General features: G+C 69.4%; 48 protein-coding genes (1 of these 48 running past the window's edge). 33 read left to right on the top strand and 15 right to left on the bottom strand.

Going from position 1 to position 57,671, the window contains the following annotated elements; all coding sequences use genetic code 11:
* On the top strand, positions 1–762 hold the 3' portion of the coding sequence (locus ACX80P_RS14410) for a uroporphyrinogen decarboxylase/cobalamine-independent methonine synthase family protein (protein ID WP_459278796.1). Its footprint begins 270 nt before the window's first position; 762 of the gene's 1,032 nt are visible here — the last part of the coding sequence; its start codon lies off the left edge, out of view; the stop codon is at positions 760–762.
* Positions 763–786: 24 nt separating this feature from the next.
* Here ACX80P_RS14410 and ACX80P_RS14405 read toward each other — a convergent pair whose 3' ends face one another.
* Positions 787–1,455: a DUF4166 domain-containing protein gene (locus tag ACX80P_RS14405; RefSeq protein ID WP_459278795.1), complete on the bottom strand. Its 669-nt coding sequence runs from the start codon at positions 1,453–1,455 to the stop codon at positions 787–789.
* 70 nt (positions 1,456–1,525) lie between these two features.
* Here ACX80P_RS14405 and ACX80P_RS14400 point away from each other — a divergent pair, with 70 nt between their 5' ends.
* Positions 1,526–1,741 carry a hypothetical protein gene (locus ACX80P_RS14400; protein ID WP_459278794.1) on the top strand — a complete coding sequence of 72 codons (216 nt, stop codon included), beginning with the start codon at positions 1,526–1,528 and terminating at the stop codon, positions 1,739–1,741.
* The gene (locus ACX80P_RS14395) at positions 1,705–2,205 is read left to right on the top strand and encodes a class I SAM-dependent methyltransferase (RefSeq protein ID WP_459278793.1); all 501 of its coding nucleotides are present in this window, start codon (positions 1,705–1,707) and stop codon (positions 2,203–2,205) included. The genes ACX80P_RS14400 and ACX80P_RS14395 overlap by 37 nt, the downstream gene beginning before the upstream one ends.
* Positions 2,206–2,226: 21 nt before the next feature.
* Here the strand turns inward: ACX80P_RS14395 and ACX80P_RS14390 are convergent, their stop codons facing one another.
* From ACX80P_RS14390 to ACX80P_RS14370, 5 genes are read right to left on the bottom strand one after another with little or no spacing between them, the layout of a single operon-like run.
* On the bottom strand, positions 2,227–3,519 hold the full coding sequence (locus tag ACX80P_RS14390) for a DUF58 domain-containing protein (RefSeq protein ID WP_459278792.1): 1,293 nt from the start codon (positions 3,517–3,519) through the stop codon (positions 2,227–2,229).
* A 59-nt stretch (positions 3,520–3,578) separates the two neighbouring features.
* Positions 3,579–4,640 (bottom strand): AAA family ATPase, encoded by a 1,062-nt coding sequence (locus ACX80P_RS14385; RefSeq protein WP_459278791.1) that lies wholly within the window; start codon positions 4,638–4,640, stop codon positions 3,579–3,581.
* Complete coding sequence (locus tag ACX80P_RS14380) at positions 4,637–5,950, bottom strand: DUF4350 domain-containing protein (RefSeq protein ID WP_459278790.1); 1,314 nt, start codon at positions 5,948–5,950, stop codon at positions 4,637–4,639. Before ACX80P_RS14380 ends, ACX80P_RS14385 begins: the two co-directional genes overlap by 4 nt.
* Complete coding sequence (locus ACX80P_RS14375; RefSeq protein WP_459278789.1) at positions 5,947–6,603, bottom strand: DUF4129 domain-containing protein; 657 nt, start codon at positions 6,601–6,603, stop codon at positions 5,947–5,949. The genes ACX80P_RS14380 and ACX80P_RS14375 overlap by 4 nt, the downstream gene beginning before the upstream one ends.
* A 37-nt stretch (positions 6,604–6,640) precedes the next feature.
* Positions 6,641–8,023: a DUF7847 domain-containing protein gene (locus ACX80P_RS14370; RefSeq protein ID WP_459278788.1), complete on the bottom strand. Its 1,383-nt coding sequence runs from the start codon at positions 8,021–8,023 to the stop codon at positions 6,641–6,643.
* Between the two features lie 131 nt (positions 8,024–8,154).
* Here ACX80P_RS14370 and mtrA point away from each other — a divergent pair, with 131 nt between their 5' ends.
* From mtrA to secA, 7 genes are all read left to right on the top strand, one after another.
* Positions 8,155–8,832, top strand: a complete 678-nt coding sequence (mtrA, locus tag ACX80P_RS14365; protein ID WP_459278787.1) for an MtrAB system response regulator MtrA — start codon at positions 8,155–8,157, stop codon at positions 8,830–8,832.
* Between the two features lie 85 nt (positions 8,833–8,917).
* Complete coding sequence (mtrB, locus tag ACX80P_RS14360) at positions 8,918–10,717, top strand: MtrAB system histidine kinase MtrB (RefSeq protein ID WP_459278786.1); 1,800 nt, start codon at positions 8,918–8,920, stop codon at positions 10,715–10,717.
* A complete protein-coding gene (locus tag ACX80P_RS14355) occupies positions 10,717–12,474 on the top strand; it encodes an LpqB family beta-propeller domain-containing protein (RefSeq protein ID WP_459278785.1) in 1,758 nt (585 codons plus the stop codon). The genes mtrB and ACX80P_RS14355 overlap by 1 nt, the downstream gene beginning before the upstream one ends.
* Positions 12,475–12,534: 60 nt before the next feature.
* Positions 12,535–13,506 carry a ComF family protein gene (locus ACX80P_RS14350; RefSeq protein ID WP_459278784.1) on the top strand — a complete coding sequence of 324 codons (972 nt, stop codon included), beginning with the start codon at positions 12,535–12,537 and terminating at the stop codon, positions 13,504–13,506.
* A gap of 155 nt (positions 13,507–13,661) precedes the next feature.
* Entirely contained in the window at positions 13,662–14,396 is a 735-nt protein-coding gene (hpf, locus tag ACX80P_RS14345) for a ribosome hibernation-promoting factor, HPF/YfiA family (protein ID WP_459278783.1), read from the top strand.
* A gap of 86 nt (positions 14,397–14,482) precedes the next feature.
* Positions 14,483–15,706: a winged helix-turn-helix domain-containing protein gene (locus ACX80P_RS14340; protein WP_459278782.1), complete on the top strand. Its 1,224-nt coding sequence runs from the start codon at positions 14,483–14,485 to the stop codon at positions 15,704–15,706.
* A 122-nt stretch (positions 15,707–15,828) separates the two neighbouring features.
* A complete protein-coding gene (gene secA, locus ACX80P_RS14335; RefSeq protein ID WP_459278781.1) occupies positions 15,829–18,537 on the top strand; it encodes a preprotein translocase subunit SecA in 2,709 nt (902 codons plus the stop codon).
* Here the strand turns inward: secA and ACX80P_RS14330 are convergent, their stop codons facing one another.
* The gene (locus tag ACX80P_RS14330; protein ID WP_459278780.1) at positions 18,538–19,107 is read right to left on the bottom strand and encodes an Rv3235 family protein; all 570 of its coding nucleotides are present in this window, start codon (positions 19,105–19,107) and stop codon (positions 18,538–18,540) included.
* Between the two features lie 191 nt (positions 19,108–19,298).
* Entirely contained in the window at positions 19,299–20,153 is an 855-nt protein-coding gene (locus ACX80P_RS14325) for a LysM peptidoglycan-binding domain-containing protein (RefSeq protein WP_459278779.1), read from the bottom strand.
* A gap of 121 nt (positions 20,154–20,274) precedes the next feature.
* On the opposite strand from ACX80P_RS14325, the gene ACX80P_RS14320 reads away from it, so the two are divergent.
* Positions 20,275–20,835: a hypothetical protein gene (locus ACX80P_RS14320; protein ID WP_459278778.1), complete on the top strand. Its 561-nt coding sequence runs from the start codon at positions 20,275–20,277 to the stop codon at positions 20,833–20,835.
* Positions 20,836–20,892: 57 nt separating this feature from the next.
* On the opposite strand, the gene ACX80P_RS14315 is transcribed toward ACX80P_RS14320, so the two are convergent.
* Positions 20,893–21,120 carry a helix-turn-helix domain-containing protein gene (locus ACX80P_RS14315; RefSeq protein WP_459278777.1) on the bottom strand — a complete coding sequence of 76 codons (228 nt, stop codon included), beginning with the start codon at positions 21,118–21,120 and terminating at the stop codon, positions 20,893–20,895.
* Positions 21,121–21,304: 184 nt separating this feature from the next.
* On the opposite strand from ACX80P_RS14315, the gene ACX80P_RS14310 reads away from it, so the two are divergent.
* The 4 genes from ACX80P_RS14310 (at position 21,305) to ACX80P_RS14295 (ending at position 29,804) form a co-directional block, all read left to right on the top strand.
* Positions 21,305–21,961, top strand: a complete 657-nt coding sequence (locus ACX80P_RS14310) for a CpaB family protein (protein ID WP_459278776.1) — start codon at positions 21,305–21,307, stop codon at positions 21,959–21,961.
* Positions 21,958–23,289 (top strand): CpaE/TadZ family protein, encoded by a 1,332-nt coding sequence (locus tag ACX80P_RS14305; protein ID WP_459278775.1) that lies wholly within the window; start codon positions 21,958–21,960, stop codon positions 23,287–23,289. The genes ACX80P_RS14310 and ACX80P_RS14305 overlap by 4 nt, the downstream gene beginning before the upstream one ends.
* A gap of 47 nt (positions 23,290–23,336) precedes the next feature.
* Complete coding sequence (locus ACX80P_RS14300) at positions 23,337–28,166, top strand: NAD-glutamate dehydrogenase (protein ID WP_459278774.1); 4,830 nt, start codon at positions 23,337–23,339, stop codon at positions 28,164–28,166.
* Positions 28,167–28,328: 162 nt separating this feature from the next.
* A complete protein-coding gene (locus ACX80P_RS14295; protein ID WP_459278773.1) occupies positions 28,329–29,804 on the top strand; it encodes a sensor histidine kinase in 1,476 nt (491 codons plus the stop codon).
* A 107-nt stretch (positions 29,805–29,911) separates the two neighbouring features.
* Here ACX80P_RS14295 and ACX80P_RS14290 read toward each other — a convergent pair whose 3' ends face one another.
* Entirely contained in the window at positions 29,912–30,160 is a 249-nt protein-coding gene (locus ACX80P_RS14290) for a WhiB family transcriptional regulator (protein WP_055769355.1), read from the bottom strand.
* A gap of 268 nt (positions 30,161–30,428) precedes the next feature.
* Between ACX80P_RS14290 and ACX80P_RS14285 the strand changes: the two genes are divergently transcribed.
* Entirely contained in the window at positions 30,429–30,851 is a 423-nt protein-coding gene (locus tag ACX80P_RS14285; RefSeq protein ID WP_459278772.1) for a hypothetical protein, read from the top strand.
* On the opposite strand, the gene ACX80P_RS14280 is transcribed toward ACX80P_RS14285, so the two are convergent.
* Positions 30,814–34,965 (bottom strand): FtsK/SpoIIIE domain-containing protein, encoded by a 4,152-nt coding sequence (locus ACX80P_RS14280; protein ID WP_459278771.1) that lies wholly within the window; start codon positions 34,963–34,965, stop codon positions 30,814–30,816. The genes ACX80P_RS14285 and ACX80P_RS14280 overlap by 38 nt on opposite strands.
* A gap of 301 nt (positions 34,966–35,266) precedes the next feature.
* Between ACX80P_RS14280 and glf the strand changes: the two genes are divergently transcribed.
* The 8 genes from glf to ACX80P_RS14240 all read left to right on the top strand — a co-directional run bounded on the left by glf (position 35,267) and on the right by ACX80P_RS14240 (position 44,114).
* On the top strand, positions 35,267–36,454 hold the full coding sequence (gene glf, locus ACX80P_RS14275) for a UDP-galactopyranose mutase (RefSeq protein WP_459278770.1): 1,188 nt from the start codon (positions 35,267–35,269) through the stop codon (positions 36,452–36,454).
* Positions 36,451–38,478 carry a glycosyltransferase gene (locus ACX80P_RS14270; protein WP_459278769.1) on the top strand — a complete coding sequence of 676 codons (2,028 nt, stop codon included), beginning with the start codon at positions 36,451–36,453 and terminating at the stop codon, positions 38,476–38,478. Before glf ends, ACX80P_RS14270 begins: the two co-directional genes overlap by 4 nt.
* Positions 38,475–39,383: an ABC transporter permease gene (locus ACX80P_RS14265; protein WP_459278768.1), complete on the top strand. Its 909-nt coding sequence runs from the start codon at positions 38,475–38,477 to the stop codon at positions 39,381–39,383. The genes ACX80P_RS14270 and ACX80P_RS14265 overlap by 4 nt, the downstream gene beginning before the upstream one ends.
* Before the next feature lie 3 nt (positions 39,384–39,386).
* On the top strand, positions 39,387–40,118 hold the full coding sequence (locus tag ACX80P_RS14260; protein WP_459278767.1) for an ABC transporter ATP-binding protein: 732 nt from the start codon (positions 39,387–39,389) through the stop codon (positions 40,116–40,118).
* Positions 40,119–40,194: 76 nt separating this feature from the next.
* A complete protein-coding gene (locus ACX80P_RS14255) occupies positions 40,195–42,201 on the top strand; it encodes a DUF6541 family protein (RefSeq protein WP_459278766.1) in 2,007 nt (668 codons plus the stop codon).
* 77 nt (positions 42,202–42,278) lie between these two features.
* Positions 42,279–42,944, top strand: a complete 666-nt coding sequence (locus tag ACX80P_RS14250; protein WP_459278765.1) for a glycosyltransferase family 2 protein — start codon at positions 42,279–42,281, stop codon at positions 42,942–42,944.
* Positions 42,945–42,948: 4 nt separating this feature from the next.
* Complete coding sequence (locus ACX80P_RS14245; RefSeq protein ID WP_459278764.1) at positions 42,949–43,302, top strand: DUF2304 domain-containing protein; 354 nt, start codon at positions 42,949–42,951, stop codon at positions 43,300–43,302.
* Between the two features lie 26 nt (positions 43,303–43,328).
* A complete protein-coding gene (locus ACX80P_RS14240; protein WP_459278763.1) occupies positions 43,329–44,114 on the top strand; it encodes a glycosyltransferase in 786 nt (261 codons plus the stop codon).
* 3 nt (positions 44,115–44,117) lie between these two features.
* Here the strand turns inward: ACX80P_RS14240 and ACX80P_RS14235 are convergent, their stop codons facing one another.
* Genes ACX80P_RS14235 through ACX80P_RS14225 form a run of 3 tightly spaced genes read right to left on the bottom strand, consistent with a single transcriptional unit; the run spans position 44,118 to position 46,763 of the window.
* Complete coding sequence (locus tag ACX80P_RS14235; RefSeq protein ID WP_459278762.1) at positions 44,118–44,912, bottom strand: SDR family oxidoreductase; 795 nt, start codon at positions 44,910–44,912, stop codon at positions 44,118–44,120.
* The gene (locus ACX80P_RS14230; protein WP_459278761.1) at positions 44,909–45,670 is read right to left on the bottom strand and encodes an acylneuraminate cytidylyltransferase family protein; all 762 of its coding nucleotides are present in this window, start codon (positions 45,668–45,670) and stop codon (positions 44,909–44,911) included. Before ACX80P_RS14230 ends, ACX80P_RS14235 begins: the two co-directional genes overlap by 4 nt.
* A 28-nt stretch (positions 45,671–45,698) precedes the next feature.
* On the bottom strand, positions 45,699–46,763 hold the full coding sequence (locus ACX80P_RS14225; RefSeq protein ID WP_459278760.1) for a Gfo/Idh/MocA family protein: 1,065 nt from the start codon (positions 46,761–46,763) through the stop codon (positions 45,699–45,701).
* A gap of 37 nt (positions 46,764–46,800) precedes the next feature.
* Here ACX80P_RS14225 and ACX80P_RS14220 point away from each other — a divergent pair, with 37 nt between their 5' ends.
* Genes ACX80P_RS14220 through ACX80P_RS14180 form a run of 9 tightly spaced genes read left to right on the top strand, consistent with a single transcriptional unit; the run spans position 46,801 to position 56,683 of the window.
* On the top strand, positions 46,801–47,853 hold the full coding sequence (locus ACX80P_RS14220; protein WP_459278759.1) for a hypothetical protein: 1,053 nt from the start codon (positions 46,801–46,803) through the stop codon (positions 47,851–47,853).
* A complete protein-coding gene (locus ACX80P_RS14215) occupies positions 47,850–48,524 on the top strand; it encodes a PglD-related sugar-binding protein (protein WP_459278758.1) in 675 nt (224 codons plus the stop codon). The genes ACX80P_RS14220 and ACX80P_RS14215 overlap by 4 nt, the downstream gene beginning before the upstream one ends.
* On the top strand, positions 48,514–49,578 hold the full coding sequence (locus ACX80P_RS14210) for an N-acetylneuraminate synthase family protein (protein WP_459278757.1): 1,065 nt from the start codon (positions 48,514–48,516) through the stop codon (positions 49,576–49,578). The genes ACX80P_RS14215 and ACX80P_RS14210 overlap by 11 nt, the downstream gene beginning before the upstream one ends.
* Complete coding sequence (neuC, locus tag ACX80P_RS14205) at positions 49,575–50,741, top strand: UDP-N-acetylglucosamine 2-epimerase (RefSeq protein ID WP_459278756.1); 1,167 nt, start codon at positions 49,575–49,577, stop codon at positions 50,739–50,741. The genes ACX80P_RS14210 and neuC overlap by 4 nt, the downstream gene beginning before the upstream one ends.
* Entirely contained in the window at positions 50,738–51,799 is a 1,062-nt protein-coding gene (locus ACX80P_RS14200) for a sugar phosphate nucleotidyltransferase (RefSeq protein WP_459278755.1), read from the top strand. The genes neuC and ACX80P_RS14200 overlap by 4 nt, the downstream gene beginning before the upstream one ends.
* An 11-nt stretch (positions 51,800–51,810) precedes the next feature.
* Complete coding sequence (locus ACX80P_RS14195) at positions 51,811–52,818, top strand: SDR family NAD(P)-dependent oxidoreductase (RefSeq protein WP_459278754.1); 1,008 nt, start codon at positions 51,811–51,813, stop codon at positions 52,816–52,818.
* A gap of 25 nt (positions 52,819–52,843) precedes the next feature.
* Complete coding sequence (locus ACX80P_RS14190; protein WP_459278753.1) at positions 52,844–53,998, top strand: aminotransferase class I/II-fold pyridoxal phosphate-dependent enzyme; 1,155 nt, start codon at positions 52,844–52,846, stop codon at positions 53,996–53,998.
* Positions 53,991–55,388 (top strand): lipopolysaccharide biosynthesis protein, encoded by a 1,398-nt coding sequence (locus ACX80P_RS14185; protein ID WP_459278752.1) that lies wholly within the window; start codon positions 53,991–53,993, stop codon positions 55,386–55,388. The genes ACX80P_RS14190 and ACX80P_RS14185 overlap by 8 nt, the downstream gene beginning before the upstream one ends.
* A 59-nt stretch (positions 55,389–55,447) precedes the next feature.
* On the top strand, positions 55,448–56,683 hold the full coding sequence (locus ACX80P_RS14180) for an acyltransferase family protein (protein WP_459278953.1): 1,236 nt from the start codon (positions 55,448–55,450) through the stop codon (positions 56,681–56,683).
* A 756-nt stretch (positions 56,684–57,439) separates the two neighbouring features.
* Here ACX80P_RS14180 and ACX80P_RS14175 read toward each other — a convergent pair.
* Positions 57,440–57,671: LGFP repeat-containing protein (locus tag ACX80P_RS14175; RefSeq protein ID WP_459278751.1), on the bottom strand; the 232-nt coding region annotated here is incomplete at its 5' end.

Here is a 57,671-nt window from a genome sequence, read left to right as displayed (position 1 = left end):
CTGTCCTCGGACATCAACGCCCTGGGTGACGTCGCCGGCGCCGAGGAGGCCCCGGCGTCGCGCGTCAAACTCCACCTGCTCGGACCGCTGTCGCTGGCGGCCGGCGTCCACCTGCACGGTGGCGAGCGCGTCCTCATCGACCACGGCGCGCGGCGCGAGCTCTACGAGTCGCTCGCCGCCGGCGCCGCGGACCTCGTCCGCCGGGTCGCGGGGGTGGCCAGGGGAGCCGAGGTGCTGCTGCAGGTGGACGAGCCCGACGCCGACGACGTCCTCACGGGCAGGGTGCCCACCGCGAGCGGCTACCGCACGCTCCGCGCACTCGACCGCCGGGAGGCCACGGAGGCGTGGGATCTCGTGACGTCGGCGGTCGTCGCCGCGGGAGCGGCCGGGACGGTGCTGGCGCCGGGACCTGGCGACGTCGCGCTCGACGCCGCGCGTTCCAGCACGGCCAACGCCCTCTCCCTCGATCTGCGCGGCCTCTCCGACGCCCGCTGGGAGGACCTCGCCGGGGACGTCGAGTCCGGGCGGCAGCTCTGGCTCGCGATCCTCGACGCCCGCAACGGGGTCCCGCAGGTCAGGGTCCTCGCGGAATCGGTGCTCGCGGCCTGGCGGCGGGTCGGCCTCCCTGTGTCGATGCTGGCCTCCCTGACGGTCACGGCCCTGCCCGGCCTGGACACGCTCACCCCCACCACCGCGACGCAGGCGCTGACCCGGCTCGCCCAGACCGCCGACGCCCTGGACCAGGTCCGCGCCGAGGGGTGACCCGCGGGGCTGCGGGGCGTGGGGTCAGACCCGCTCCTCCCAGCGCCGCGGCCGCACCTCGGCAGGCAGCACGCCGTCGAACTCCTCGAGGACGTAGTCGAAGCTCCCCGCATAGACGAGCAGGGTCCCCAGCTGGCGGTGGATGACCCGCGTGCTGATCCTGAAGCGGCCGGCGTCGTCGTCCCACCACTGCTCCACGTAGGCGAGGGCCCCGAGGGCGTCCGGGAGCGGCAGTCGCAGCCCCGCGAAGAGGCGGGTCCGTGACGAGACCATGCGGATGCGGCCGTCCTCGGTGGCGGTGCACGTCAGGAGCGTGGCCATGCGCCGGTGGCGGCCCACGTAGTCGGTGAGGACGTCGTCGCGCAGGGACGTCGTGTCCTCGAACACCCGCAGGGCGGTCCCGAAGTCCAGTTCCCGGCGGGCCGTGAGGGCCGGGCGCCCGAACGGGTCGAGGTGCGGGTAGTTGCGGATGGTGAACGGGACGTCGCTGTTGTACTCCGGGAAGAACGCGTTCTCGAGGGCGGTCAGGCGGAAGGCGGGGCGGGCGAACCACGCCGGGCAGCCGGCGACGTCGAAGACCCCGCGACCGGAGCCGGACAGCCCGCTCTCCGCGTGCAGGCCGAAGTACTCACGCAGTTCCGGCTGGAGGCGGCCGAAATCGCGGCCCATCGCCTGCTGGTAGATCGAGGTCATGTCGGTCCCGCTTCCGTCGCTCGGACCCCCAGTCAACCACGGCGGGACGGCTCCCTCGTATGCTCGATCCATGGGTGAGAGCCGGAGTGCGATCGACTGGGACGCCGCGCGTGCCGCCAACCGCGACAACTGGGATGACCGGGTGCCGCTCCACGAGATGGCGTACGCCATCGCGGACCTCGACGACCCCGACCACCTGAGCAGCGTGGCCCGGGCGGACCTCGGCGCCTGGGCCTCGACGCGAGGTGGGTGGAGACCGACGTCCTCGATGCCCGGGCGGCCGTGAGCGGGGACTTCGACCTCGTGTACACCAGCATCGGGACCATCACCTGGCTGCCCGACCTCGAACGCTGGGCGCACCAGGTCGCCGGGCTCCTCCGATCCGGGGGCACGTTCTACATCCGGGACGGCCACCCCGTGCTCTATGCACTCGACGAGAACGCCGACGGACTGCAGCTCCGCTACCCGTACTTCAGCACCGGGCAGGCGCAGGTCCGGGACGAGGACTCCACCTATGCGGGTGACGGCAGGGTGGCCCACCCGCGGACGTACGAATGGGCGCACCCGCTGTCCGCCATCGTCAACGCACTCCTCGGCGCGGGCCTGCAGCTCCTCCGCCTCGACGAGGGGACCACCCTTCCGTGGAGGTTCTCGCCCCGCATGGTGGAGGTTCCGGGCGGCTTCGCGTGGCCGGACGCCGAGCGGGACCTCGTACCCTGCACCTACACGATCGTCGCCCGGAAGCCGTGAGCGTCACCCGCCGGCGGTCCCTCAGAGTCGCCCGGCGGCCTTGAGCCTGATGTAGGTGTCGGCGAGGAGCGGAGGGAGGTCCGCGGGCACGGCGTCCACCACCTCCGCCCCGAGCAGCTTCAGCTGGTGCGCCACCGCGGCGCGGTCCAGGAGGGAGCGCTCCGCGGCCGCTGCCCGGAAGGTCGCGGACGCCGTCGACCGGTCCGCACTCATCTCCTCGAGCCGCGGATCACGCACCGACGCGACCACGACGACGTGGCGTTCGGTCAGGCCCGGCAGGGCGGGCAGCAGGCCCTCCTCCACGGCCCCGGCGTCGAGCGAGGTGAGCAGGACGACGAGGGACCGGTGCGGGGAGACGGCCCGCACCTGCGCGGGCACGCGGGACCAGTCCGCCTCGATGAGCTCCGCCTCGAGGGGGGCCATGGCGGTCACGAGCGAGGCCAGCAGGTTGCCCCTGGCCGTGGAGTCGACCCGCGCCCGGAGCCGGCGGTCGAAGGCGAGGAAGTGCACCTTGTCACCGCCGCGCTCGGCCAGCACGGACAGCAGCAGCGCCGCTTCGATCCCGGTGTCCAGCCGCGGCTCGTCGAGGACCCTCGCGGCGGAGGTGCGGGAGGTGTCCAGCACGACGACGACGCGGCGGTCCCGCTCGGGACGCCACGTCCGCACGACCGTGTCGCGGCGACGCGCCGTCGCGCGCCAGTCGATGGACCGGACGTCGTCGCCCCGGACGTAGTCCCGCAGGGAGTCGAACTCGGTGCCGGCACCCCGGATCTGGACGGCCGCCCGGCCGTCCAGCTCGCGCAGGCGGCGCAGCTTGGACGGGAGGTGCCGCTTGGAGCCGAAGGGCGGCAGGACGCGGAGGACGCCGGGCGCCGGGACGGAGACCTGCCGGGCCGCCATCCCGAGCGGGCCGGCGCTGCGTACCGTGACCGTCTCCACGCGGAGGATCCCGCGGCGCGTGGGCCGGAGCCTCACGGTCATGCGCCGCGCCTCCCCGGAGGGCACGACGACGGACTGCTCCGGATCCACGGCACCCGCAGACGGCTGCCAGGCCTCCCGCACGGTGGCCCGAAGGGATCGGGGGGTGTCGTTCCGCAGGATCACGTCACTGGCGCACTCCTCACCCAGGCGCACGCTCTCCGGAAGGGTCCGCTGGAGACCGACGCGGCGGGGGGACGCGGCCAGGGCGAGGTCGAGACCCGCGACCACCGCGAGGAGCAGGGTCCACAGCAGGATCGACGTCGCACCCGGGTACACGATGACGGGCACGACGCCGAGCAGTGCCAGCAGGACCAGGCGGCCGGTGATGACCAAGGAGGAGCTCCTCTCGGACCCGGGGGCGACGGCGCGCACCCGGGGCGCAGGTGGTGGGCCTACCGCGGGACGGGGACGGAGCCGAGGATGCCCGTGAGCACGTCGTCCACGCCGACGCCGTCCATCTGCGCCTCCGGCCGCAGGGCGACGCGGTGGCGGAGCGCCGGCAGGGTGAGGGCCTTGACGTCGTCGGGCGTCACGAAGGAGCGGCCCGAGAGCCAGGCCCAGGCCCGCGAGGTGGTGAGCAGCGCGGTGGCACCGCGCGGCGAGACGCCGAGCTGGAAGGACGGGGAGGATCGCGTGGCGCGGACCAGGTCCACGATGTAGGCGAGGACCTCCGGCGCGATCGCGACGCGGGACACCGCCGCCCGCGCCCGGTCGATGTCCGCAGCGCCTGCGACGGCCCGCACGCCGGCAGCACCGAGGTTGCGGGGGTCGAACCCGACGCTGTGGCGGCGGATCACCTCGATCTCGTCCTCACGCCCGGGCAGCGGGAGGGAGAGTTTCAGCAGGAAACGGTCGAGCTGGGCCTCGGGCAGGGGATAGGTGCCCTCGTACTCCACGGGGTTCTGTGTGGCCGCGACGATGAACGGCGTCGGGAGGCGCCGCGACACGCCGTCGACGGAGACCTGCCGCTCCTCCATCGCCTCGAGCAGTGACGCCTGCGTCTTGGGCGGGGTGCGGTTGATCTCGTCGGCGAGGAGGATGTTCGTGAACACGGGGCCCTCGCGGAAGGTGAACTCGGAGGTCTTCGACTCGTAGATGAGCGAGCCCGTGATGTCGCCCGGCATGAGGTCCGGGGTGAACTGCACGCGCTTCGTGTCGAGGTCCAGGGCTGTGGCCAGCGTCCGGACCAGGAGGGTCTTGGCGACACCGGGCACGCCCTCGAGCAGCACGTGCCCGTCGGCGAGGACACCGATGAGGAGGCCCGTGACCGCCGCATCCTGGCCCACGATCGACTTGCCCACCTCGGCGCGTACGCGCAGCAGGGCGGCGCGGGCCGACTCGCCGTCGGCCTGGTCCGCGCCGGGGCCGGGTGCCCGGCCGGTCGCGTACCCGGGCGCGGTGTCGAGCGCCTGCCCGTCCGACTGCCCCTGCTGCCGGCTCGGAGTCTGGTTCATGACGGCGTGATCTCCTTCTCGAGGTCGAGGATGTCCTGTGCCCAGAGCACAAGCTGGTGGTCGGTGGTGGGGACGCGGAGCAGGCGCTGCTCGAGCTCCGTCCGCGGCCGGCCGCTGTGGCGGGCGGCCGCGTCGATGACGTCCGCGGCGGAGGCCGAACGGTCCACGCGGAGCCGGCGGGCCAGCCGTGCGAGGGCGCCCGCCCGCAGGATGGCGGCCGCGTGTGCCACGGCCCGGGAATCCTGGTAGAGGCGGGCCCGGCCCTCCGCGGTCTCCGCCGCGCGGACGACGACGGGCAGCGGCTCGGCCGCGAGGGGCCCCACGCGTCGTCCCCGCCACAGCATGGCGAGGACCGCGCACACGAGGAGCCAGACGAGCAGGGGGTCCACCCAGGGCGGGAGGAGCGTCGACGGGTCGACGCCCTCCCCGGTGGACACGACGTCGGCCCCGGTGGGTTCGTACCAGACGAGGGTCGGCGAGGACCCGAGCGCGCGCAGGGCGAGGGCCGCGTTGCCCTCCTCCGTGACGGCCTCGTTGGACAGGATCGAGGGAGCGCCCAGGACGGCGACCGAACCATCGCTGCCCGTGGTGTAGAGGCCGCCGGACGCGTCGTCGACCGTCACCGGGAAGCATGCGACGGCGCCGGAGTAGGCCGTTCCCGTCCCGGTGATCGTGCCGGCCGCCATGGCATCCGTGTCGGGGCAGTCGGCGGACAGGGCGGCGGCGCCGCCGCCCAGGTCGAGGGGGACGGCGCCGACCTGCGCGAAGTCGTCGTCGAGTGCGCTCAGCTGGCGCCCCCCCGGCGCGGCGAGGACCGCGCGGTCCGCCAGGGCGGCCAGGTCCGCCACTTGGCCGGCGCTGAGGTACTGCCGGGCGTCATTGAGGAACAGGGTGGCCGGCCCCTCCTCGAGGGAGGCGATCGCCTCGTCGAAGGAGTCGACCCGCACGACGTCGACGCCCCCGGCGTCGAGGACCTCCGCGACCGCCCGGGCGCCGTCCGGCGCCGCGTTGCCCGGAGACAGCGGGCGAGTGTCCTCCTCCGTGCCGGAGAAGAGGTTGATCAGGACGATCAGGGCCAGGACCACGGCCCCGAGGATCAGGGGACGGGACCGTCGGAGACGGGTGCGGGCGGTCACCAGCGCGCTCCCGCCGTCCCCCATGACCTCGGTCCCCGTCGCCTTCCGCGGCGGGGCTGGCCGGCGGTCCTCCTGGACGCCGGCCCCGGCATCCGGGGCCGCGTACCCCTCGGCGTGCCCGTCGGCGTGCGCCGGGGAGGAGGCCGACGGCGGTGTCGGCTGCCCGCCGGTCATCGGGGAGCCGCCGGTGCCGTCGTGCCGCCGGGTCGGGCGGGGCGCGCCGAGGACAGGCGCGCGTCGAGCCCTGCGGCGCGCCGGTAGGCCTCCTCGGACGCCGTCCCGCTGCCGTAGTGGGTCTCGTTGAACACGTCCGCCAGCCAGGCGACGTCCGCGGACAGGGGAGGGAACGCGGCGCCGAGCTGGGCGGCGGCCTCCGTGGCCGTCCGGCCGGGCTGGTCCGCGACCACGAGGCGTTCCTCGGCCGACCGGATGAGGGCCCGCAGCACTTCGGCGACCGCCCCGTTCCAGTCGCCGTCGGCGGCCAGCGCGGCCGCCCGCCCGCGGTGATGGTCGGCGGACCGGGTCGCGCCGTCGTCGAACACGGCGGACTCGTGTGTGCGGCCGCGCATATTCGCTCGTGGCCGGATGAGCACGACGGCGACGACGATGACGAGCACGGCGCCGAGGGCCAGCACGAGCGTGCCCGGTCCCGCGCCCAGACCGCCGACGCCGTCGAGGAGCCGTGCGACGCCGCGGAGGAACTCGGCGAGGATGCGCTGGAGGATACCGGGCTGGGCGTCGACGTACGGCGCCCTGGCCAGTTCCTCCGTGAGCAGGCGGCGCGCCTCGTCGGCGTCGGGGCTGAGGGAGCGGATGGTGCCGCTCATGGGCGGCTGCCGGCGAGGGGCGTCACGGAGCCCTGCATCAGGCCGGTCCGCCCGGCTGGTGCCCGAAGGAGGTGGTGCCGCCGGGAAGGACGTCCGTCCTCCCCGCACCGGCCCGCTCGTGGTCCCGCATGAGCACGACGTCGAAGCCTTCCCGGCGGATGCGGAGGTCCACGTACAGGAGGGAGGTGACGCCCGCCTGGAACGCGTAGCCGACCGCGGTGAAGAGGGCCGTGATGGCCTGGGTGGCGGCGATCAGCGGCAGCGATCCCATCACATCGGGTGGAGCGGAGGCACTGGTGCTGAATCCGAAGAGGAGCGTCACGGCGAACGAGAGGGGCGCCGAGATGACGGAGGTGATGATCGAGACGATGATGCTCGTCAGGAGCACGATCCCGAAGGTCCGCCACCAGGTGCCGCGGGTCAGCTGCCACGATCGGCGGATGGACGTCCACGGTCCGGCGCCCTCCAGCATCAGGGCGGCGGGGGCGACGGTGAGCTTGGTGCCCACCCACACCATGGCCACCAGCGCCGCGATGACGAGGGGGACGATGACGAGGGCCGAGTACCCCTCGAGGCCGATGATCGCGAGCACCGAGATGCCGACGAGGAGCGCGAGCCCTGCGAGGCCCACGGCGAAGGCCAGCAGGCCGAAGCCGAGCAACGGGAGGATGCGCCCGCGGGCCAGGCGCCAGGCCTGGCCGAACGACGTCCTCTGGTTGATGACGGCGCGGGCGATGGGGATCACGAGGATGCCCTGCAGGAGGAGCACTGCCACGGCGGACACGACGCCGCCGACCGACGCGAACACCCCGAGCCCGGCGACGGCGCCGATGATGCTGTCCGACGTCGGGTCGGGGGATTCGAGGACGTCGACGGAGGACAGGAGGTTGCCGAGCAGGAGCACCGTCACGAGCGCGACGACGGCGTGCAGGAGGATGGCGGTGCCGAACGTGGCCACGGGGTTCTTCCGGCAGGCCTGGAACGCGCCGTCGAGGATCTCGCCGAGTCCGAGGGGCCGCAGCGGGATCACGCCCGGCTTCGGCGGGGCCTGATAGCCGGGTGCGCGGCCGCCCTGCCCGTACTGCGGGTACTGGGTCCCCCAGCCCTGCCCGGCCGTCGGGGGACGGTACTGCGGAGGGAACCCGCCACCCGGGGGAGGGCCCGGGTACCCGGGGAAGCCGGGGCTTCCGGCCTGCCGCGGGTCCGCGGGCTGTCCCCATGGGTTGGCCGACGGACTGCCTGCCGGTGGCGCTCCCCAGGAGGGGGTGGGGGGAGTGTGCTGCCGGCCGGGGGACTGCCAGGGCGATCCGCCGGGAGGTGTCCGGCCGGGTGCCGTCCCGTCGCCCGTCGGGCCGCCGTCAGGCCGGCCCTCCGCCTCGTCACCCACAGCGCCCCCTCGGTCGATGGTTCCTGGAGGCATGCCGTCGGCGCCCCTTCCTGCATCATAGGCCGACACCCCGGCGGAGCCGCCGCGCACCGCCGGTTCCGACGCGGCACTCCGTACCCTGCGGCTGATGCGACTTTGCGGGGTCGATACGACAGTATTGGGGTATGAAGGCACGCATACTGGTCATCGACGACGACGAGGCCCTGTCCGAAATGATCGGCATCGTCCTGCGCAACGACGGTTTCGACCCCGTGTTCTGTGCCGACGGTGCGGCGGCGCTCGGCGTCTTCCGCTCCTCCCATCCCGATCTGGTGCTGCTGGACCTGATGCTCCCGGGCATGGACGGCATCGAGGTGTGCCGCCAGATCCGGGCCGAATCGGACCTCCCCATCGTCATGCTGACCGCGAAGGCGGACACGTCCGACGTCGTGCGCGGCCTCGAATCGGGTGCCGACGACTACGTCCCCAAGCCCTTCAAGCCGGCCGAGCTGGTGGCGCGGGTCCGTGCGCGCCTGCGGCCCGCCGAGTCCAAGGCCCCCGAGACGCTGCGGATCGGCGACGTGACCATCGACGTCGCCGGTCACGAGGTGGCCAGGGCGGGGCAGCGGGTCTCGCTGACGCCCCTCGAGTTCGACCTGCTGGTGGCCCTCGCCCGGAAGCCCTGGCAGGTCTTCACGCGCGAACTCCTCCTCGAGCAGGTCTGGGGGTACCGGCACGCGGCGGACACGCGGCTCGTCAACGTCCATGTGCAGCGACTCCGCTCCAAGATCGAGCGCGATCCGGAAGCGCCCGAGATCGTCCTGACGGTGCGTGGTGTCGGCTACAAGGCCGGACAGGTCTGATGGGGGGAGCGCGGACAGCCGCTCCTCCGGCTCCCGCACCCCTCCCGCCACCGCGCAGCCCCCGGGCCCCGTCCCCTCCGGGCCGGTGACTCCCGCGACGGCCGTGCAGGCCGAGCCTGTTCCCGCCGCGACGCCTCCCGGCGTCGTCGAGGTGCCGGTCGAGGTGCCGGTCGCGGATGCGCCCGCCGACGTGTTCCCGCCCCGTGATGCGCAGTCCTCCGGACCCGTCGCCTCGCCGCTGCGCGCCGCATCGCTCCGGGCCCGCTCGGCGCTGGAGTCCGTGGCCCAGCGCTGGCGCCGCTCCCTCCAGTTCAGGACCGTCGTGGCCACGATGCTGCTCACCTCGGTCTCCTTCGTCGCCGTGGGCGGGTTCCTCTCGAACCAGATCGCCAGCGCCCTCTACGACCAGCGCTTCGACCAGTTCAGCGCCGAGGCCACGGAGGAGCTGACCCGGACGAAGGCCGTCTTCAGGGAGTCCTCCGCGACCGACCGCGACACCACCAGCCGGCTCGTGCTGGATTCGGTCGAGGCGCTCGTCAGCCTGGACACGGATGCGCCGCGCCACGCGATCCTGGTGCCCATCTCGGGGGACGTCCTCATCCCGACGACGGTGAGCCAGGAGGGTGTGACGGCCAGCATGCTCCCGCGGGACCTGCAGGACGCCGTCGCTGCCGGCCCCGACATCCACTGGGCCCCCCTGATGATCCCGGTCACCGAGAGCGGTGCGACGAATGCGCCGGGCATCGCGTTCGGGTCCCAGGTGCAGCTCCCGCCGGACCAGGCCGCCTACGCGCTGTACGTCTACTACGACCTGTCGGCGATGCAGTCCACCCTCGACGACATCCACCGGGTGCTCTGGCTGGCCGGCGTCGTCCTGCTGCTCGTCATCGGGGCGATCGCCTGGTACGTCACGCGGAGCGTCGTCCGGCCCGTCAGTCACGCCGCGTCCGTGTCCGAGAAGCTCGCCGCGGGGCAGCTGCAGGAACGCATGGAGGTCAGCGGGGAGGACGAGGTCGCCCGGCTCGGCGCCTCCTTCAACCACATGGCCGGGAGCCTGCAGGACCAGATCACCCAGCTGGCCCAGCTGTCCCAGATGCAGCAGCGGTTCGTCTCGGACGTTTCCCACGAACTGCGCACCCCGCTGACCACGGTCCGGATGGCCGCCGAGGTCCTGCACGATGCGCGGGACACGTTCGACCCGGTCAACAAGCGGTCCGCCGAGATCCTGTTCGACCAGGTGGAGCGGTTCCAGGCGCTGCTCGCGGACCTGCTGGAGATCTCCCGGTTCGACGCCGGGGCGGCCGTCCTCGAAGCGGAATCGGTGGACATCGTGGGCCTCGTCCAGCACGCGATCGACGGCGCGTTGCCCCTCGCGGAACGGCTCGGGTCGGACCTCAGGATCGTGTCGGAGGAGACGCACTGCATCCTTGACGCCGATGCGCGACGGATCGACCGCATCCTCCGCAACCTCATCGTCAACGCCCTCGAGCACGGCGAGGCGAAGCCCATGGAGATCCACATAGCGTGCAGCCCCGACGCCGTCGCCGTCGCCGTCCGGGATCATGGCATCGGGATGACGTCCGAGCAGGCGTCCCGGGTGTTCGACCGTTTCTGGCGTGCCGACCCCGCCCGGGCGCGGACGACGGGGGGCAGCGGGCTCGGCCTCTCGATCGCCATGGAGGACGCCCGGCTGCACCGGGCGTGGCTCGAGGCCTGGGGCCTGCCCGGTGAGGGCGCCTGCTTCCGCCTGACGCTGCCCCGGACCCAGGGGACGGAGCTGACGTCGTCGCCCCTGGCCCTGCCGCCGGCCGCCGGGGGCCCGCCGCGGCGGAGCGACCACGGACACCAGGCGGACCTGACACGCGGACGGGACGGGGGAGAGTAGTGGGAGATCACGCCACGGCACGGGTGCGGGAGCGCCGCGGACCCGTCCACGACGGCGCACTGGTCCGGGCCGCCCGGATCCTTGCGCTGCTCGTCGCCTGCATCCTCGTGCTCACGGGATGCTCGGCCATCCCGACGGCGGGGCCGGTCGGGATCATCGAGGCCTCCGACGGCGACCCGGACGCCGTCGCACCCGTCTTCGACCCCGAGGGTCCGGCCCCGGGAGCGACACCCGAGCAGATCCTCCGCGATTTCATCACCGCCGGGACCGGCGCGAGCGACGGCTACAGCGTGGCCCGCCAGTTCCTGAGCCCGGAGCTGCACGCGACGTGGCAGCCCGAGGAGCGGATCGTCCTGTTCCGGTCCGATCCGCGCGTCGAGAAGCGCGAGGCCGAGGGCGTCTACCAGATCCAGCTCGAGACGGCGGGAACCGTCGACGCCCGGGGGGTGCGCACCAACACGGTCGTCCCCGCGACCGAGACCCTGGGCGTCCGTATGGTCCAGCTCGACGGCGAGTGGCGCATCGACGCGATCCCCGACGGCATCATGCTCGCCCAGAGCAGCGCCCGCAACCTCCTGATCTCGCACAGCCTGTACTTCTACAGCAGCAACTACCGGTACTGGGTCCCTGATGCCCGCTGGTTCGTCCGGCGCACCGGGGTGACCGCGCGGATCGTCAGCGCGATGCTCGCCGGTCCGGCGCCCTACCTGCAGGGTTCGGTCACGAGCGCCTTCCCCGAAGGGGTCACGCTCGCCCGTGATTCGGTGCCGATCACCTCCGGTACGGCGTCGGTCGAACTCTCGCCGGAAGTCCTCGAGAACGCGACCAACCTCCGGCTCCAGCAGATGAACCAGCAGCTCCTGGTCAACCTGCTCGGCCTGAACGACGTCACCACCGTGGAGATGACCAGCGACCAGCCCATCCAGTTGGGACCCCCGGCGCCCGAGCTCGTGAAGCCGGATTTGACCCCCGATGTCGGCGGCGAACAGGTCGCGGTCGCGCAGGGCGAACTGGTGCGGGTCCGCAACGGCTCCATCACCGAGATCGAGGGACTGGCGTCGGTGAGGGTACTCGGACCGCGCGACCCCGCCACGGCCGTCTCGGGCAGCGCCTACGCGTTCCTCGACGCGGACCGTAAGACCCTCTACGTCACCGCGCCGGGCAGCGACGCTCGGGCCGTCCTCCGCGGCAGTTCCCTGACGAAGCCCTCGTTCGATCCCGAGAACTGGGTGTGGACCACCCGTGCGGTCGGGGGCCGCACCGAGGTGCTCGCCATCCCGCCGGGCGGTACGGAGGCGAACGCCGCCGTCCTCTCGGCCGGCTGGCTGGGGGACCGGGACGTCAGGGAACTCCGCATCGCCCGCGACGGATCGCGCGCACTGATCGTCACGGATCGGGGTGGGGTGGGCGAGGTCCTGCTGGCGGGTGTCACGCGCTCCACGGAGGGCGCGCCACAGACGCTCACGACACCGCTCACGCTGCCGACGGACGGGTCGATCGACACGGCGACGTGGGCCGGCCAGAGCGTGATCGTGGCGTCGTCCGTCGGGGCGGGCGTGGAGGCCACCCCGGTCATCCTGCACCTCGACGGCGAGCGCGAGTCGATGGCGGCGCTCGACGGCGTCGTCGGCCTCAGCGCGGGCTCCGACGCGGAGGACACGTTCTACGCCGAGGCGGGCTCCACCCTGTTCCGGCGTATCGGCGGCAGCTGGGTGGACGAGCAGGTCGCCGTGACGGATCCGGCCTTCCCGGGGTAGGGATGTCCACATAGGGGCTGCCCGGCCCCGCGCCGGCGTCCCCTGCTGTGGACTGCTGGGATGAACATCCCCGACCCCTCGTCCGTCCTGGACCGGGTCGTCCTCGGGCGGCCCTACCGGCGCGCCGCGGATGCGCTCACTGCCTTCGCGGCGCTCGTCCTGCCGTCGTCGTGCGTGGTCTGCGGCCAGTGGGACACCTCCCTCTGCCCCACGTGCAGCGCCGGCTTCCGGCGCGCGACCTCGCGGCCGTTCCGCGCGGAGGCAGGAGCCCAATCCCTGCCCGACGTCGCCCTGGTCCCTACCGGGGCCACGGGCCCCGAGGACCGCGACCGGGCTTTCGGGCCGCTCCCCGTCCTCGCCGCCGGGCGGTACGGGCGCGCGGTGTCGCGCGTCCTGCTCGCCTACAAGAACCACGGGCACGTCGATCTCGCGGCCCCCCTCGAGGCGGCCCTCGCCGGGGTGCTGCACGAGGCGGTCGCGGTGCTCGGCGGCGGACGCGCCGTGCCGGCCCGCCCTCTCCTGCTCGTGCCGGTGCCCACCCGCGCCTCCTCGCGGCGGCGGCGCGGCTATGACCCGCTCCTGCTGCTGCTGACGCGCCTCGACCGGCGGGGAACCCTCCCGGCCGGCGTTCGGCTCGCGCCGGGAGCCGCGCGCCAGGTGCCGCCGGTGCTGCGGCTGGCCGGGACCCTGGTCCGCGGCGAACGGCTCGGGCCGGGCAGGCCGGCCCGGGCGGTCCTGGCTGCGCTGTCCGGGCCGGGCGGCGGTCAGAAGGGCCTGGGTCGCCGCCGCCGCCGCGCGAACGTCCTGCACTCCATGCGCGGCGGCAGGGACGCGCGCGCCCTGCTGGCCGGCCGCGACTGCATCATCGTCGACGACGTCCTGACCACCGGGGCAACGATCGGCGAGCTGCACCGCGTCCTGCAGGACTGCGGAGCGCGGGTGCTCGGGGCCGTCGTCGTCGCTGCGACGTCATCACCGGCCCGTACCGGGCGGACCACCCCACCGGCCACGCACAGGTGGTACCCGGCGTAGTACAGGAACTTTCGGAGCGTCGGGTAATGAATAACGGAGGGGGGTGAACTACCGTGAAGTACGGGTACCACACAGTGACGACACGTACCCGTCGGTGGCGGCTCTGCTGGAACGCCTCGGCCGCCGCCGTGTCACCTAGTGATGTGGAGGGCACCATGGAATTCGTGATCAATGGTCGGAACCTGGCGGTATCGGACCGTTTCCGTGAGTACGCGACGGAGAAGATCGACAAGATCGAGCAACTCGGCGACAAGGTGCAGCGCGTCGATGCGAAGATCACCAAGGAGCCCAGCGCGCGCATGGCGGAGACCTCGCTCACCGTCGAGCTGACCGTGATCTGCAGGGGCCCGGTCGTCCGGGCCGAAGCCTCCGCGGCGGACAAGTTCGCCGCCTTCGACCTCGCCTACGGGAAGCTCCTCGAGCGCCTGCGCCGCGCACGCGACCGTCGCAAGGTCCACCACGGCCGCCACACCCCGGTGGCCGTCCGCATCGCGACGGCCGATCTCGAGCCCGCCGATCCCGCGCAGCCCCTCTACCTCGAGGCGGCGCAGACCGCCCAGGCCTCACAGGAGCCCACCCCCCAGCCCGACGACGCCGACGCCTACTCCTCGCCGGGGGACGCCCCCGCCGGCGACTCGCCGGTCCTGATCCGCCGCAAGGTCTTCTCCGGCGTCCCCATGACACTGGACGACGCCGTCGACAACATGGAGCTCGTCGGCCACGACTTCTACCTCTTCGTGGACTCCGCCACCGGAGCCCCCTCCGTGGTGTACCGGCGTCAGGCCTGGAACTACGGCGTCATCACGCTCGACTCGAAGTGCGCCGAAGGGACCGAGGAACCCCGCGAGGAACTCCTCGCCTACCGGGCCAGGGAAGCCGCCTCCGCCTAGCAGCGGCCGCCGTGGCCGGCGTCCGCCGGCCACGATCCTCACCGACATCCCGGACCTGCCTCCGCGCCCCGCGCGGAGGCAGTTCCATGCAGGAGACCATGCCGAACCTCACCCTCGCCCAGGCGCGGCGGATCACCCTCGCGGCCCAGGGGCTGCATCGTCCCCGCGTCGAGGCACCCTCGTCCTCCCGCGCCGTCGCGTCCGCTGCCCGGCGCCTGCAGGTCCTCCAGATCGACTCGGTGAACGTCCTCGCCCGATCCCACTACCTGCCCCTGTTCTCACGCCTCGGCTGCTACGACCGAGCCCAGCTCGATGCCCTCTACTCCCGGTCCCCGCGCAGACTCGTCGAATACTGGGCCCACGAGGCGAGTCTCGTGCCGCCCGAGCTGTTCCCCCACCTGAGGGTGTGGCAGCGGAGGACCTGGATGGGGGCGGGCGGCATGCCCGGAGAAGTCCGCGAGTCCCTCGAGTCCGCGGTCCTGGACCTCCTGGGCCGGGGGAGGCCGCTCAGCGCGTCGAACGTCCAGCGGCTGCTCGGCGGGACCGAGGAGCGCCCCGTCGACGGCTGGGGATGGCGGTGGACCGCCACGAAGCGGGTCCTCGAGGAGCTCTTCGCCCGTGGCGAGATCGGGTCCGCCGGACGGTCGGACCAGTTCGAGCGCCTCTACGCGCCCATCGACCGCGTGCTGCCCGACGCCGCCCTCGCCCCCGTCGACCCGGACCGGACGGCGTCGCTCGCGGTGCTGGCCGAGCGGGCCGCGGGAGCGCTGGGCGTCGCGTCCGCACGCTCCGTCGCCGACTACTTCCGCACCCCCGTCCGGGAGACGCGGTCCGCCCTCGACGCCCTCGTGGACGCCGGCGCGCTCGAGACCGTCACCGTCGACGCCGGTACGGAGCCGTGGTACCTGCACCCCGCAGCAGCCCGTCCGCGCCAGGCACGGGGGAGGGCGCTCCTCAGTCCCTTCGACTCGCTCGTCTTCGAGCGGGACCGGCTGCACCGGCTCTTCGGCTTCCACTACCGCATCGGGATCTACACGCCCGCCGAGCGACGCACGCACGGGTACTACGTGCTGCCCTTCCTGCTGCGGGAGTCCTTCGTCGCGCGGGTGGACCTCAAGGCGGACCGCGCGTCCGGACGGCTGCTGGTCCGGGCCGGTCATGCGGAGCCCGGCGCTCCCGCCGACACGGCGTCCGAGCTCGCCGTCGAGTTGCGCCTGCTGGCGCGGTGGCTGGGGCTCGACGACGTCGTCGTCGAGGATCGCGGGAACCTTGCCTCCGGGCTGTCCGCGGAGGTCGGCACGCTACGCTGAGCGGACACGCAGTTCCGCGTCGCCGGCGTGTGCCGCGGGGGAACTGAAGCGGGGGGCCGAACGTCTCTCCCGTAGACTAGGGACGCCATCTTTGGGCAGCATCAGATTGGGAGCAGATACCCGTGCCATCACTTCTCGAACGAGTTCTTCGCACCGGCGACAAGAAGACACTGAAGCGACTCCGGAACTACGCTGATGCGATCAATGTGCTGGAGGACGAATTCCGCGGGATGTCCGACGCAGAGCTGCGCGGGGAGACCGACCGGCTGAAGAAGCGCCTCGCCGACGGCGCGACCCTCGACGACCTCCTGCCCGAGGCCTTCGCCGCCGTCCGCGAGGCGTCGAGCCGCACGCTGGGGCTGCGTCACTTCGACGTGCAGCTGATGGGCGGCGCCGCCCTCCACCTCGGGAACATCGCCGAGATGAAGACGGGCGAGGGCAAGACCCTCGTCGCCACCGCACCCGCCTACCTCAACGCGCTCAGCGGCAAGGGCGTGCACGTCGTCACGGTGAACGACTACCTGGCCGAGTACCAGTCGGACCTGATGGGGCGCGTCTACCGGTTCCTGGGCCTCACCAGCGGCTGCATCCTCTCGAAGCAGGATCCCGCGACACGCCGTGAGCAGTACGCCGCGGACATCACCTACGGGACGAACAACGAGTTCGGGTTCGACTACCTGCGCGACAACATGGCGTGGAGCGCCACCGAGCTCGTGCAGCGCGGCCACAGCTTCGCCATCGTCGACGAGGTCGATTCGATCCTCATCGACGAGGCCCGCACCCCGCTGATCATCAGCGGCCAGGCGTCGGGGGACGTGAACCGCTGGTACAACGAGTTCGCGAAGGTCGTCCAGAAGCTCACCGCCGGGGTCGACTACGAGGTGGACGAGAAGAAGCGCACCGTCGGGGTGCTCGAGGACGGCATCGAGAAGGTCGAGGACTACCTCGGCATCTCGAACCTGTACGAGTCGGCCAACACGCCGCTCATCGGGTTCCTGAACAACGCCATCAAGGCCAAGGAACTCTTCAAGCGCGACAAGGACTACGTGGTCCTCAACGGTGAGGTCATGATCGTCGACGAGCACACCGGACGCATCCTCGCGGGCCGGCGCTACAACGAGGGCATGCACCAGGCGATCGAGGCGAAGGAGGGCGTCGAGATCAAGGCCGAGAACCAGACCCTCGCGACCGTCACGCTGCAGAACTACTTCCGCCTCTACGACAAGCTCTCGGGCATGACCGGTACCGCCGAGACCGAGGCCGCCGAGTTCATGTCCACCTACAAGCTCGGCGTCGTCCCCATCCCCACCAACAGGGAGATGGCGCGGAAGGACCTGTCCGACCTCATCTACAAGAACGAGGTCGCGAAGTTCGACGCAGTCGTCAAGGACATCGTCGAGCGCCACGAGACCGGACAGCCCGTCCTCGTCGGCACGACGAGCGTCGAGAAGAGCGAGTACCTGTCGAAGCAGCTCGCCAAGGCAGGCGTCCGCCACGAGGTCCTGAACGCGAAGAACCACGCGCGCGAGGCCGCGATCATCGCCCAGGCCGGTCGCAAGGGTGCCGTCACCGTGGCCACCAACATGGCCGGCCGTGGCACCGACATCATGCTCGGCGGCAACGCGGAGTTCAACGCCGTCGCGGCGCTCGAGAAGACGGGGCTCGACCCTGCGGACAACCCGGAGGAGTACGAGGCCCGGTGGCCCGAGGCTCTCGAGGCCGCGAAGGAAGCCGTCCGGGCCGAGCAGGACGAGGTCCGCGACCTCGGCGGACTGTACGTGCTCGGGACGGAACGCCACGAGTCGCGGCGCATCGACAACCAGCTGCGTGGCCGCTCGGGCCGCCAGGGCGATCCCGGACGGTCCCGCTTCTACCTGTCCCTGACCGATGACCTCATGCGCCTGTTCAACTCGGGCGGCGCCGAGCGGATCATGAACAGCGCGACCATGCCCGACGACGTCGCCCTCGAATCCAAGATGGTCTCCAAGGCCATCGAGAGCGCCCAGGGCCAGGTCGAGGGCCGCAACGCAGAGCAGCGCAAGAACGTCCTGAAGTACGACGACGTGCTGAACCGCCAGCGCGAAGCCATCTACGGCGACCGCCGGCGGATCCTCGAGGGCGACGACCTCAGGGAGAAGGTGCAGTTCTTCCTCGAGGACGTCATCACCGCGATGGTCGACGAGGCGACGGCGCAGGGCCATGGCGACGACTGGGACTACGACCTGCTGTGGACGAACCTCAGGACGCTGTACCCGATCACGCTCACGGCCGACGAAGTCATCGAGGAAGCAGGCGGGACGTCGAAGATCACCCGTGATTTCCTGCACGACGAGATCCTGTCCGACGCCAAGCTGGCCTACCAGGCGCGGGAGGAATCGCTCGGGGAGCAGACCGTCCGTGAACTCGAGCGTCGCGTGGTGCTCTCGGTCATCGGCCGGAAGTGGCAGGAGCACCTCTACGAGATGGACTACCTGAAGGAAGGCATCGGCCTCCGCGCGATGGCCCAGAGGGATCCTCTGGTCGAGTACCAGCGTGAGGGCTTCATCCTGTTCCAGGCGATGATGGAGTCGATCCGCGAGGAGAGCATCGGGTACCTGTTCAACCTCGAGGTCGAGGTCTCCGCTCCTGCCCAGACGGGTCTTCCCGGGGTCACCGACGGCCGCGGCGTGGTCCAGGCCCCGACGATCAAGGCCGCGGGGCTCGAAGCACCCGCCAAGCCTGCCACGCTGAACTTCATCGCTCCCAACGCACAGGGCGAGGCCGAGATGCACGTGGAGCGGAACAAGGCGCAGGCCGCACCCTCCGGCAGCAGGAAGAGCAGGAAGAAGTAGTCAGCCGATCTCGAGGGCGGTGACCCGCCACGCTCCGCGCCGTCGCTCTATCCGAAGAGCGACGGCGCGGACCCGTCTCCGGTCGACGGCGACGACGGCGGCCTCGTACACGCCCGGGCTGACCGCGCAGACCCTCGCGGAACGCACCACGACGTGCCGGTCGGCGCTCTCCGGAGACCCGGTGCGGGCGGCCGGCTGTGCGCTGATGCAGCGGACGAGGTTGGTCCGCAGCTGCAGCCGCTCGTAGTTCTCCGCATCCAGCCAGCGTGCCATCTGCTGCAGGGGGCGTGATCCGGCGAGGACCTCGAGCGCGCCCTGGCAGACCGACCGGGCGATCCTCGCGATCCGGTGCTCGATCTCCGCCTCCGCGCTTGCGCCCGGGGGGTTCTCCTCGGGCGGGTCGGGGGTGCGGCCGGGCCCGGTCCTCGGTTCAGCCGGCGGCCTGAAAGGGAGCACGCCGGCCTGACCGTCGGTGGCACGGGGAGGCGTGGCCGGCAGTGGTCGCGGGGCGCCGCTGGCCACGGCCAGTTCGGCGGTGTCGCTGGGACGGAGCTGGGTGACGGCGTTCATGCTGGTTCCTCTCTCGGACGGACTCGTTACTGACGCGTGGACTGACTCCCACGCTGATGCGGGACACGGCGTCGGACGTGCGGAGGCACGGCGGTTCCCGCGGCGCCGGATTGTTCCGGGCAGGTGCGGGCGCTGTGTGCCGGTCGCGACGCCGTCCCTCGGTGTGACGGTGGGTCGGCCGTACCGACTCGCTAGCCCGCGGGCGCCCGCAGGACCGTGCCCGGGAGCAGGAGGGACGGATCGATCCCGATGACGGCGCGATTGGTGTCGTACCAGGCGGGCCATGCCTCGGCGATATCCGCTGCCGTCGCCAGCGGTCCGAGGTGCGCGCCGGTGATGGACCAAAGGGAGTCGCCCGGTGCGACGACGACCTCGGCGGCGTCGACGGTGTTTCGGGTCTGCTCACGGAGCAGGGGGTTGCCGTCCACTGCCAGGGGTACCGGTTTCCAGGCCGGCGACACGGGCGGTGACGCCGATGGTGGCGTAGGCAGGGATGCAGCGTCCGGGGTGTCGCGAACGGTCGGAGGCGAGGGTTCCTCCGCTCCCTGCCGGTCGCTCGGGCCGACGGCCGCGCCGGATGCCGGGTGCGGTCCCCCGTCCGACGTCCCGGAAGCACCCGCGGCGGCAGCATGTCCGATGGCCCCCAGAGCTGGTCCGTCGAGAGCAGTCAGGGTCGCTCCGTACCGGGGTGGGCGCTCCGGCCCGGCTGTCGCTGCCTCCGCCATGGCAGGGGCAGCGAGGAGATTCACGCCGAGCAGTGCGGCGGCGAGGCGTCGCATCACCGCGGGTGCGCACCTGGACGCGCACGTCGCCGCTGCGGACGGGCCACGTCGCTGCAGCAGTTCGGCGAGCACCGCCACGAGGAACAGGAGCAGCCACACACCGACGACGGCGACACCGATGCCCGACAGGATCACGCCGAGGACGCCTTCCAGACCCTGTCCGCCCTTCGGCTCCCGGACCGCGAGGAGGGCCGCACCCGCCCCCGTCGTGACGACTCCGCAGCCGAGGATCATCCCGGCCTGGATGGTGTCCGAACTCTTCATCGCATCGCCCCTCTTCGAGAAAGCCATCTTGATGCAGTTTGATGTCATTTGTCTATAGAAAGGTCATTTGATTGCGTGTGTTTCGATTGACGAGGGGATGGAGCGCTCCTAGGTTGGGGGAATGCGGTGGGATGCCCTCTTCGACGACCTCGAGTCACAGCTCCAGGCAGCCGCGGTCACGCTCCAGGAGGGTGAGATCAGGGAGCGCACCCGCTCGGAGCAGGCGCGGCTGACCCTCGTGCAGAGACTGCTCGGCCAGCTCGACCGGCCGCTCGGCGTCTCCACCCGGGGCGGTCGGTCGTTCGCGGGCGTTCTCACGAATGTCGGGTCGGGGTGGATCGCCCTCGCAGTGGACGGGCGGTCGGTCATCGTGCCGCTGTCGTCGCTGCAGGCGCTGCGGGGCCTGGGGCGCGGCGTCGGCCAGCCGCTGTCGGGCGTTCGAGCCCGGCTGGGGCTCGGCTCGGCACTCCGGGTGCTGTCCCGCGACCGCGCGCACATCGAGCTGTGGACCGGACCGCCCTCCACCCGCTACGCGGGGATCATCGACAGGGTGGGCGCTGATTTCATCGAACTGGGGACCACCGGCGCGGACCCCGAGAGGCGTCCGGGGCGTGGGATGGACGTCCTCACCGTGCCCTTCGCGGCCATCGACACCCTCGACTCCGTGGGAGCGGCGGACTGAGCCCGTGGCCTCCGGCGTGCCCGGGTGCGACGCCCGCGTGGACCGTCCCGGACGGCATCAGGCCGGTGGAGTGCTCCCGGCATCGTTCCTCACGGCCGACGCCGTCTTCTCATAGGCGCGGGCGATGTACTCCTCGAGGACCCGCGTCTCCACGCGCCACTGACCCCTTCCGCCCACCTGGATGGCCGGCAGTTCACCGGACCGGACGAGGGCGTACGTCTGCGACGAACTGATGTTGAGCACCTCGCCCACGTCGGCGAGGGTGAGGAAGCGCCGCTCGGCCACGGATCCGCCTTTCTGGTCGTTCGGGTGTGCGTCCAGTCTGCCACCGGTGGGAACGATCGCCGTAGTTCTCCACACCTCGACCCGGTTTGCGGTCGAGTGGTTCCCTCGGGGGCCGCCGTGCACAACAATGACGTGCGGGGAGTGGGGTCCGATCGGGGCGCCACCGGTCGAGTGGGGGACGACAGTGAGTACCGACACGCGCGCCAGGCAGCTGCCCAGCGAGGCTCCGCGTCTGCGGAAGCCCTCCTGGAAGGATCCGAGGCTCCTGGTCGGGGTGCTCCTGGTCCTCGCCTCGACCGCGGGTGTCATCGCGCTCCTCGACAGCCAGGACACCACCACGCAGGTGTATGCGGCCCGGGAGGACATCGCCGTGGGCTCCGAATTGACCGAGGAGGACCTGGTGGCCGTGCCCGTCCGTCTCGGCGACTCCAGCGGTGCCTATCTTCCCGCGGCCGACGGCATCCCGGACGGAACGGTGGCCACCCGGCTCGTCACCCGCGGAGAACTGATCCCCGCCTCCGCGGTCGGCCGTCCCGACGACCTGGACCGCAAGCCGGTCGGGCTCACGGTCGAGGACCCCCTGCCGAGCGGGACCGCCGCAGGGGACCGGGTGGACGTGTGGGTCTCGCTCCGCACCGACACGAATTCCTACGAGGAACCCCGGCTGCTCCTCGAAGCGGCGGAGGTGTCGGAACTGATGGTGGGGGAGTCCGCCCTCGGAGCGAGCTCCACCACGCTCGTCCAGGTCCTCGTCGACGACGACGCGATGCCCGACCTGCTCGGTGCGCTGTCGAACGACGCCCGGATCGCCGTCGTGCTGAACCCGGGGGCCCGGTCGTGAGCATCCCGGTCATCACGCTCGGAGCGGGGGCCAGTGCCCATGTGCCCGGGCTGGAGCAGCTGCGCGGCCCCGTGACGGTCGTGCGGCGCTGCGAGGAACTCACCGACCTCGTCGCCGCATGCCAGACCGGGCTGGCGCGTGCGGTGATCATCGCACCGGGTGCCGCCGAGCTCACCGCGTCCCTCGTCGACCGACTGCGCTTCGCCGGCGTCGTCATCATCGCGCTCTCCGACCAGCCGCCGGCCACCGCTGGTCCCGGCGTCGACGGGATCGCCTACGTCGAGGCGACGGTCGAGCCCGCGGTGCTCGCGGCCGCCGTCGCCCAGGCGGTGGACCGGTTCGAGGCGGACCCCGGCCACCAGGGCGCGTCCTCGGCCTACGCCGATCCGATGCGCCTGCCGGACGTCGCGGTGCCGCAGCCCGCCGAGGTGACCGAGGAACCCGGTAGCGGGCGGATCGTCGCCGTGTGGGGGCCGTCCGGCGCGCCGGGTCGCACCACCGTGGCCCTGAACACGGCCGCGGAGCTCGCAGCGGCGGGCAGCTCGGTCCTGCTGGTCGACGCCGACACCTATGGGGCCAGCATCGGGGCCTCACTCGGACTGCTGGACGAGTCCGCCGGGCTCGCGCAGGCCTGCCGCAGCGCCGACCAGGGCCGCTTCGACAGCGCGTCACTCGCCCGGATCGCGGTGAGCGTCGCGGTCAGGGGCGGCCGCCTGCGCGTCCTGACGGGCATCACCCGCCCCGACCGATGGCCCGAGCTGCGGCCCGCAGCCCTCGGCAGGGTCCTCGAGGCGGGGCGCGCCCTGGCGGAGGTGACCATCATCGACTGCGGATTCTGCCTCGAGGCGGACGAGGAGCTCAGCTTCGATACGCTCGCGCCGCGCCGCAACGGGGCAACCCTGCGCTGCCTGGAGGCGGCGGACACGGTCATCGCCGTCGGCGCCGCGGACTCCATCGGCGTCCCTCGCCTGGTGAAGGCGCTCGCCGACCTCGGTGACGCCGTCCCGACGGCGTCACCGAGGGTGGTGTTCAACAGGGTGCGGGCGGCGGCGGTGGGCCGCGCCCCCGAGACGCAGCTGCGCGAGGCCTGGGAACGCTTCGGCCCGTCCGCCCCCATCTCGGCCTTCCTGCCCATGGACCAGGCGGCGGCGGACCGTGCGCTGCTCGCGGGAACGGCCCTGCTCGAGACCGCGCCGGGCTCGCCGCTGCGACTCGCGATCGCCGACCTCGCCGAGGTGCCTGCCACGGGGGAGGCGCTGCGGCGCGGGCCCGGACAGCGACTGCGCAACGTGAAGTTTCCGGGCATCCCGGCTAGGCTTCCACGGTAAGAGGTCGCAACGGAGCGGCCTTTAATCTCGTTACGGAGGCCCTTCCCATGTCGTCTGGATCCAGGACAACGGATCAGTCAAGCTCGGACACTTCACGGGAGGATTTCGTAGAGCATTACTTCGAGCATCTCGCACGCGAGGACGCCGTCGGATACCGCCCCACCGATCTCCGCCAGCGGGCATTCGCCCACCGGGACCTCGCCGAGTCCCGCGAGCCGGGGACGGCCGCCGTCGGCATCATGGATCAGGGCACCTCGAGCGTCGTCATGATCGTCACCGACGACATGCCGTTCCTGGTCGACTCCGTCACGGCCGAACTGGTCCGCCAGAACGCCGCCATCCAGCTGGTCGTGCATCCCACGTTCCTCGCGGTGCGGGAGGACGGGACCCACGCCCTCTCCGCCCTTCAGCGCGTCCCTTCCACCGCCGGGGCGTCGAGCGGGGACACCGCTGCCCTGCCGAACATCGGCGACCTCGTGGGCCTGGCCGGCCGCACCCCGCACATCGAGTCGTGGATCTCCGTCGAGGTCGCGCGGCTCTCCGACGCGGTGGCGAAGGAATCGGTCATCGGCGGCCTCCACCGGGTGCTGGGTGACGTCCGCGCCGCGGTCGAGGACTGGCCCGCCATGCGCAGCACCGTGCGCTCCATCGAAGCCTCGCTCGGGTCGGTCGCCGGCGCCGACCAGCTCCCCGACCTGCGCCAGGCGCAGGAACTCCTCCAGTGGCTCGACAACGGGAACTTCACGTTCCTCGGCTACAAGGAGTACGACCTCGTGACGGACGAGGACGGCGCGGACGCCCTCCTCGTGCGGGAGGGCAGTGGCCTCGGGCTGCTCCGGAACGGCAGTGGCGGCGGGCACCTGCAGCAGCTCACCGCTGCGGGGCGTGCGAAGGCACGCGAGCGGCAGGTCCTGGTGATCACGAAAGCGAACTCGCGGTCGACCGTGCACCGCGCCGCATACCTCGACTACATCGGCATCAAGAGCTTCGACGCGCAGGGCAACGTGAACGGCGAGCGGCGCTTCATCGGCCTGTTCGCGACCAGCGCTTACACCGGTTCGGTGCGCAACGTGCCCCTGGTCCGCGACAAGGTCGCCGAGGTGCTCCGGAGCTGCGGGTTCCCCTCGGACTCGCACTCGGGCAAGGACCTGCTGTCCATCCTCGAGACCTATCCCCGCGACGAGCTGTTCCAGATCGACGTCACCGACCTGGTGTCCACGGCGCTCGGGATCCTGCGCCTCCAGGAGCGACGGCGGACGCGGCTCTTCCTGCGCCCGGACGTGTACGGCCGCTTCATGTCGGCCCTCGTCTACCTTCCCCGCGACCGCTACACCACCAGTGTCCGCCGGCGGATCGAGGACGAGTTGAGCGCCACCCTCCACGCCGAGTCCATCGACTTCGAGGCCCGGATGAGCGAGTCCGCGCTCGCGCGGCTGTTCTTCAGGATCAGGCTGCAGCGGGGAGCCGAGATCCCCGCGATCGACGCCGGGGAGCTGGAGGAACGGCTCGTCCGTGCGGCCCGCTCGTGGTCCGAGGGCGTGGTGGAGGTCGCCCAGCAGCGGTTCGAACAGGACGATGCGCAGCGACTCGCGTCGCTGTGGGCGGAGTCCTTCCCTCCCAGCTACCGCGTCGACTACGAGGTCGAGGACGCCCTGCAGGACATCTCCCGGTTCGAGCAGCTCGCCGAGACGGCCGACGGGTCCCCGCAACTGCACGTCTACCTCCCCCAGCGACAGGATGCCGAGGATGCCCGCCTCAAGCTCTACCTGACCGAGGCGAAGAGCCTCACGCAGATCCTGCCCTACCTCCACAACCTCGGGCTCGAGGTGCTGGACGAGCGGCCGTTCGAGGTCACCCGGTCCGACGACCGCTCGTTCTTCCTGTACGACCTGGGGCTGAGGTACCCGACCGGGATCGAGCCGCTCGCCACCGCGTCCCTGCTCACCGACGCGTTCCGCGCGGCCGTGGCCGGCGACAGCGAATCCGACGCGTTCGACCGGCTCGTGCTCGCCGAGGAACTGGGGTGGCGCCAGGTGGTGATCCTCCGCGCCTACGCCAAGTACATGCGCCAGATGGGCAACACCAACTCCTACGGGTTCGTCGCCGGCACCCTGCTCCGTAATCCCGCCGTCACCCGCGCCCTCGTGGCGCTGTTCGCGGCACGGTTCGACCCGGACCTCGACGGCGACCGGGGCGCCGCGTCCGACGCCGCCCGGGCCACGCTCGAGGAGTGCCTCGAGCAGGTCCCCACCCTCGACGCGGACCGTGTCCTGCGGACCTTCGCCAACCTCATCGACGCGACGCTGCGGACCAACTACTTCCAGGACAAGCGCCACGTCAGCTTCAAGTTCGACACGTCCCGGATCAACGGCGCACCCTTCCCCCGGCCGAAGTTCGAGATCTGGGTGTACTCCCCGCAGGTCGAGGGCGTCCACCTGCGGTTCGGCAAGGTGGCCCGCGGAGGACTGCGCTGGTCGGACCGGCGCGAGGACTTCCGGACCGAGGTCCTCGGCCTCGTCAAGGCGCAGACCGTGAAGAACGCGGTGATCGTCCCGACCGGGGCCAAGGGCGGCTTCTTCGCCAAGCAGCTGCCCGACCCCTCGCTCGACCGCCAGGCCTGGGTCACCGAGGGCCAGGCCAGCTACCGGACCTTCATCCGCGGACTGCTGGACATCACCGACAACATCCTCACGAACGGCACCACCGAGACGGTGGCACCGCCGCCCCGGGTGGTCCGGCACGACGACGACGACACCTACCTGGTGGTCGCCGCGGACAAGGGCACGGCGTCGTTCTCCGACATCGCGAACGAGCTGTCCGCCGAGTACGACTTCTGGCTGGGCGACGCCTTCGCATCCGGCGGATCGGTGGGCTACGACCACAAGGCGATGGGCATCACCGCGCGCGGCGCGTGGGAGTCCGTGAAGCGCCACTTCAGCGAGTTCGACGTCGACACGCAGACCGACGACTTCACCGTCGTCGGGGTGGGCGACATGAGCGGCGACGTCTTCGGGAACGGGATGCTCCTCTCCGAGCACATCCGCCTCCTGGCGGCGTTCGACCACCGCCACATCTTCCTCGACCCGAATCCGGACGCCGCGGCGTCCTTCGCCGAGCGCCGGCGCCTGTTCGAGCTGCCCCGGTCGAGCTGGGAGGACTACGACGCCGCGCTCATCAGTGCCGGCGGCGGCGTGTACCCGCGGCAGGCCAAGTCGGTCCCCATCTCGCCGGAGGTCCGGGACGCCCTGGGCCTCGACGCCGGGATCACGGAGCTCAACCCTCCCGAACTGCTCCGCGCCATCCTCCGCGCCCCCGCCGATCTGCTCTACAACGGCGGTATCGGGACCTACGTGAAGGCGTCCGACGAGACGAACGCCGAGGTGGGCGACCGCGCCAACGACGCCATCCGCGTGAACGGCAGCGACCTGCGGGTGCGCGTCGTCGGTGAGGGCGGGAACCTCGGGATGACCCAGCGCGGACGCATCGAGGCGGCGCTGTCCGGGGTCATCCTGAACACCGACGCCATCGACAACAGCGCCGGCGTCGACTGCTCGGACCATGAGGTCAACATCAAGATCTTCGTCGACCGGATGGTGCGGGCGGGTCGCCTGCAGCCCGGGCAACGCGCGGAGTTCCTGCATTCCATGACCGATGAGGTCGGCCGGCTGGTCCTGCAGGACAACATCGACCAGAACGTGCTGCTCCTCAACGACCGCCAGCGGGTCATCGAGTGGGGCCCGAGCTACGAACGCATGATGGACTGGCTGGAGAAGACGGTCGACCTCGACCGGGACCTCGAGGCGCTGCCCACCCCGGCGGAGCTGCGCAGGAGGACCGACCTGGGCCAGGGCCTCACCTCGCCGGAACTCTCCGTCCTCGCGGCCTATGCGAAGATCGAGCTCACGAGGGTCCTCTCGGCCAGCACCCTCGCCGACGATCCGTACTTCAAGGGCACCCTGCGGCGCTACTTCCCGCGCCAGCTCGTCGAGCGGTTCGACGACCTCCTCGACACCCACCCCCTGCGGCGGGAGATCATCTCGACCGTCGTCGCCAACGACATCATCAACATGGGCGGGATCACGTTCGCGTTCCGGGTGATGGAGGAGACCTCCGTGCCCGAGCCGGTGATCGCACGTGCGTTCGTGGCCCTGCGCGAGATCTACTCGCTCGACGAGACCGTGGACGCGCTCGCGGCGCTGCCGGCGGACTTCCCGACGGACCACTGGTGCACCGTGCACCTCGACCTGCGGAGGCTCCTGGACCGGGCCGTGCGGTGGTTCGTCAACCACGTGGAGGTCGGCACCTCGGTCGATCAGGACATCGACGCGTTCAAGCCGCTGATCGCACCGTTCCGTATGCATCTGAGCCGGTACCTCCGGGGCAACGACCTCGCGCGGGCCGGCACCTGGCGGGAGATGGCGTCCCGGTGGCAGCTGCCCGAGGAGCTCGGCCGGCACTGGGCCGAACAGTTCGAGTCCTTCGCGCTGCTCGACATCGCCTACTCCACGCGCCGGATCGATGAGCCGGTGGAGAACATAGCGCATGTCTACTACACGGTCTACGATCGCTTCGAGGTCGACAACCTGCTGGAGCGGATCACGAAACTGCCGCGGACGGACCGGTGGCAGGCCCTCGCACGCGCCGCGCTGCGGGACGACCTCTATTCCACGGTCGCGGACATCACCGTGGCGGTCATGCGGGCGTCGAAGGACCTGCAGGGCCGCGACGCCGAGGAACGGCTGCAGGCGTGGCAGGACCAGAACGAGGACCAGCTCCAGCGTGCCAGCAACATGTTCGCCGAGGTGAACCGGCTGGAGCAGGACGACATCTCATCGCTGTCCGTGGCGTTGCGGCTCCTCCGTTCGGTGGTGCGCTGACGGTCGCTCACGGTGCGGCGGTCCGGCCGGGGGTGACAGACTGGGTTCCGGCACCCCCGCCGGGGGCCCTGCACCCGTCCGCGGACCGTCCGCCGGCTGCCCGCGACCTGTCCGGCGACGCTGGTCGTGCTGCCGCACCGGCCCGAGCAACAGAGAGACTTCATGGCTATCTTCACTGATCCGATCCGCGAGTTCACGGGGTTCGAGCCCGGCGATGCCGAGTGGCTGCATCTCCTGGTGGGGGACTGGCAGATGGTCGCCGACCTCGCCTTCGCCGACCTCGCGCTGTGGTTCCCGCTCGACGGCGGCGGGTATGTCGCCCTGGCACATGCCCGGCCGTCGACGTCGCACACCGTCTTCCACAGCGACTTCGTGGGCGAGCGGATCCGCGCCGACCTGCAGCCGCTCGTCGACGTCGCCTGGGCGTCCCAGAAGATCGAGCGCTCGGGCGAGACGAACTGGACCACGGAGATGGCGATGCGCGTCGAGGCCGTGCCGATGGTGCGCAATGGCCGGACCCTCGCCGTCGTGACCACCCACATGGACCTGTCCAGCTCGAGGATGCCGTCCCGCCTCGAACTGACCTACCGCCAGTGCGCCTACGACCTGCTGCGCATGGGCACGCTCGGGCTGTGGCCCGACTTCGCGACGCCGACCGGGTCCCGCCGCGGCGCACCCCGTGTGGGGGACGGGCTGATCCGGCTGGACGTCGACGGAATCGTCCAGTACGCGAGCCCCAACGGGGTGTCGGCCTTCCGGCGCCTCGGGGACGTGGAGACGCTCGAGGGGCGGCCGCTGGCCGAGATCACCACGGGCCTGCTCAAGGACCGGCGCATGGTCGACGAGACGCTTCCCCTGGTGGTGACGGGCAGGATGCCGTGGCGCACCGAGATCGAGTCCCGCGGTGTCAGCCTGTCCCTGCGGGCCATTCCGCTGCGGGACGAGAAGGAGCGCTTCGGTGCCCTCGTCCTGTGCCGGGACGTCTCGGAGCTCCGGCGCCGCGAGATGGAACTCGTGTCGAAGGACGCGACCATCCGCGAGATCCACCACCGCGTGAAGAACAACCTGCAGACCGTGGCGGCGCTGCTGCGGATGCAGTCCCGCAGGATGGTCAGCGATGAGGGGAAGCTCGGCCTCGAGCAGGCCATGCGGCGGGTGTCCACGATCGCCCTCGTCCACGAGACCCTGTCCCAGGGCCTTGCCCAGAGCGTCGACTTCGACGAACTCATCTCCCGCCAGTTCCGCCTCTCCGCCGAGGTGGCGTCGCCGTCCCAGACGGTCCGGACGGAACGGAGCGGGGACTTCGGGGAACTCCCCAGCGACCTCGCGACACCCCTGGCCCTCGTCATCAACGAGCTGGTCACCAACGCCGTCGAACACGGCCTGTCCGACCGGGCCGGGACGGTGTGGCTGAGGGCGAACCGGCGGACGGAGGAGGACGGCGAGGAGATCCTCCGGGTCACGATCGAGGACGACGGCGTGGGCCTGCCGGTCGGCGGGCACGCAGAAGGCCTGGGTCTGCAGATCGTCCGGACCCTGGTCACGAGCGAACTGGGCGGGACGATCACGTGGAGCACGCGTCCGGGCGGCGGCACGTCGGTCACCCTCGAGCTGGGACTGCGCCTCAACCAGGCGTGATGGGTAACGACGAGGGGCCGCCCACCGGGCGGCCCCTCGTCGAACGATCGGAGCCCTGCATCGCAGGACTGCGTCGGCACCGGACCGGTCGACCGGCCCGGAACCCTCTATGAAGCGCGGCGAGCCCTTGCGGCCCGACGCTTGAGCGCCCGGCGCTCGTCCTCACTCAACCCGCCCCAGACTCCGGCATCCTGGCCGGATTCGATGGCCCACTGCAGGCAGGTGTCCTGTACCTGACAGCGGCGGCAGACGCTCTTCGCCTCTTCGATCTGAAGAAGCGCGGGTCCGGTGTTACCGACCGGGAAGAAAAGTTCCGGGTCCTTGTCCAGGCAGGCCGCGCGGCTACGCCAATCCATGGTGATCACATTCTCCTTCAGCCTCGCGCATCGTGTGCTTGTGAAAACATTCACGAGGGGGCTCATAGTAAAGGGGCCGATCTCGGCCCCCGGGATTCAACTGGGTTAACGCTGTCACGTAACCATCGGGTAAACAAGGGCTTCACCGGTCTAATTGACCGGGCGGATGAGTGGTTTGTCACAGCAAGGCCTGCTATGGGCGGTATCCACGGACATCCCCGTCTGCCGCGATCCCTCCGGAGATCGGCAGGTCGGATAGGGTTCGAGGGTGTCCACCGCTCCGGCCCCGCACCATCCGACCAGACCGCCCGGCGTCCTCCTGATCGCCGCGGTGCTGATCCTCGAAGCGCTCGCCCTCGTCGCACTCTCGGTGGGCTCCATCCTGTCGATCTTCGCCGCGGACCCGATCTCCGTAGGGGGTTCGGTGTTCATGACCGTCCTGCTCCTGCTGGTCGCGGCGGCCCTGGTGGCCATGGCGCGGAGGCTCGGTGCCGGTTTCCGCTGGCCGCGCTCCCCGGCCCTCGTGGTCCAGCTGTTCCTGGTGATCCTGGCGTTCCCCTTCTTCACCGCCGGAAATCCCCTGATCGGCCTTCTGTTCGTCCTTCCGGCCGCCGCCGTGATCGTCACGCTCTTCTCGAAGCCCGTCGTCGATTTCACGAGCCGGACGACGGGGCCCGCCAGAACGCTGTAGGCGGTACCGCGGGAGTACGCAGCCCCGCCGCCGTGCAATCCGCCGTGGAATCCGTCGTGTGCCGATCGGCCGGGCACGTCGCCACCTGGATCTCCACGACGGCCGGCAGGTCGCAGGCATATCCTCGGCCCGGGACGGGGGACCCTTCCGAATCGAGACGGACACCGAGGACGTCGCCGTCGCCCGGCGACCGCGGCGACAGGACGAGGCCGCGACCCTGACCGCGCACCTGCGCGGTCAGGGGAACCCGCGTCATCAGCGACGGACCCGGTGCGGCCGCGAGCACTGCCGCAGCGCCCTGCGCGACCAGCCCCGCGAGCACCTGATGGACGTCCGCGGGAAGGTGGTCCGCGTCATCGACGAGCAGGAGGACGTCCCCCGCCGGCGGGCGGGTGGTGCGCTCGGCGAGGTCCCGCCAGTACCTCAGCGACTCCGCGGCCGGTGTGCCCGGTGAGGGTGCGAGGACCGTGGGGCGGGGACGGAGCCGGGATGCCGAATCCTCGAGGACCCGGAGGGCCGTGGTCCGGCCGGTCCGGGGATGGCCCAGCACGAGGAAGATCTCGCCCCGGCGGAGACTGATCGCATACGGATCGAGGTCGTCCCCGGACAATCCCAGGGGAAGGTCGATGGACCCCCGTCGCGGTTCGACGGCGCGTCGCCGGTGAAGGCGGGTGATGTCGACGGCGGACGGCAGCGGGTGGACCGGGAACGGTGCCCGCGCGGGGGATGTAATCGGATCAGGGCGGACGGCCTCCAGGACGAGCTGGCAGGTGCCTTCACCCTGGACGCCGGTGATGCGGCCCTGGGCGAACCCCCGGCCTTCGACCGCATCCATGGGTGGCATCTTCGGCCAGGTCATGGTCGTCTCCTGGTGCGCTCCGAAGGGGAGGTAGACACGGTTCGGCAGGAGAGCGAAGAACCGGGCGGTGGTCAGTTCGCGGTCGCCGCCGATGCAGACGGTGACACCCCGCGCCGCGCCGTCCCGCACGAGCGCGTGCAGGTCCTCCTCGGCGCGGGCGAAGCGGCCCTGACGGAACTGGCTGTTCCAGCGCCCCCACCCCGTGATCACGAGGACGATCCGGGGGCGGTCCCCGGGCCGGCCCGCCCCGAGGTCCACGAGTCTCTCGAGGACGCGGCCCGCGCGCTTCGTCTCGTCCGGGCGGACGTAGGCGCCCACCTGCGGGGCCCTGGAACAGCCGGTCAGGCTGCTGTCACCGTCGAGGACGTACAGGTGGGCATCAGGGTCCACGCCCGGCAGGCGCGAGGCGATCACCGCGAGGGCCTGCGTGGCGCCGCTGCCCGGGAGTCCGATGAGGGCGAGGTGGGAGTGGTCCGCGGGTCGCCAGAGCAGGAGGCGCTGGTCCTGCTGGTCCGGGAGGTCGGCGACGCCGAGGGCGACCCCTCCGCGCCGCGGACGGTCTCCGGGCGTGAGGCTTCCCGCGATGTCACCGTCCGCCGCGACGTTCTCCGCCGTGACGGGCCGGAAGCCAGTACACGCCGTCGATGTGAGGACGCGGGGAAGGGACGGCAGGACAGGCCGGCGTGGTCGCGGGGCGGAGGACCCGCCGGCCGCGGAACGCAGAGCATCGACCGCCTGCTCGAGCACGCCGCCCGGGGAGTGCCCCGGGCGTGCGGCCGGCCGGGCAGGGCCCGCCGACGCACCCCGGATGTGGGAGGCGAGGTCCTGCCAGCCCGGGTTCCCATCGGCAGCGGGTACCTCCGACGACGACGCGACCTGGAATGCGATCGGAACCTCCGAGCCGCGGCGCAGGAAGGCCCGCCCGGGCGTGGCGACGGGGAGGTCGGCGGCCTCGGAACTCCCGAGGAGGTCCTGCGACTCCATCGGGGTCTGGACCCTGAGGAGGACCGAGGACGTGACGTTCGCCCTCAGGTCCGGGGTCACGGCGCCCTGGGCCCTCTGCGTCGCCAGGACCAGGTGGACGCCGAGCGATCGGCCGAGCGAGGCGATCTTCAGGAGATCCGGGAGGGCGGTCGGGACGTCGTCACTCAGCATCCTGAACTCGTCGACCACCACCACCAGCCGCGGCGGGCAGGCAGCCGGGGCGACGCGGCGGAGGTCGTCCAGGTCCTGGGCGCTCGACCCGGCACAGAGGCGTTCCCGGTACCGCAGCTCCGCGCGGAGCGATGTCAGGGCCCGACCGGTGGACTCGGACGACAGGTCGGTGAGGCTCCCCACGCAGTGCGGCAGGGATGCCAGGGGGCCGAGGCCTGAACCGCCCTTGTAGTCGACCAGCAGCACCGTGAGGTGCTCGGGTGGCTGGTTCCGTGCGAGCCCGAGCACGAGGGTCCTCAGGAACTCGGACTTGCCGGAGCCGGTGGTGCCGACCACCAGCAGGTGGGGACCGTCCGTCACGAGGTCGATCCGCAGCGGGCCGACCACGGACCGGCCCACCTCGGCTGCGAGGTGCCCGCCGTCGGAGGTGGTCCACCGGTCGGCGGCCGCACGGGCGAGGGTATCGGGCATCAGATCGTCCGACCAGAAGGATGCGGATGCCGGCAGGGTGGAACCCGCGGAGGGCCCGGCCCACCCCTCACGCGCCGGTGAGACCGGATGCAGGGCCGTCCCCCGGCCCAGCATCCGCGCGGTCCGCTCGAACGTCCGCGCCGAGACCCCATCGGGAAGGACCCTGTGGTCACGGTCGCCCATGCTCGCCCGGGCGGTCCCCGCCGTGAGCACCAATGCCGGTCCGAGCGGCACGGCATCGGCCCCGGGGACGGCCCGGCTGGACCGTGGACAGGGGTCGATCCTGATGACGACGACAGGCGCAGCACCCGCGATCCCGGGCAGGTCGTCGGAGAATTGGAAGACCAGCAGGAGCACCGGCTGCGCGGCGAGTGACGCAAGCAGGCCGCGGTCATGCGTGAGGTGCACGTTCGGCAGGAAGCGTGCCGGGTGCGGGAGGTCCCGGGCGGGCCCCCAGCACACGAGGTTCGGTGCTCCCGACCGCGGGTGCGCCGCCTGCAGCAGGAGGGCCCGCGTGACGCCGAGCACCGGCTCGGCGTCCCCGGTGATCGTGAAGGGGGGCATCCTCGCTCCGTCGCCGGTGGCTCCGGGCTCCGGGCACGCGAGGAGAAGCGGCACCCCGTCCAGGACCGGGGGTTCGAACGGGCCGTCCGCGCGTCCGGCCGTGAGGTTCGCCGGCTGGTCCGCCCGGCCCAACCGCAACAGGACGGGACCCCGCGCGGGCCCCGGAGTGCCGGACGCCCCCGACGGCGGTCGGCGCGTGGCGCGGACGGCGTCGAGCGCCGTCTGGCCGGGATCGGGTGCCGCGAGCTCGCGTCGTGCGCGGTCCCGCCCGGTGGCGGCGCGCACCGCGTCCGCGAAGACGGCCGCCTTCCGGCGATAGGTCATCAGCGGCACGACGCCGGTCACGGCCGAGAGGGCGCTGAACGCGAGGAAGAACCACATGCCCGTGGTCAGCGCGAGGACGACCCCGAGGACGAGCGGCAGCAGGGCGGTGAGGATGAGCAGGCGCGAGGGTCTGGCCGGGAGGTCCGCAGCGATGTCCAGGGGTTCGAGGACGTGCGGAGGATCTCCCGGCGTCCAGCCGGGATCGTCGAGGAGTCGGAGACGGCACCGGCTGGCGCCGATCCGGAGGTCGGCCGTGCTCGTGATGGCCGCCGTCGCGACCCTCGCCCCGTCGACGAAGGTCCCGTTCGCCGACCCGAGGTCCTCCAGGACGATCGAATCCCCCGTGACGGTCAGCAGGGCATGCCGGCGGGAGATGGCCGGATCGGTGATGGTGATGGCGGCCGCCGCGCGTCCGATGACGTAGCTGCCCCGGGTCAGGGGGACGACCTGCCCGGCGTCGGGCCCCGTGTGGACGACGAACGCCAGGTGGGGGAGCGACGTCTCGGCGCACGGACCCGGGGCCGCGCCGCACACGATCACGGCACCCGGCGCGAAGCCGGCGGAGAAGGGCACCAGGTCGGCCAACGGTCGCCCGTCCACCGTGAAGGGACCCGGGTATCCGGCTGCCGCGAGCCGCTCCGCCAGCACCGCGCCCGTGCCGACCACACGGGTGTCCAGGACGATCTCCCCGGGCGGGAACGCGATCGGGGGAGCGCTCGCGAGAGTGACGTGCAGATCCATGGGAACCTCCCGGACGGTGACTCGTCCCGAGGTTAGGAGGAACCAGGCGGGAGTGCGTCGGGTTCCTTGGAATGTGGATAACATGCACGACGTAGGCGGCACGAGCCAGGCAGATTCGAGCGCCGCTCTCCTCGACCGAGCCAGGGATGAAGCCGCTCGGCAATTGGGCTGGATAGTGCTCAAGCTCGGCAACCGTGCCGTTGTGCGAACCTCCGCCAGTTTCACGGTGCGAGGTATGACATGTCCTTTCGGGTAGCCTTAAGCGGGCATGTTTGTCGTCAGAATCAATTCAGGAGTGCTTGTGAACGTTGACCTCGTCGTTGTCGGGTCGGGCTTTTTCGGCCTGACCATCGCGGAAAGGGCGGCCACCCAGCTTGGCCTCAAGGTGGCTGTCCTCGACCGACGGCACCACATCGGCGGCAACGCATACAGCGAGAACGAGGCCCGCACTGGGATCGAGGTCCACCGGTACGGGGCGCACCTTTTCCACACGTCCAACGAGCGTGTGTGGGACTACGTCCACAACTTCACCGAGTTCACGAGCTACGTCCATAAGGTCTACACCCGCCATAAGGGCGAGGTGTACCCCATGCCGATCAACCTCGGCACCATCAACCAGTTCTTCCGGTCCGCCCTCGGTCCCGCTGAGGCGCGTGCGCTGATCCAGGAGCAGGCAGGCGAACTCGCGGGTACGGACCCCCAGAATCTGAACGACAAGGGCATCCAGCTCATCGGGCGTCCCCTGTACGAGGCCTTCATCAAGCACTACACGGGCAAGCAGTGGCAGACCGACCCGAAGGACCTGCCGGCCGAGATCATCTCCCGCCTTCCCGTCCGGTACACGTACGACAACCGGTACTTCAACGATAAGTACGAGGGCCTGCCGGTCAACGGCTATACGGCGTGGATCGAGCGGATGGCAGACCACCCGAACATCGATGTCCACCTGGAGACGGACTTCTTCGACGAGGGCCACGAGTACTCACGCTCGTCCACCCTCGGCCAGGTACCCGTCATTTACACAGGACCGGTCGACCGGTACTTCGACTTCGCCGAGGGCGCTCTCTCCTGGCGCACTATCGACCTCGAGGAGGAAGTGCTCCCGGTCGGGGACTTCCAGGGATGCTCGGTCATGAACTACCCCGACGAGGACTCCCCGTTCACCCGCATCCACGAGTTCCGTCACTTCCACCCGGAGCGCGACTACACCAAGGATGCGACGGTCATCATGCGGGAGTACTCGCGATTCGCCGAGAAGGGCGATGAACCGTACTACCCGATCAACACGTCCGAGGACCGCGCGAAACTGCTCGCCTATCGCGATCTGGCGAAGGGTGAGAAGTCCGTGCTGTTCGGAGGCCGCCTCGGAACCTACAAGTACCTCGACATGCACATGGCCATCAGTTCGGCGCTGAGCATGTTCGACAATAAGATCACCCCCCATTTCACATCCGGGGCAAAGCTTGAAAGCGGAGGCGTGGACGAATGAGCATGGTTTCAAAAAGCGTTGATGAGGCGGCAGAAGATGGCATGCCCGTGCAGTGGAGGACGGTCCACCGCGTCGTCTTCCCGACGGACGGCGACACCGACACCCTTCCCCTGTACGTCGATTTCAACGCGGCGCAGCGGGTAGTCAGTGACGGGCGCCCCTTGTCCGGGACCGATGCCGGTGTGATGGGCGTCGTCGCGCAGCGCACGAGTCAGCGCTCCGACGTTGTTCTCGACAGACGGAGCCTGCGCCTTCCAGCCTATCGGCGTGTGTCCTTCGGCACGTACTTCAATGCTTTTCCGGCGAGCTACTGGCGCGCACATACCAATGTCGGGCAAGTGCGCCTCACCGTGGATGTCGATGCCGAAGCGACGGTGATTATCTACCGGTCGAGCTCGCGTGGAACATCCAACCGGGTCAAGAGCGTCTATGTCGGTGCAAACAACCCGGCGACCGTCGATCTGCCGATCACCGCCTTCGGTGACGGCGGGTGGTACTGGTTCGACCTCGTTGCCCAGGACAACGACGTGAACCTCGTGAACGCGGAGTGGGCGGTTCCCGAACATGACGGCTTCGTGCCCGGGACCCTTTCCATTGCCGTCACCACCTTCAATCGGCCCGACTACTGCGTGCGGCTTCTCCAGACGCTGGCCGAGGCTCCGCAACTCCTCACCGTGCTCGATCGCCTCCTCATCACCGACCAGGGCACGCAGAAGGTTCGCTATGAGGAGGGCTACGAGGACGCCGCGCGGGCGCTAGAGGGTCAGTTCCACCTGATCGAGCAGGCGAACCTCGGCGGCTCGGGCGGATTTGCCCGAGGCATGCATGAGACGCTCGAGGACGGCCGCAGCAAGTACGTCATGCTTCTCGATGACGACGTGATCGTAGAGACCGAGGGCATCCTCCGTGCTGTCAGCTTCGCCGACTTCACGCGTAAGCCGACGATCGTCGGCGGGCATATGTTCAACCTTTACGAACGCGCCGTGCTTCACAGCTTCGGCGAGGAAATTAGTGAGTACCGCTATACCTACGGCACGGTATCGACAACGCAGGAATCCCACGATTTCTCCGCCAGCAACCTCCGCACGACTCCCTGGATGCACCGCCGCGTCGACGTCGACTACAACGGCTGGTGGATGTGCCTCATCCCGACCAGCATCATTCGGGAGATCGGCCTCGCGCTCCCTGTCTTTATCAAATGGGACGACGCTGAATACGGCATCCGAGCGAAAGCTCACGGCTACCGCACTGTCTCGCTTCCGGGCGCAGCGGTATGGCACATGCCGTGGACGGAGAAGGACGATACCATCGACTGGCAGGCCTATTACCACCAGCGCAACCGCTGGCTCGCCACGATGCTGTATTCGCCCTACAAGCACGGTGGCCGCATGCCGCGAGAGAGCTTTGCAGTGGACGTCCGTCATCTGCTCTCCATGCAGTACTCGGCTGTCGAGCTCCGGCTGAACGCGCTCGAGGACATCCTGGACGGTCCCTCGCACCTTCACGCGACCATCGGCGCGAAACTCCCCGAAATCCGCAGGCGTCGAGCCGAATTCGACGATGCACGCATCGAAAAGAACATCGCCGAGTTCCCCGACGTCAAGCGTGTGAAGCCGCCCAAGAAGGGAGTTAAGCCGTCACCGCCGCACACCCTGCGGAGCGCCCTCGTCAAGGCCGGCACGGGAGCCCTTCGTCAGGTCCGCGCAGCCCGCCCCGAGGCGAGTGTGCACCCTGAAGCGAACGTTCCGGCTATGGACGCACGGTGGTGGCGGCTCTCGCAGCTCGACTCGGCACTGGTGTCCTCCGCTGACGGATCGGGCGCGTCCTGGTACAAGCGTGATTCGGCCAAGTTCCAGTCCATGCTCAAGCGGAGCATCGTGCTTCATCAGCGGCTACTGGCCCGCTGGGACGAACTGACGGAGGAGTACCAGCAGGCGCTGCCAGACTTCACCTCCCAGCAGGCCTGGGTAGAGACGTTCGAGGATGCCAGCAGCGTCGAAAGCGCAGGGAAGTCGTCCCAGTGAGCAGTGTCACCGATCGTTCAGCTGCAGGCGGGGGTTCGCGGGGTGAGCTCGTGGCGCCCGGCTACGGGCTCGGCCTGCGCGACGTCGTCCGATCCCGCTTCCTGCTGAAGCTTCTGGTGCAGAAAGAGCTGCGCGTCCGCTACCGGGGGTCGGTTCTCGGGTTGCTCTGGTCTTACGTCAAGCCGGGTATCCAGTTCGTCGTGTTCTACGTGGCGCTCGGTGTCTTCCTTGGACTTGAGCAGAGCGAGCGCAACCCTGCCGGCCTCCCCAACTATGCAATCTACTTGTTCTCCGGCATCGTATTGATCAACTACTTCAACGAGTCGCTGGGTAACGCGTCGCGGTCGATTGTGACGAATGGCGGACTGATTAAGAAGATATACCTGCCACGGGAGCTCTTCCCGCTTGCCTCAACCTGGGTGTCGGCGGTGCACTTCCTCCCGCAGATCCTCATCCTCTTTGTCGCCTGTCTCTTCGCGGGGTGGTCGCCCACGGTGTTCCAGGTCGCCGCCGCCGGCGCAGGTTTTCTGATCCTGACGATGTTCGCGATCGGTCTGGGCCTGTTGTTCGGTGCGGTCAACGTGTACTTCCGCGACGCAGAGAACCTCGTCGACATGCTGCTCATGGTCGCGACCTGGGCATCACCGGTGCTCTACCCATGGGTACTCGTCCGCGACAAGTTGGGCGAGACCTTCTTCCTGATCTACCAGCTCAACCCCATCACAGTTGCCGTCGAAACTTTCCACTTCGCATTTTGGCTGCCCACGACCGAGCGGGCCGAGGCTATCCCTCCAAATCTGTTGTCTTTGTGGGTGCCGGTCGCCCTCGTGATATCGGGTCTGACGCTGCTCATCGGTCAGCTCGTCTTCAAGCGGCTCGAGGGCCGCTTCGCACAGGAGTTGTAACCGGTGAATACCGCTATCGAGATCCGTAACGTCAACAAGCAATTTGTCCTTCGGCATACCCGGTCCATGAAAGAAGCTTTCGTCTGGGTCATGAAAGGACGCAAGGGCGATCTCTCGGAGCGCTTCCACGCGCTTGCGGATGTGTCGCTGATCATCCAGGAAGGGGAGACCGTGGCCCTCCTAGGACTCAATGGCTCGGGTAAATCGACGTTACTCAAGCACATCTCAGGTGTGATGCGCCCCGACACCGGCAGCGTGCGTACCCGGGGCAGGGTGGCAGGCCTTATCGAAGTGGGAGCGGGGTTTCACCCCGACCTCAGCGGCCGCGACAACGTCTACCTCAACGGGGCGATCCTCGGAATGGAACGCGCCCAGATCGACCAGCGGTTCGACTCGATCGTGGAGTTCTCGGAGATCGGGCAGTTCATCGACACGGAGGTCAAGTTCTACTCTTCCGGAATGTACCTCCGGCTGGCATTCTCGGTCGCCGTCCATACCGACCCGGAGGTGTTCCTGATCGATGAGATCCTTGCCGTCGGGGATGAGCCGTTCCAAAAGAAATGCCTTGCAAAGATCGCCGAGCTGGCGGCGGAAGGCAAGACCCTGATTGTTGTCAGCCACAACCTCGACATGGTTGCCCGAATCTGCGAACGCGGGGTTCTGCTCGATCACGGCCGCGTCCTCATGGACGGTCCCATTGACGACGTCCTAGTGAAGCTCCGCCAAGGAGTGTGAGCCCCGGCTTACGAGCCGACATCACCGTCTGCACTCACACATCAACAACCCTGCTCGACGTGCCTTTGGAGGAATCTTGTCCTGGTGGACGACAATGCCGGTGTTAGCTGCAACCCTTGCCGTGATGATCCTTCCGGGGGTGGTCGTCGGTCTCGCGATGGGGTTCCGCCGGTTGATCCTGGCAGGCGTCGCTCCCATGTTCTCGGTCGCGGTGGCGGGCATCACCGCCGTACTCGCATCACTGGCCGGCATTCCCTGGGGTCTTCTGCCCCTGCTCGTGATGACTGTGGTCATCGCGGGCATTGGGCTGGCGCTTGATCGGTTGTTCGGCCGCCCCCCGCGGTCCGGCGCTAACGTCCCGCCGGACGGCTGGCGGGTCGTCCTGGCAGCATTCGTCGGCGCGGGTATCGGGGGCTTGACCATCGCGTGGCAGACCAAGCAACTGATCGCTGGCCCCGAGGAGTTCGCACAGCGGTTCGACAACATATTCCACCTCAATGCCGTCCGCTACATCCTGGACACGGGCGACGCATCCACCCTGACCCTCGCTTCGCTGACCGGAAATACCGGCGCATCGGCCGCGTACCCGGCAGCGTGGCACTCCTTTGCAGCGCTGGTGTCCCAGCTGTCGGGCGCGTCAGTTCCGTTGTCGGTGAACTACGTCAACATAGTGACGGCATCCGTCATCTGGCCGTTATCCTCTCTCTTCCTCGCCCGGGTCGTGATCGGCCCGCGGTACATCGGACTGCTCTCCGCCGGAATACTTTCGGCGGCATTCATCGCTTTCCCCTACCTGATGATGATCTGGGGTCCGCTGTTCCCCTACATGCTCTCGCTGGCGATCGTTCCTGCGGCTCTGGCCCTGGTGGTGCTTGCCGTGAGGAGAGGGAGCCAGATAGAGGAAAGCCGCTGGCGGTCGCTGTTGGGCCTCGGAGGCGGGCTCGCTGCGATCGGGTTTTCGCACACGAGCAGCGTCAACACGCTGATCGCCCTGAGCCTGCCACTGCTGGTGACAGCCCTGGTGGAACACCTCAGCGGGCGTGCTCAACGCAAGGCACCCCTGCGCACGTACCTCCCGGCGGCCGCATGGGTCGTCCTCGCTACGCCCTTGCTGGTTGCGGTTTGGCTCAAGCTGCGGCCGGCGCCATATGACACGTGGTCCCCGCACACGACCAGCGCAGGTGCGATCGGAGAGGTGCTCGCCAACGCACCCGTCGGAATGAAAGACATCACCGCTGTAGCGTCGATCCTGGCCATCGTAGGAGTGGTGAGTGCAGTGCGGCACCGAACCCACTTCTGGTTCGTGATCAGTGCTTTCATCGCGGGTTACCTTTATTTCGTCGATGCGAGTTTCGAGAAGGGTTACTGGCGCGCACTGCTCACCGGCATCTGGTACCAGGACACCCAGCGGCTTGCCGCTGTCGTGCCCGTCGTCGCGGTCGTACTGGCGGCGCTGGGATGCCAAGCCGTGGCCGACGCCGTGCTCGGATACGTACGGCGGAGGATAGCCGAACGCGGGATCAGGGCGTCCGCCGAACGCACCCGCGTGGTCAGGACGGTAATTGGCATGGGTGGGTTTGGGGTCGTCGCCCTCCTGCTGATCCTCAGCAACCAGGCAGGGCCTGTGGGCCCGTACATCGAGAGGGCGAATGTCTTCTACCAGCGCGACAGTCCCACGTCCATCCTTTCGAGCGATGAATATGAACTCCTCAACCGGATTCAGGACGAAATGCCGACCGACGCAGTCATCGCCGGTAACCCCTGGAACGGATCGTCACTGGTGTACGCCTTCGCGGGGATCGACGTCCTCGCCTACCATCTGATCGAAGTCAAGACCAACGAGGAACTCGTCATCGCCGAAGGACTCAAGGACGCAACGACCTCGGAGGCCGTCTGCGATGCTATCCGGGCGGCGGGTGTCACACACGTTCTCGATTTCGGCACGCAGTACCTCAGCGACAACTCGAACGCCAAGAACTTTCCCGGGCTGGAGGGACTCGAACGCTCGGATGCCGTGGAACTGGTCGATCGGGAAGGCGCCGCGAAACTGTACGAGGTCACCGTCTGCCAGTCGGAGGATTAGGGCCGGTCAGGGCCGCCGCGCCGGACGGAACCCGCGGGTCGGAGCGGGGGCAACGGCCTGTGTGAAATACTGGTCCTGTGAGCCGCACCTGGATAGTCATGCCGATGTACAACGAAAGCACGGTTGTCGGAGACGTGGTCCGCGGCCTTCTGCCGGTCTTTCCCCATGTCGTCTGCGTCGACGACGGAAGTACCGACGGTAGCCAGGCTCTGGCGCGGGATGCAGGCGCGACGGTCGTCCAGCACCCGATCAACATGGGTCAGGGGGCAGCGCTCCAAACCGGAATCGAATTCGCATTGCAGGACCCAGAGATGAACTGCATCGTGACGTTCGACTCCGACGGCCAGCACCGGGTCGTGGATGCGCAGCAGATGGTGAAGCGGGTGCTTGAGGACGAGGCCGATATCGTCCTTGGATCACGCTTCCTTGATGACCGGACCCAGATTGGGTGGATGAAGAAGCTCGTCCTCAAGACAGCCGCCGCGCAATTCCGGCTGAGCACCGGCATGGCCCTGTCAGATGCCCATAACGGGCTGAGGGCTTTTAACCCCTATGTCGCATCGAACATTCACCTGACGCAGAACCGGATGGCCCATGCCTCGGAACTGATCCACCAACTGGCCGAACTCCAGCCGCGCTGGGTCGAGCATCCGGTCGAGATCATCTACACGGATTACTCACGGGGCAAGGGTCAGTCCCTGCTGAACTCCGTCAACATTGTCGCCGAACTCCTACTTAAGTAGCCCGATGCTAATCCTCGTTCAGATTCTCCTTGTCCTCGCGGTTGTCTCCGTCTCGATCGTCCTCATGCGGGGAGGATCCAACGCACGCCATCTCGCAGTCCGCCGGCTCATGCTCATCGGGTTCGCGACGGCCGCTGTGCTCTCGATCTTCTTCCCTCGGGGCCTGACCATCGTGGCCGGCTGGTTTGGCATCGGCCGAGGAACCGACCTCGTCCTCTACGGGCTCGTGGTGAGCTTCCTGGTATTCATGGCCACCACCTATCAGCGCTTCCGCCAGACGGAAATTTCAATCACCAAGCTTTCCCGCCGGATCGCCCTCGACGAGGCCGGGCGCCCCTGGGAGGCGGCAGAAAGGTGAGCGGCCCAGCGCCGGTCGATATCTCGGTGATCATTCCAACGAACAAGATCAACCCTTGGTTCCCGTTGGCCGTCAAGTCTGTGCTGTCCCAGACAGACGCCAACCTCGAGCTCGTGCTGCTGTTCGACGGTATCGCCCCTCCCGACCCGCTGCCGTGGGCCGCTGACCTGCGGGTCAGGATGATTCGAAACGAGGTCTCGCAGGGAGTCGGTCACGCGCTTCGCACCGCATGCGCACAGGCCCGGGGCCGATACATCGCCCGGCTCGACGCCGACGACGTCGCCCTTCCGGGCAGGTTCGCAGCCCAGCTGGCCTACCTCGACCAGCACCCGGGGACCGTCGCCGTCACGGGCGGCGCTCGGTGGGTCGATGAGAACGGTGCCGTGGTGGGGCGGTTCGGCCATGCGCCGGGAAGCGATGCGCGGGAGCGGCTGCTCCGGCAGAACGTTCTGGTGCAGTCGGCGATCATGTTCCGTGCCGACGCCTATCGCGCGGTCGGAGGGTATTCCCCGATGCGGCAGATGGAGGATTACGATCTCTGGCTGCGCCTGTCCGCCCACGGATCGATGACGATCCTCGAACAGGACGTCGTCGATTACCGGGTCCATCCACACCAGACGAGCCGCGGGGTGCACCCGCGCGCGGACTATGTGCGCACGATCATGCGGGGACGCCGCGTCCTGGCCCGCGAGCTCGGTTTCCGGCCGGCCGTCCAGTTTCTGCGGGACCGGGCCTTCAAGACCGCACTGTACGCAATGTATTATCTTCCGCCGGACCTGATTCGGGTGATCCGCACGGTGGCCGCCCGCTGAGGCCTACCAGACGGTCCATCCGCCGTCGACGGCCATTGTCTGTCCGGTGACATACCGCGAGGCGTCGGAGGCCAGCCAGGCGAGGACCCCCCGGAAGTCATCCTCGGTGGCCATCCGCCCCAGCGGCGTGAGCTTTTCGTATCGTTCGGTGAATTCCTCGGCCTGGCCGCGGGCGATCCCGCCCGGGGCGAAGGCATTGACCCTGATCTCCGGGGATAGCACCGTGGCCAGGTAGCGGGTCAGCTGTACAATTCCACCCTTCGTGGCGCCGTACGCGGCGGGGTTGCCCATCACCGTTCCTTCGTAGAGCCCCATGTTGGGGGCCACGAGGCCGTAGATTGAAGAGACGTTGATGATCGAGCCGTTTCCGCTGTCCCGCAGCCGGGGCGCGAGCTCCCGGGCCAGGGCAAAAGGCGCCTGCAGGTTGAGGGTCGAGGCGAGGGCGAACGCCTCGTCGGTCTGCTCCTCAAACGGGACCGCGTATCCGGGAATGCCGGCCGTGCCGGTGAAGGCGGCGTTGTTGACTAGAATGGAAAGGGGGCCGTCGAGGCGGGCGACAAGGTCGGCCACCCCGCCGGACTGCAGGAAATCGGCGGCGAGGGGGACACACCGCGTGCCGTACTCGGCCGCGAGCCGTTCGCTCACCTCGGCGCACGCGCCCTCATCCCGGTCGGACACGGTCACATTGGCGCCCTGGGCGGCGAGGGTTTCGGCAAGGACCCGCCCGAGGGGCCCGGCCCCGCCGGTGACGAGGGCGTTGCGTCCCTTGAGGGAGAAGAGCCGTTCGACAGGGTTCATTCTCCCTCCTGTACGTAGCCGGGAAGCGGGGCGATGCCAGCGCGGACGACGGCTTCGACGAGCCGGAACTCCTGCTCGTCGTCGATCGAGAAGGACTGGGTCTCGGGGATCTCCAGCACCCCATGGGCGCCCTCGTCGAACCAGCTGTCCTGGAGCCGCCGGACGAATTCGGAGCGCCACACGTAGAAGCTTCCGTTGATGCGCAGGAAGCGTTCGACGTCCTGCCGGCGTACGACCCCGGTGCCTTCCTGGAAGTACCGTCCGACCTTCTCGCTGTCCGGTCCGAGCTGCTTCACGCCGACCCAGGTGGGGTTGAAGAACGGCTCCGAAACGGCGACCACGCCGTCGAGTTCGCGGTGGTCGGCGAGCTTGCGGATCGCCGCATCCACCTGCTCCGCGGTCCGGGTCGGGCTCGTCGGGTCGAGCAACAGCACCATGTCATAGCGCCGGCCGTCGAGCCGCTCCATCTCCTCGAGGGCGTGCCGCAGGACCCCGCTCATGGGGGCGGCGTCGCTGGCCAGCTCCGCGGGGCGCAGGAACGGCACCTCGGCGCCGTGCTCCCGCGCGATGGCGGCCACGTCGGCGGCGTCCGTCGAGACGATGCACCGGACGTCGTGCTCAAGCTGGCCGGCCAGGAACGCGCTGTGTGCCAGCAGGGGCTTGCCGAGCAGGTCCCTGACGTTCTTGCCGGGAAGGCCCTTCGACCCGCCGCGCGCAGGGATGATGGCCAGGACCGAGGGGTTGGGGGAATTCGACATGGCAACTTTCAGCTAGGAGACACAGCCTTCACCACCCTACCGTTTCGGCGTTCCCCGACGCGGAGGCCCGCCTGGCCGCATCACACACGGCGACCGCGCCGATGCCGTCCAGGAGGGTGGCGGGGGTGAATCGCGCCTGATCCTGCGACGCGAGCGCCCCGGAGCGTTCGAGGACGGCGGAGGTTTGCCGGGCAAGGACCGTGTCCACGGACGCGTCCGCCGGAAAGGCGTACTCCCAGGTTGCCCCGCCGGCGGTGTGCGACACAGTGTTGCTCACAACATCCCACCCGGCGGTTCCGCCACCGGCGACCACCCGGAGGTCGCGGGTCTTGGACCGGGTGATGTAGTCGAGCCGGACGGAAACCTCAACCGGGCGGGCCGGTGGTCCCGCCGTCCAGGACAGGTCGGCCGACTCCTCGGCCTCGATGCCAAGCGTCCCGTGGCCGAGCCGTCCAGTCAGCCGGTCAGGCATGCCGAAGAGCCATGCCGGATAGTCGATGTCGTGAACGAGGTCCCGGAGGACGCCTCCCTCGGCCGCCCGCGCCGAATAGCTCTCCCGGTAGTCGCGCCCGGGCCGCCAGTCCGGCAGCCAGGACTGCGACCGGACGCGGACCGACGTGATGTCGCCGAGATCCGGCAGGAGGCCGGCGAGGCGCAGCAGTCCGTCGTGGAAGCGCAGCGGTGCGCTGACGCTGATCCGTGAAGCCTTGGGATGGGCCAGCAGCGGGGCGGCATCCCCCGCGCGGGCCGAGGCCGGCTTCTCAAGCAGGAGTGCGCGAGGCGAGGCCGAGAGTGCCTCGAGGGTGTCCTCGACATGGCGTGCGGTGTCGGTGGCGATGATCACCAGGTCCAGCCCGGCCGGAACGGAATCGACAACAATCGCCGTGTCCGGGATGTCCGGGCGCGCCGTCAATTCCGAATTGGGGCGTACGGGCCAGGCGAAGATTTCCCCGACGCCGAGCCCGGCCAGAACGCGCAGATGCCGGGCGCCGATCGAGCCCGAGCCCCGGACCAGGACGCGAAGCCGGCGGGTGTCCTCCCGCGCGGCCCCTCCGGGGGCTCCGCCGGGGTGGGGATAGAATCTTGTCGTCACGTTGCACCACTCTATTCCCGAGGTAGCTGGAACCTAAATGGATATTCAGAATCACTATTACGGCCACTCGGCAGTATTGGCGCAATATTGCGGTCTCAAAAAAATTCATCATATTCCGGGCCTCCTGCAGCACGGGTGGACGGTTAAATCCCCGCTGCTCGCGCAATTCGCTGATTTCTCCCACCGCGGGCCCAACCGCCGCCGGCTCGTGTGGACGAGCACCTCGCGGGGCTACCGGCATTCGGACCCCGAGAATCTCTGGCCGGACGGCACAACGAAGCTCACCGCGATCGGGGCGCCCTTTGCCTACCTCAAGGAGCTCGCCGATAAGGCCGGTGCGCTCCCGCTCCGCCGGGAAGGCACACTGGTGCTCCCGATGCACGGGACGGCGCTGGTGCAGGTCTTCGGCGACCACGAGGGCTATGCCAAGGACGTGCTCGACCGTGAAGGACCGTCGACGGTCTGCCTCCATATCGAGGACCTTGAGGACCGGCGGGTCGTGCGGGCGTGGACGGCGGCCGGCCACTCGGTCGTCAGCGCCGGCGAACGCAGGGATCCCCGGTTCCTGGCGCGCATCCTGTCGATGATGTCCTCCGCAACCCGGGTGGTCTCCAACCGCATGGCGACCGCGCTGCTCTACGCCGCCCACGCCGGGGCCGAGGTCGCGGTCGAGGGCCCGGACTTCCGCCTCGGCAGCGATCCCGCGGCCGACCCCGGCACCCGGATGCGCGAACTGTGGCCGGAGTTTTACGAGCCGGCACCGGATCAGGGCGTGCTGGCGAAGATTGCCCGGGACGAACTGGGAATCGGTGACATGAGGTCTCCATTCGAGCTCAAGGAGATCCTGGGCTGGGACCGGCCCTCCGCCGGTCCGTACCTCGACTACTGGATCGGCGCCCCGCTGGAGAAGACGCGGGCCGTGCTGGGCATGAGCAAGCGGCCCGAGGGCGCGCACGGGGGAGAGGCCGGACTGTCGCCGTGGCACTGGCTGCGCCATCCCGCCAAACACTTGCCGTCTCCACTGCCCGGGCTCGAGGACTTCCGGCTCCCCGAACCGCTTCGGCTGACCCCCGCCGGAGCCGTTGAGTGACCCTCCGCTGGCTGATCCTCGGGGGCGGCGGCCACGCCCGGTCCCTGGCGGCCGTCATCCGGAACCGCGGTGAGACGGTGGCTGCCGTGGCGGCCCGGCCCGACCCTGCCGCTTCCGCGCCCGGAGGCGCGCTGCCTGTCCCGCGCCGGTTCGCGACCGACGCGGAGGCGCTTGACTACGCCGCGGCCGAAGGCCTGTCCATCTGCGTCGGCGTGGGGGCGGCTGAGGTCCGAAGCCGGATCGTCGAGGACCTGCTGCGGCGGGATTCCCTGAGCGGGCTGGTGCACCCCCTGATCGCCTCCACCGCGACAGTGGACTCCTCGGCGCAGCTGGGCCCGCTGAGCCAGGTGCTTGAACACGCCCATGTCGGGCCGCTGGCCGTCCTCGGGCGAGGAAGCATCGTGAACACCGGAGCGATCGTCGAGCACGATGCCGGTCTGGGCGACCTCAGCCACGCCGCACCCGGTGCCGTGCTTTTGGGTGGCGCGCAGGTAGGCAATAGGGTACTTGTAGGGTCGGGCGCCCGGATCCTGCCGCTGGTGTCCGTTGCGGACGACGCCGTGGTGGGCGCCGGCGCAGTCGTCACGGCGCATGTTCCGGAGGCCTCGACCGTCGGTGGAGTGCCCGCCAAACCCCTGAATTCGAGGAAGGAAGTTCCCAGTGACCAGTAAGACCCAGATTCCCGCGCCGGTGCAGTTCGGTATGCACCGGATCGGCGCGGACGAGGAGGTCTTCGTGATCGCTGAGGCCGGGGTCAACCACGACGGCGACCTCGGGGTCGCCCACGAACTGATCGACCTCGCCGCCGACGCGGGAGCCAACGCGGTGAAGTTCCAGACGTTCCGGCCGAGCGCACTGGTCAGCGCGTCGGCAGCCACCACCCCCTACCAGAGGAACGCCGGGTTCGCGCAGTCCCAGTCGGAGATGCTGGCGGCCCTCACCCTCCCGGATTCTGCCTGGGCGGAGCTGCACGCGCACTGCACGGAGCGCTCCATCACCTTCCTCTCCTCGCCGTTCGACCTGGAGAGCGCCCAGCTGCTGGCCGGCGTCGGGGTTCCGGGATTGAAGATCGGCTCGGGGGAACTGACGAACACACCCTTCCTGCGGGCCGTGTCGGACCTCGGCGCGCCCCTGATCGTCTCGACCGGCATGGCCACCCTCGAGGAGATCGAACGGGCGCTCGAGGCCACCGCCGCCGCACCGTCGACCGTCCTGCTCCACTGCGTTTCGGCCTACCCGGCCCCGGCCGCGGAGGCCAACCTCGCCGCGATTCCGGCGATGGCCGCGCAGTTCGGCGTGCAGGTGGGCTGGTCGGACCACACGCTCGGTGCGGTGGCTTCCATCGCCGCCGTCGCCCTCGGAGCGACGCTGCTTGAGAAGCACATCACCACCGACAAATCCCGGACCGGCCCCGACCACGCGGCGAGCCTCGATCCGGGAGAGTTCCACGACTACGTTGCCGCCATCCGTGCGACCACCGCGTCCCTTGGTGACGGGTTCAAGCGCCGCATGCCCAGCGAGGAGGAAAACGCCCGCCTGGTGCGCAGGTCCCTCCATGCGGCCCGGCCGATCGAGGCCGGGGCGGTGATCACCGAGGAGGACCTCGTCATCCTGCGCCCCGAAGGCGGGCTCGCCCCGTCCGAGGTGATCGTCGGCGCAGTGGCCGCCCGGGCCGTCGCTGCCGGTTCCCCCATCACCGCGGACGACCTCCAGCGAGACGCATGAAGGTCCTCGCTTTCGTCGGCACGCGGGCCGATCTCTTCCCCTTCATGCCCGTGCTCCAGGAGCTGGCAGGGCGTCCGGGCATCGAGCTCTCGGTATGCTCGGCCGTCGGATTCGCCGACGGCGCGGCCGCGGTCCTGGCCGACGGGGGCCTCGCGCCGGACCAGTACCGCCTCCACGACCTCGGGCTCTTCCTCGCCGACAGCGGCACCGCGGCCCAGACCGCCCTCGGAGCCCGCCTCAGCGGGGAATTCGCCTCCCTGCTGCAGGCGGAGGAACCCGACGCCGTCGTCGTCCTGGGCGATCGCTGGGAACTGATGTACATCGTGCCTCCCACCGTCCTGCAGGGGTGCCGCCTGGTGCACCTCCACGGGGGAGAGGTGACCGAAGGTGCGCTCGACGAACGGGTGCGCCACGCCGTGACCAAGCTGGCTGACCAGCACTGCGTGAGCACCGCCGGCGCCGAGCGGCGCGTGGCGCAGCTCGGCGAAAGCAGTGACCGGATCCACCGGACCGGAGCACCGGGACTTGACCGGTTCAGCGCCGTCGAGCCCCTGTCGGCCGATGGGTTCTCCGAGGCCTTCGGCGTCGAACTCGCGCGGCCCCTGATCGTGGCCACCTACCACCCTCCGACGGCCGAACAGGGCCAGCCCGTGGGGGAACTGGCACGGCAGGTCTTCGAGGAGGTCACCCGGGCGGCCGGGACCGCCATCCTGACCTACCCCGGCTTCGACTCCGGCAGGGAGGAGATCATCTCCGAACTCCTTGCCCTTGCCGCCGGATCCACCGACGGCACGGTGGTTGTGCGGGAAAGCCTCGGCTCGCTCTACCCCGGCGTAATGGCCACCGCCGACGCGCTCGTCGGCAATTCTTCGAGCGGCATCCTCGAGGCTGCGTCGTTCGGCCTGCCCGTGGTCAACGTCGGAGCACGCCAGCAGGGCAGGGAACACGCCGGCAACGTCATCGACTGTCCGGAGGAGCGCGGTTCAATCCGGCTTAGTATTGAACGGGCCCTCAGCGCCGAGTTCCGCCGGACCGCCTCGCTCGTCGTCAATCCGTACGGTGACGGCCATTCGGCGGCCCGGATCGCCGATGTCGTCGCCGGAGCCGGTTCGGTGCCCCTGACCAAAGTCTTCGTCGACCAGCCAGTGAAGGATACGCAATGAGCAGCGATGCCCCCCTTAGTAAGGTCTGCATCACGCCGAGCGCCTCGGTGCGGGATGCGCTGCGGGCCATCAACGACGGCGCATCCTCAATCGCCATGTTCGTCGACGACTCGCAGAAGCTGCTGGGGATCGTGACGGACGGCGATATCCGCAGGGCACTCCTGGCCGGCGCCGACCTCGCCAGCGGAGCATTCGAGTACGTCAATCCCCATCCGCGGGCCGTTCCGCCCGGCACCTCACGGGCCGCTGTGCTGGACCTGATGCGGAGCCTTCGCATCAGCGAAGTGCCCGTCGTGGACCCCGAGGGCAGACTCATCGGGCTTCACACACTGAGTGACATCGTTGGCCGGCCGAAACTGAGCAATATCGCCCTCATCATGGCCGGAGGGAAGGGCACCCGGCTCGGGGAGCTCACGAAGGACACCCCCAAGCCGCTCATGACCGTCGCGGACCGCACCATCATCGAGTGGGTCATTCTGGGCCTGGTCGATTCGGGCATTTCACGCATCTACGTGAGTGTGGCCTACCTGGCGGACAAGATCATCGACCACCTCGGCAACGGCGAACGCGTCGGCTGCACGATCTCCTACATCCACGAGGATCCGGCGAAGCCGCTGAACACCGCCGGTGCGCTGGGCCTGCTGTACGAACAGCTCCCCGAGCTGGACGAGCCGATCATCGTGACCAACGCGGACCTCATGGTCCAGTACTCGGCCGCCGACCTCCTCGCCTTCCACGACGCCCAGGACGCCACCCTCACCGTGGCCGCCCGCCCGTACACCCACCAGGTGCCCTTCGGTGTCCTCGAGATCGACGGTGACCGCTCGGTCTCGGCGGTCGTCGAGAAGCCCCGGGTCGAATTCGAAATCAGCACGGGCATCTACGCCGTGTCCCCGCAGGCCCTGGCGCTCGTGCCCGCCGGTGAACCCTTCTCCATGCCCGAGCTCATCGAGGCCTGCATCGAACGCTCACTGCGGGTCGCCGCGTGGCCCGTCGACTCCGATTGGCTCGACGTGGGAACCCCCAAGGATTTAGCAACAGCGAAAGGACAGCAATGACGGCTGGAAACATGACCGAGGGAACGCTTGCCGGAAAGACGGTGGTGGTCACCGGCGCCGACGGGTTCATTGGAAGCCATCTCACGCAGCGCCTGATCGCCGAGGGTGCCAATGTCCGCGCCCTCTGCGTCTACAACTCGAACTCGTCCTACGGCTGGCTCGACGACCTCTCCGAAGAGGAGCGCGACGCCGTCGACCTGCAGCTGGGCGACATCCGCGACGCGGAGTTCGTCTCCGACCTCATCAAGGGGTCCGACGTCGTGCTGCACCTCGCCGCCCTGATCGCCATCCCGTACTCGTACCAGGCACCCCGTTCGTATGTTGAAACGAACGTCGTCGGGACGCTGAACGTCCTGGAGGCGGTCCGCCGCCACGACATCGGCCGCCTGGTGAACACCTCGACGAGCGAGGTCTACGGAACTCCCAGCACCGTGCCGATCACGGTGAAGAACGAGCTGCGCGGACAGTCTCCATACAGTGCCACGAAGATCGCCGCGGACAAGCTGTGCGAGGCCTGGGCCGGATCGTTCGAGACCCCCGTCCTGGTCCTGCGGCCCTTCAACACCTACGGCCCCCGCCAGTCGGCCCGCGCCGTCATTCCGACGATCCTACAGCAGATGATCGCCGGCGCCGAGACCATCCACCTAGGCTCCCTCGACCCGCGCCGGGACTTCACCTTCGTCACCGACACGGCCGACGGTTTCATCCGGGCCGCCACCGCCGACGTGCCCCTTGAGGGACAGGTCATCCAGCTGGGCACCGGCACGGATGTGAGCATCGGCGAGCTCGTCGAACTCGCCCGCAAGGTCACCGGCTCGACCGCGGAAATCGTCACCGAAGACGTGCGGGTGCGCCCCGCCGGCAGTGAAGTCATGCGGCTGCTGTCCGACCCCAGCCAGGCCCTGCAGGAACTGGGCTGGGCTCCGCGGGTGGGCCTCGAAGAAGGACTCAGGCAGAGCGCCGAGTGGATCGCCGCCCGCGGCGTCGATTCCAAAGCCTCCGCACGTTACGTCCGCTGAACCGCGGACCATGAAAGGCGAAAACGTGGCATCACGAGTTCCATTGGCCGTGCCGAACATCGGCGAGAGCGAAGCGAAAATGGTGACGGACGCCGTCGAGAGCGGGTTCGTGTCCTCGGTGGGCCGATACGTCGCCGAGTTCGAGCGTCAGTTCGCCGACTATGTCGGGGCGAAATACGCCGTGGCGTGCTCCTCGGGTACCGCCGCGCTGCACCTGGCGATGCGGCTCGCCGATGTCCAGCCGGGTGATCTCGTGGCGGTGTCCGACTTCACCTTCATGGCCTCGGCCAACGCGGCCTCCTACCAGTTCGCCGACCTTCTGCTCGTCGACTCCAGTCCGGATTCGTGGGGCATGGATCTCGACCTGCTGGAGGAAGAGCTCAGGCGGCGCCGGGCCGCCGGGGAGATCCTGCCCAAGGCCGTCGAACTGGTGCACATCCTCGGTCAGCCCGCCGACGCGCACCGCGCCCGGCTGCTCGCCGACGAGTTCGGTTTCGTGCTGATCGAGGACGCCGCCGAGGCACTCGGTGCCACCTGGTCGGACGGGCCGCTCAAGGGCCGCCATGTCGGCACCATCGGCCACATGGGAGCCTTCTCCTTCAACGGGAACAAGATCATGACCACCGGCGGCGGCGGCATGTTCACCACCGACGACGAGGACATGGCGCGCCGGGCGAAGCACCTCTCAACCCAGGCCCGGCTCCCGGACCGGGGCTACCTCCACGACGAGATCGGCTTCAACTACCGGCTGACCAACATCGCGGCCGCTTTGGGGGTGGCCCAACTCGAGCGCCTCGACGGCTTCGTGGAGCACAAGCGCGCGGTCGCCCAGCGTTACAACGACGCCTTCGCGGGGACCTCCATCGGACTTCCCCCGAACCTCCCCGGCGAGGAATCGACCTACTGGCTGTACTCGGTTCTGGTTCCCGGCGGCGAGGGCACCGAGTCCCGTGACGCGCTCCAGGACTTCCTGGCGGAGTCGGACATCGAGTCGCGGTCGCTGTGGCGCCCCCTGCACATGCAGCCTCCGCTGGCGCACGCGCCGGTGCTGGGCGGGGAAGTCGGAGCCGAGCTTTTCTCAAGGGGGCTCTCCCTGCCCTGTTCGACCGACCTCACCGAAGCCGACCAGCAGCGCGTCATCGACCGGGTCCTCGCCTGGCATGCTCTGAACATTGAGTAGCAGCGCTCCCGGGACAGCAGTGGGTCGAAACTCGCTGCTGTACCTCATCGGGGCGCTGTTCCAAGGGCTTGGAATCGTCTTCGTTCAGCCCTTCGCCATTCGGGTCCTGGACAGCGACGCCCAGTGGGGCGAGCTGATCCTGGCGGTCTCGGTCATCCAGGTGGGCGTGGTGCTCGCCGCAGCCGGACTTCCACTGGCGATCACCAGGGCATGGTTCGACGAGGGGAACGGACCGTTGAAGGCCCGGTCGATCAGCGGGTTCCTCAGCCTGACGGGGCTCGCCCTGGGCCTCATTGCGGCCGCCGCACTCGCCATCTTCGCCGCGCGGGTCGACGGGGCCATCACCTTCACCATCGCCCTGGGGACGATGGGCGTACTGGCCACGGTGCTCGCCGCCCAGGCGATGCTGCGTGCGCAGGAGCGGCCCCTGGCTTTCGTCGGCCTGAGCATCGGGTCCTCCGTTGGAGCCCACGTCCTCGGCCTGCTGGCCATCTGGCTCATCCGACCGCTCGCCTGGGTGTACCTGGCCGGGTTCGCCGTCTCGGTCGTGGCAACAGCCGCTGTCTCCCTCGCGCTTGCACGTCCGGCGTCCCCCCGGGCCGTGAAGGGCGCCGTGGGGGAGGCCCTCAGGATCGGACTGCCGGTGCTGCCGCACACGGGCGCCCTGATGCTCCTGACCCAGGGCGCTGTGTTCCTGCTCGCTGCCACCGCTGGCACTGTGGCATCCGGTGACTTCGGCAAGGTGCAGATCTTCACGCTGGGAACCATCACTATCCTCGGGGCGCTGAACAACGCCTGGGTGCCGTCCCTGATGGGGGCACCGCTCCCCGAGCGGGCCCGCCGTCTGCGCCGCACCATGAAGATTGCGAGCCTCGCCGGCCTCGCCGTCGTGATCGTCGCAGCGGGCGGGGCGAACGCCGTCACCCACATCATCGCCAACGGCAGGGAGGACCTCGTGCCGGTGGCCCAGGTCCTGCCCCTGACCGCAGTGGGCTACCTCCTCTACCTCAACGCCACGACGCTCCTCTTCGCGGACAAGCGAACGGGACTGCTCGCCGTCATCACGCCCGTCGTGCTGGTCGCCGGCCTTGCGTTCGCGTACCTCCCCGCCCGCAGCGGCAACCTTGTCGGCGTGGCCTCCGCGTGCGCCGCCTCCTTCCTGCTGCTCGGACTTTCCTACTTCGTCGTGGCCCGGCACCGCGCGGAAGGCGGGTGGCCCCTGCGGCTGTACGTGCTGTGCGCAGCCGCCGGGATCGCCTATGTCCTTGTCCTGCTCGCCCTTCCCAACGACCTGGCCACGGGCATCATCACGATTGCCGTGGTGGCCGTGCTGGGCCTGGCGGGCCTGGCGGCCTTCCAAACCCGGCTCCGGCAGCTCACCACCGAGTAGACCGCTAAAGCAAAGGAAACGGGCAAGGAAGATATCCACTACTTCGACATCACCGCGCTATCTCCGCGCAGCTGGTGGTCCTCGGCCACGAGCTGAACATCTTCCTGCCGGAGATCTTCCTGCCGGAGATCTTCCTGCCCCCTGATGGATCCCACCCGTTCTACATGCAGTCCTTCGCGGTCGTCGTCTTCTTTGTGCTGTCGGGCTACCTCACCACCTCCACAGTCATGCGGAAGTGGGATATCCCGGGCTTCGGCTTCGGCACCTACCTGATCGCCCGGGTCGCCCGGGTGATTTATCCGCTGCTTCCCGCAACCGCGCTGATCATCGCCTGCGACTTCCTGGTCTTCCGGGGGAGCCCCGGCCTGCCCTTCATTGCGGTCGACCTCGGGCTGCTCACGCTCATCGCGGCGTTCACCCTCACCTACAACCACCCCCTCCTCGAGCAGGCCGCCCGCCGGGCCGGGAACCTTCCCTGGCTCGATGCCGGTCCGGTCGGCACGGCGGCGCCGCTGTGGTCGATCGTCGCCGAATGGTGGATCTATGTCGCCTTTGGGGTGCTGGTGCTGGTGCTGGTCTTCGCGCGCGGCCGGAAGCTCAATCCGGGGTGGGTGATCCTGCTCGTCTTCGCGGTCGCTGTGCCTGCCGGATACCTTGCACAGAGCTCGGTTCACGTGGTGGCATGGATTGTCGCCATGCTCTTCGCCTTCAACAGCGCCCAGTTGCGGAAGCTGCCCCGGCAGTTACACCTTTGCCATTTCGTCGTCTCCATGGTGACCTTCCTGGTGGCGCTTCACCAAGTCTCGAACAACCTCTTCACGCCGCTAATGATTCTTCCCGCCACCGTCGCGTTCTGCGCGGGGTACTTCGCTTTGGACTCGGGGCAGAGGGACGGACCCACAGCCGGAGGAACACCCACGAGGAGCAGTGGGTCGACGCTGCTAGTTACGTGGCGAACGTGGGCGATCCTGCTTGTCTTGGGCTACAGCTATTCGCTCTACCTCGTCCACTTCTCGACTAGGACATACCTCTGGCAAGCCCTTCACGACAATCTGTCTGCTTGGCAACTGATACCGCTTGCACTCGTTCTGAGCAATGTCGTCGGGTTCGTGTTTTGGTTCCTGGTCGAACGGCACTTTCATCAGGTCGTCCGCTTCCTCAGGTTCGGCTTCTTGGAGCAGCGTCGGAAGCGGATCGCCGTCCGAGTCCCCCTACGAAGGTCTATTCCTCAAGCGCTCTCTCTTCAGCCACGGATAAATGGTCTGACTCCGATGGCCGCGTGGGCCCAGCAGTAGTCGTATTCGTGGATCCAGGACGGCAGGGCCGCCCAGCGCGCCAATTCGCTGGAGCAGTGCGGTTGAGAGCTCGCCATTCGGCAAGGGTGCGGCGGACGCGCCCGAGCTTCCTCACATCGACGTAGATCAGGTCTCCCGGCGCATCGTGACTATAGCGTGGTACCGGTGCCTAGCTGCGGACATCGAAGTGACGCAACCGGTTCAGCCCGCACCAGGTCAGCACGGTATGAACCGTGGAGGTCGGCATGCTCAGGCGGACTCCGATTCCGGCGGGTCCGAGGCGTTTCTTCCACTCCAGCCGCATGATTTCGCAGACCATTGCCGGTGAAGTCCTGGTGGGGTTGTGGTGCAGGTGTGAGGACCGCTCCTGCATGCCCGTCTCGACATGGCGGCGTACCAGTCAACCTACCGGTTTGCGGTCGGTCAGGACATATGGAAGAACACGACAGCGAGCGCGACCGGTCCCCCCTCGTTGGTGATCGGCTTCCCAATCCGCAGCTGTTGAAGCGGAAAAGCCCGGCACCATCGTGAGACCTGAGGACCTCCCGATCGATACCGTAACCGAGACAGCTTTACCTTCGGTCGGAATCCTCCCCGCGTCCGGAACCGAAAAGGCGCCCTCACATATGAACCAACGTCCATGGGTAGTGAAGATAGCGGAAGGTTATACGCTGACATCCTCTTCGCCAGCGCAAAAAAAGTCCGCTCTGCCGGCCACAGGGTTGGACGGCAGAGCGGACGGCAGGGATGAGATTCCTATTTGTATGTGGTGCGGGTGCCGGTGGGGGTCCAGGTGATGGTTGCTTTTTGGAATCGGACGGTGCGGTAGCCGCCGGTGGTGGTCGCTGATTGGAGGGGATAGCCGATTCCCATCTGCCAGCCGGCTTTTTTCCAGGCATCGCGGAAGGGTTCGGTGACGGCGTGGGCTCCGGTGGTGGGGGTGTAGTAGATGTTGCCGCCGGTGAAGGGCTGGTAGCAGCCGCCGCCG

It is taken from the genome of Arthrobacter arabinosi (genome assembly GCF_054511115.1).
Note: the sequence above shows the minus strand (reverse complement) of the source record. Positions and strands in the feature narration are given on the sequence as shown.

Coding starts and splice junctions, on each gene's coding strand:
- ACX80P_RS14340 (WP_459278782.1), top strand. CDS start 14,483: ATGCAGGAGACCATGCCGAACCTCACCCTCGCCCAGGCGCGGCGGATC.
- ACX80P_RS14375 (WP_459278789.1), bottom strand. CDS start 6,603: ATGAGCGGCACCATCCGCTCCCTCAGCCCCGACGCCGACGAGGCGCGC.
- neuC (WP_459278756.1), top strand. CDS start 49,575: ATGAAGGTCCTCGCTTTCGTCGGCACGCGGGCCGATCTCTTCCCCTTC.
- ACX80P_RS14320 (WP_459278778.1), top strand. CDS start 20,275: ATGCGGTGGGATGCCCTCTTCGACGACCTCGAGTCACAGCTCCAGGCA.
- hpf (WP_459278783.1), top strand. CDS start 13,662: ATGGAATTCGTGATCAATGGTCGGAACCTGGCGGTATCGGACCGTTTC.
- ACX80P_RS14245 (WP_459278764.1), top strand. CDS start 42,949: ATGCTAATCCTCGTTCAGATTCTCCTTGTCCTCGCGGTTGTCTCCGTC.
- ACX80P_RS14220 (WP_459278759.1), top strand. CDS start 46,801: ATGGATATTCAGAATCACTATTACGGCCACTCGGCAGTATTGGCGCAA.
- ACX80P_RS14290 (WP_055769355.1), bottom strand. CDS start 30,160: ATGGATTGGCGTAGCCGCGCGGCCTGCCTGGACAAGGACCCGGAACTT.
- ACX80P_RS14385 (WP_459278791.1), bottom strand. CDS start 4,640: ATGAACCAGACTCCGAGCCGGCAGCAGGGGCAGTCGGACGGGCAGGCG.
- ACX80P_RS14270 (WP_459278769.1), top strand. CDS start 36,451: ATGAGCATGGTTTCAAAAAGCGTTGATGAGGCGGCAGAAGATGGCATG.
- ACX80P_RS14405 (WP_459278795.1), bottom strand. CDS start 1,455: ATGACCTCGATCTACCAGCAGGCGATGGGCCGCGATTTCGGCCGCCTC.
- ACX80P_RS14350 (WP_459278784.1), top strand. CDS start 12,535: ATGAACATCCCCGACCCCTCGTCCGTCCTGGACCGGGTCGTCCTCGGG.
- ACX80P_RS14380 (WP_459278790.1), bottom strand. CDS start 5,950: ATGACCGGCGGGCAGCCGACACCGCCGTCGGCCTCCTCCCCGGCGCAC.
- ACX80P_RS14230 (WP_459278761.1), bottom strand. CDS start 45,670: ATGTCGAATTCCCCCAACCCCTCGGTCCTGGCCATCATCCCTGCGCGC.
- ACX80P_RS14280 (WP_459278771.1), bottom strand. CDS start 34,965: ATGGATCTGCACGTCACTCTCGCGAGCGCTCCCCCGATCGCGTTCCCG.
- ACX80P_RS14295 (WP_459278773.1), top strand. CDS start 28,329: ATGGCTATCTTCACTGATCCGATCCGCGAGTTCACGGGGTTCGAGCCC.
- mtrA (WP_459278787.1), top strand. CDS start 8,155: ATGAAGGCACGCATACTGGTCATCGACGACGACGAGGCCCTGTCCGAA.
- ACX80P_RS14370 (WP_459278788.1), bottom strand. CDS start 8,023: ATGCCTCCAGGAACCATCGACCGAGGGGGCGCTGTGGGTGACGAGGCG.
- ACX80P_RS14400 (WP_459278794.1), top strand. CDS start 1,526: ATGGGTGAGAGCCGGAGTGCGATCGACTGGGACGCCGCGCGTGCCGCC.
- ACX80P_RS14325 (WP_459278779.1), bottom strand. CDS start 20,153: ATGAAGAGTTCGGACACCATCCAGGCCGGGATGATCCTCGGCTGCGGA.
- ACX80P_RS14235 (WP_459278762.1), bottom strand. CDS start 44,912: ATGAACCCTGTCGAACGGCTCTTCTCCCTCAAGGGACGCAACGCCCTC.
- ACX80P_RS14195 (WP_459278754.1), top strand. CDS start 51,811: ATGACCGAGGGAACGCTTGCCGGAAAGACGGTGGTGGTCACCGGCGCC.
- ACX80P_RS14300 (WP_459278774.1), top strand. CDS start 23,337: ATGTCGTCTGGATCCAGGACAACGGATCAGTCAAGCTCGGACACTTCA.
- ACX80P_RS14200 (WP_459278755.1), top strand. CDS start 50,738: ATGAGCAGCGATGCCCCCCTTAGTAAGGTCTGCATCACGCCGAGCGCC.
- ACX80P_RS14330 (WP_459278780.1), bottom strand. CDS start 19,107: ATGAACGCCGTCACCCAGCTCCGTCCCAGCGACACCGCCGAACTGGCC.